Genomic DNA, 55,805 nt, shown 5'->3' with positions numbered 1-55,805 from the left:
GGATAAATTCTTCGACACCGTCCGGGGCCTCGGCCTGAAACGTGGTCCGCAGCGCTGGGTTGGCGGCGTCTGCGGCGGGATTGCCGCCAAACTGAACGTTGATGTGGCCTATGTCCGGATCGCCTACCTGCTCCTGAGCCTGCTCCCCGGGCCGGCGTTCGTGTTCTACGTCGCGGCCTGGCTCCTCCTCCCGGACCAGCGCAACGCAATCGTCCTCGAAAGCTTCCTCTCGAAGCGTTCCTCCCGGCCCTGACATCTGTCACAGGCCGACCGTCACAGGCCGACCGTCTGTGGCCGTCCCGGCCTGGCGGCTACCGGCGCCCGGCAGCCGCGCCGCACCACGAAAAGGTGCCCCCGCCTCCACGGCGGGGGCACCTTTTGTAACCGTTTGTGTCCTGCCCCACACCCGCCACTAGACTCTAGGGTGAGCTCAGCGTGGCGCTCTGCCTGTACCCCTTCAAACCAGGATTTGAGCCAAGACATGAAAATTGGAATCCTCACCAGCGGCGGAGACTGCCCCGGCCTGAACGCCGTCATCCGTGGCGCCGTCCTCAAAGGAATCGCAGTCCACGGCCAGCAGTTCGTAGGATTCAAGGATGGCTGGCGCGGCGTCGTCGAGGGCGACATCGTGGAGATTCCCCGCACCATGGTCCGCGGCATCGCCAAGCAGGGCGGCACCATCCTCGGCACGTCCCGCACCAACCCGTTTGAGAACGGCGGCGGCCCCGAGGTCATCAAAGCCAACATGGACCGGCTCGGGATCGACGCCATCATCGCCATCGGCGGCGAGGGCACCCTGGCCGCCGCGAAGCGGCTCACGGACGCCGGTCTCAAGATCGTGGGCGTGCCCAAGACGGTGGACAACGATCTCGACGCCACGGACTACACCTTCGGCTTCGACACGGCCGTGGAAATCGCCACCGAGGCAATCGACCGGTTGCGCACCACCGGAGAGTCCCACCACCGCTGCATGATTGCCGAAGTCATGGGACGGCATGTGGGCTGGATCGCCCTGCACGCCGGCATGGCCTCGGGCGCCCACGCCATCCTGATCCCGGAGCAGAAGGCCTCCATGGAACAGATCGCCGAGTGGGTCGTCTCCGCCCACGACCGTGGCCGTGCCCCGCTGCTCGTCGTCGCCGAGGGGTTCGTGCCCGAGGGCCAGGAATCCCCGCACTCGGAGCGCGGCCTCGACACCTTTGGCCGCCCCCGCCTCGGCGGCATCGCCGAAATGCTTGCGCCCGAGCTCGAGGCACGCACCGGCATCGAGACCCGCGCGACGGTCCTTGGCCACATCCAGCGCGGTGGCGTCCCGACGGCGTTCGACCGCGTCCTGGCCACCCGCCTGGGCATGGCCGCCATCGACTCGGTGGTGGAGAAGCGCTGGGGCACCATGGTCTCGCTGCACGGCACGGATATTGTGCACGTCGGTTTCGACGCCGCTCTCGGCAACCTCAAGTCCGTTCCGCAGAGCCGTTACGACGAGGCCGCCGTCCTCTTTGGCTAGGCAGGCCGGCGGCGGGGGCCCCGGATCAGGCCCGGCCCCGCAGGCAGGAGTGCGGACTGCCGGCCCGCGCGGCCGGAAGCCCGGCCGCGGTGGGTAGGGTTGATTTATGACTCTTGAGCCCGGTTCCGCCGAAATTGTCCAGCTCGCATGGGCGCGCCGCTTGGGGTTCGACGACGGCGCCTTCGCGGCCGCCGCCGGCGTGCGGCTCACCCGGGCGGACGAGGCAGCCCGGTCCCTGCAGTTCGTCCGCCTGTTCGGCAACTCCGCCCTGGTGGGCCCGCAATGGGCGCTGGACGCCGCCGACGGTCTCTCCGACGAGGAACTGGCCCAGCACGTCACCCTGCTGACCATCACCCGCGGACACGGGGGCCACGGGCTCGGCGCCGCCGCACTCTTCTTCGCCGACGACCTCCCCCTGCAGCAGCCCTCCGGGGAACTGACGGTCTCGCACGGGAACCCGGAAGCGATCGAACTGGAGACGTTCTGCCCTCCAGATGACGTCAACGAGGTGGGCCTCGCCGACCTTGAACACCGCTTCACCGTCCTGCATCTGGAAGACGGGCGCCGGACACCGGTGGCCTGCGGGGCGTATGCCGAATGGGAAGGGCTCCTGGCCCATATGGGCGTGCTGGTTGCGCCCGAATGGCGGCGCCATGGCCTGGGCAAGCTGGCCGCCTCGATAGCCGCCCACGAGGCCCTCGCCGCCGGCCTGACGCTGCAGTGGCGTTCAGAAGTCAGCAACAAGGGCTCGCTGGCGCTGGCCCGGAGCCTGGGATTCTCCGCGGGCGGCATCCAGACCAGCGTGCTGCTGGGCTGATCCGGATGCCGCCAGGCTAGCCGCGTTCCGCGGCGGCCTTGTCTGTGTCTGCCGTAGCCGGGTCTGCCGTGCCCGGGGCTGCTTTGCCCGCGTCTGCTGTGCCCGTTCCCGCAGCCGCGGCGGAGCCGGGTTCGCCCCAACCCTGGACCGGCTTGGGCTTGGCGAAGAAGAGCGCCACGGCTGCGCCGAGCAGGATGACCGCCGCCGGCAGCAGGATGGATTGGCCCATCGCCGTCGAGAACCCCTCCTGGAGCTCCGCGGGCAGGGCGCCGCCGAAGCCCATCGGGCTGGCGTCTGCGCCTGCTCCGGGCCGGGCGGGGAGCTCGGCCGCCAACCGCGCCTGGATGAGGACGGCGATGGCGGCGCTGCCGAGCACGGCGCCGATCTGGCGGGTCGTGTTGTAGACGCCCGAGCCGGCGCCGGCCTGCCGCGGCGGCAGGTTCCGCGTGACCGTGGAGCTCAGCGGCGCCCAAATGCCCGCATTGGCGAAGCCCAGCACTGCGCTCGGCAGCAGGAACAGCCAGATGGCGGTATCCGGGTGCATGAGCAGGGCGTTCCAGAACAGCGCCACCGACATCAGGACCAGGCCGGCCGCGGTGATGAATTTCGGGTTCACCCTGTCGATGATCCGGCCGACGACGGGGGCGAGGCCGCCCGAGATCAGCGCCATCGGCACCATCATGAGCGCCGACTGGGTGGGCGTCAGGCCTCGGACGATCTGGTAGTAGAAGATCAGCGGCAGGCTGAACGCGGTGACGGTGAAGCCCACCGTGGTGATGGCAATGTTTGCGAGCGAGAAGTTCCGGTCCTTGAAAAGGGACAGGGGCAGCAGCGGTTCACCCGTGTTGAACCGCTGCCACAGGACAAAGACCACCAGCACGGCGATGCCGCTGATGATCAGGCCCCAGACGGTGATGGGGCCGGCGATGGTGCCCCAGTCGTACGTCTCGCCCTCCTGGATGCCGAAGACCAGGAGGAACAGGCCGAGGGCGCTGAGCAGCACACCGGGAATATCGAACTTGTGCGGGTGGGTGGTCAGCGAAGGGACGAAACGCTGGGCGAGGATGAAGCCGACAATCCCGACGGGAACGTTGATGAAGAAGATCCATTCCCAGCCGAGGCCGTCCACCAGCACGCCGCCGAGGATCGGGCCAACCAGCGTGGCGACGCCCGCCGTGGCACCCCAGATGCCCATGGCCGCGCCGCGGCGGTCCGGGGGAAAGATCCGGGTAATGACGGCCATGGTCTGCGGCGTCATCATGGCGGCGCCGAGGCCCTGGACCACACGGGCCGCGATGAGGATCTCGACGCTGCCGGAGAGGCCGCACCACAGCGATGCCATGGTGAAGACGACGAGCCCGGAGAGGTAGAGCTTCTTTGGTCCGAAACGGTCCCCCAGCCGGCCTGTGATGAGCAGCGGCACGGCATAGGCGAGCAGGTAGGCGCTGGTCACCCAGATCACCGAGTTGATGTCAGTGTTGAGGCCCTCCATGATGCTGGGGTTGGCCACCGAGACGATGGTGGTGTCGATCAGGATCATGAAGAAGCCGATCACCAGGGACCAGAGTGCCGGCCATGGCCGGGCTACGTTTTCCATGCGGTTCCTTAGGGGCTGGTGTGAAACGGTGGATGGGCTGTGTGTGCGGGCGGCCGGGTCCCGGCCGGGGGTCCTGCGCGGGGTCACCACGGCAGTTCGCCGGAGCGGAGCTGGTCCTGAAGGCTGCGGATCCAGGCGATTTCGGCGCGCAGCGTGCTCTGCTGGAACTGGACGTCGATCCAGTACTTGCGCTCCACGCCCTTCTTCGCGAGCAGTTCCTCGCCGGAGACCAGGAAATCGAGTTGCTCCTGCAACGCCTGAAGGCGCCGGTCGAGGAGTTCGACGACGACGCCGGCGGGCAGGTTGTAGGCCTCGGAGATGGCCAGCGGGAAGGCCGGGTATTCGTTGACCGGGGCGGCGAGCATGTCCTGCAGCCACTTCGTGAACGCTTCGCGGCCGGCAGCCGAGATGGTGTATGTCGTGCGCTCCGGACGGTTGCCTCCCCGGTCCGTTCCCGTCGCTGCGACCAGCCCCTGTTCTTCGAGCCGCCCGACGGCGTGATAGAGCGTTCCCGGCCGGACCTTGACCAGCCGGTCCTCGTGCCGTGCGATCAGGAGCTGGTACATCTCGTAGGGATGCATCGGTTCTTCCACGAGCAGGGAAAGTGCGGCGACACCCAGGGGTGTCAAGGCGGTTGCCCGGGCCATGGTGCAGTCCTTTTCGGTCTAAGAGTGTCCTTTTCGGACTAAACGGCGGTTACTCCACTGAAGATTATTCCACGTGGAGTATTTGGCGGCAATCCTCCCGGCCCCGGGCGGGCCGGGCAACGGTTCCGGCCCAGGTTTGGTCAGCCGAGGAGGGCCAGGATGTCCGTCCGGGCGAACATCTGCGCGGCGGCCCGCGCGGTGGGGGTGCCGGCGTCAGGGTCGGCCCCGGCCTGCAGCAGTTCCCGGGCCACGTCTGTGTAGCCCTTGAAGACAGCACCGGCCAGCGGGGTCTGGCCGCGGTCGTTCGGCGTGTTGGCGTCGCCGCCGTGGTCCAGGATCAGCCGGACAGTGCCCGCGTGGCCGTGGTAGGCCGCCAGCATCACCAGCGAGTCGCCGGAGGAAGTGGTCAGCGTGGCCGGGGCGCCGGCGGCCAGGTAGCTGCCCAGCAGCGCAGAGTTGCCCTCGCGGGCCGCGTCGAAGAGCGCGTGGGCCAGCGCGAGTGTCTCGTCGTCGGGCGCGGCGCCACCGCCGCTCATCGGGTGCCCCGCAGGAAGCCGGTCTGGCGTCCCACCACTTGGCCGGCGTCGGGGGCCACAATGACTTCCTGGGCCGCGGAGTAGGGCTCGTCGCCGTCCACGACGGTCAGGACCTCGTCCGGGGCGACGGAGCGTTTGATCACGGCCAGGGCCACGGGGCCCATCTCGTAGTGCTGCGCCACGGAGGTCACGGCGCCCACCTTGCGCTCGCCCGCACGCACCTCGCTGCCGGCCGAGGGCAGGGTGTGCTGGGAACCATCGAGCTGGAGGAACACGAGACGGCGCGGCGGGTGGCCCAGGTTGTGGACGCGCGCAATCGTCTCCTGGCCCTTGTAGCAGCCCTTGGCCAGGTGCACGGCAGTGCGCAGGAGATCGAGCTCATGCGGGATGGTCTTGTCGTCCGTTTCCGCGCCCCACCGGGGCCGCCACGCCGCAATCCGCAGCGCCTCGGACGCCATGGTGCCGGCGAGGGCACGCTCGCCCACGGTCGCGACCAGCTCGTCCGCCGGGACCAGGTACTCAAACCACGGCCGTTCCAGTCCTGGATGGGCGTCCTCGCCCACCACCGCGTAGGAGTAGCCGCCGGCACCGACGTGCGGCCACGGGTCTTCCCAGGCCTGCAGCGCCGCCCATTCCGGGATGCGGTGGGTGGAGCCGAGTACGGCCCAGTCCGCGGAGACATCCGCGATTTCGACCCGGAGCATGAACTTCATCTTGTTGAGCCATTCGGCGAGCGGGGCCGCCTCGGCCGCCTCGACAATCAGCCAGGTGGTCGCGCCGTCGTCCACCACCCGGGCGTCGAATTCGATCCGGCCCTGCACGCTCAGCAACAGCAGTTCGGTGGACTGGCCCGGGGCCAGGGAAGTGAGCTGCTGGGAGGAGAGGGTGTTGAGCCAGCTCAGGCGGTCCGGGCCGCTGACCGTGACCACGCCGCGGTGTGAGAGATCGACGACGGCGGTGCCGGCGGCCAGCGCCCGCTGCTCCCGGAGCGGCTCGCCGTAGTGGGCGGCGACGCCGGCGTCGGCGCCGCCGGCCTCAACCGCGGCCGGGCGCGACAACAGGGGGCTTTTGATAGTCATATTGAAAGGAACGTCCTTAGCTCTGTGCGTATTCCGGCCCCACTGCGGGGCAGGCCGGCCCTAGCGGTATTCCGGATTTTCGAAGTCGAAGCGGGTGCCGGCTTTCCAGGCGTCGGGCAGGTTTCCGTAGGCGGGAATGCCGCCCGCGTCCTTGAGCATCCGCGCCAGGTGCAGCATGTTCCAGGTCATGAAGGTGGTGTTGCGGTTGGTGAAATCGCTCTCCGGCCCCCCGGACCCCTCGTCAAGGTAGCTCGGTCCTGGCCCGACGGGGCCGATCCAGCCGGCGTCGGCCTGCGGCGGAATGATGAAGCCGATGTGCTGGAGGCTGTACAGGACGTTCATGGCGCAGTGCTTGATGCCGTCCTCATTGCCGGTGATGAGGCAGCCGCCCACCTTCGGATAGTAGGCCCACTGGCCCTTCGCGTTCAGCTGCCCGGAGTGGGCGTAGAGGCGCTCGATGAGCTTCTTGGTCTGCGAGGAGTTGTCCCCCAGCCAGATGGGCCCGGCGACGACGACGATGTCCGCTTCCTGGACAGCCGGGTAGAGTTCCGGCCATTCATCGGTGGCCCAGCCGTGTTCGCGCATGTCCGGATAGACGCCGCTGGCGATGTCGTGGTCCACCGTGCGGATCACGCGGGTGGTGACGCCCTGCTTCTCCATGATCCGGCGGCTGACCTCGATCAGGCCCTGGGTGTTGGACACGTCCGGGGACTTCTTGAGCGTGCCGTTGAAGAACACGGCTTTGAGGCCGGCGTAGCCGGCGTTACCGGGGGCTGTGCTGGCGGCTGTTGTGGTGACTGCGTCGTTCACGGCATTTCTCCTGGGTCGGTGCTGACAACGGAAAAATCAGTGAGACCTGGTAATTAGCCTACTTTGGCGAGGATGGCCGATGCGTGGGCCTCCAGGCCGCCGCCCGACGTCGAACTCTTGCCGGTGGCCACGTCCCAGCGCCACAGCAGGTTCCCTTCCACGAGCCCGAAGATCCGGGTGGCCGCCGTGTACTCCTTGGAGTGGCTGCCGCGCATCACCATGTCGGTGCTGAGCTGGATCTGGGGTCCCTTGATCTGGCCGTAGTACAGCTCCGAGATCCCGCCGGGGTGGGCGATGGAGACCGAGATGTCGAAACCGCCGTCGCTGTTGCGCAGGGCCTCCACCTCGTCGGCGCTCTTGAGCACCGGGACGATGTCCGCCGGGATCAGGCCGGGGCCGCCGTCCTCGTCACGCTGCTTACGTTCCAGCGCCCAGAAGCCGGTCTCGACGGTGAGGGGACGCAGCTTGGTGCCCTCGTCGTCGGTCAGCCAGCTCTCGGCCCGGTACTGCAGGTACGGCAGGCCGTTGTGCGTGAACGAGACGTGTTGCAGGAAGTGCTCGGAGTCCTCGTCCCCGGCCCCCAGCCGGCCGCTGCCCTCCCACTCACCAATGAGCCAGGACAGCGGAACGATTTCGGGGGTCAGATCAGTAGGGATTTCAATCGGCACAGCATCTACCTCTGGAAGCTACGGGGTCTGGAACGTGTTACTTCTGGCCTTTGAAGAGGCGGTACACGACAAAGCCGGCAAACCACGCCATGGACAGGCTGGCCACGCCAAGCAGGACAAGGAAAAAGATCTCATATGCAAGTACGGACATGATGCCATCCTAACGCTTAGTAGATGAGTAGTTTGTCTATGAAGTAGGCCAGGGAACCGACCGCAGACACCGGCCCGAGCCCCATGCCCACGGCCGCCAAAATATTCAGGCCCTCGCCGTTGAGGATGACGAGGCGGCGGAAACTCACCAGCACCGCCCCCACGACGACGCCGACGAGCGCGGCCGGCAGCACGGCGATGTCGGAGAACACCAGGCCGGCGAGCGGCCCGGCAAGGCCGGCGCTCACGATGCCCAGCGGCGCCACGATCCGGTCCGGCCAGCGGATCAGCCCCGCCAGCAGGGCGATCGCCGCGCTGATGGCCGCCACGAGGATCATTTCGCGGACCCCGTTGAAGCGCGAACTCGCAATCCAGCCGGCGCCGAGGCAGGAGAGCAGGACACCCGCGCACGAGCCCAGGGTGGATTCGAGGCGCTGGGCCTGGCCGGTGCCCCGGATCAGCTGCATGACGAAGATTGCTATGACCCCGACGGCCATGAACGACGGCGTCCAGTCCAGGAAGCCGGGAGCCGGGAGATACGTCGCAGCCACCGCCGACCCCACACCGGGCAGGCCAATCAGGACCGCGAGGGTCTTCTTGGCGGGGATGCCGAGAAAGTAGGGCCAGCCGATACCGATGCCTGCGGCGGCGAGCGCCGCGACTGCCAGGAGGACCTCCGGCGAGGAATAGGCGCCGGCGACAATAGCCGCGAGACCTGCCAGGCCGATGATCCCGACGCTCCACGGCTTCACTGTCTGCTCGCCATCGGCAGACCCACCATGGCCAGACCTTCGCTCACTGCGGACCCCAATTCGACTCGGCTCAATTTCGACGGGCCGCGGGCCCTGACGGTTCAATCCTGCCCTATGTGACCGGTATGTGTCGCAAAAGGAGGGGCTGGAGGTGACGGGACCATGGCCGGAATGGGGCCTTTAGGTATACTCAGCATCAGCAACAAGACGCTCAATGATGCGCGGACACCCCTTGGAGGAACAATGTCGCACATCCTGCTATTGACGAACAGCACGGGAACATCCGTGGACGTCCTGCCTGCTCTGGAACTGCTGAACCACCGGGTGCACATCCTTCCGGCCGAGCCCACTGCCCTGCTCGAGACCGACCCCTGCGACATCGTCCTGCTGGATGCCCGCAAGGACCTGGTCGGCGCACGTTCCCTCACCCAGCTGCTCAAGGCCACCGGCCTCAGCGCCCCGTTGATGCTGATCCTCACCGAGGGCGGCATGGCCGCGGTCTCCTCGGCGTGGGCCGTGGACGACATCCTCCTGGAATCCGCGGGCCCGGCAGAAGTTGAAGCCAGGATCCGGCTCGGGATCGCGCGCGCCGTCCCGGAGAAAGAGGACGTGCCGACCGAAATCCGGGCCGCCGGCGTCGTGATTGACGAGGCCAGCTACACCGCACGGGTCAACGGCGCCGCGCTCAACCTGACCTTCAAGGAATTTGAACTGCTGAAATACCTGGCCCAGCACCCCGGCCGGGTATTCACCCGCCAGCAGCTGCTGACCGAAGTCTGGGGCTACGACTACTACGGCGGCACCCGCACCGTGGATGTCCACGTCCGGCGGCTGCGGGCCAAACTGGGCGCCGACCACGAGAACCTGATCAGCACCGTCCGCAACGTCGGCTACCGCCTGACCCTGGTCCGCCAGCCCGAGGACGAACTCACCGAGGCCTGAGCGCACTGCGGCCGCCAGGACGCGGCAGCGCCGGTAAGCAGGCGCCGGTGCCCGAAGCACTGAACGCAGAAAGCCCCGGACTCTGGAATCCAGAGTCCGGGGCTTTCTTGGTGCACCGATCCCTCGGCACGGAACTTCTCAGTATTTATCAGTACTTCTCAGTACTTCTGAGTGGAGGACATACGGGTCGAACGTATCGAGGCCACCCCAGTGGTGGATCCCCCTCGCATCTGGCTCAACGCCGGACGAGAAACGACTATACGCGGCCGTCCGGAGTTCAACAAAATCGGCCGCCGACCGCCATGCACCCGATAGCCTTGCACCATGAGCCCTGCGCACCCGGAAAACTGGCCCGTACACACTGTCAAAGGAACCGTGGACGGCGCGCTGCTGCGGGACGTCGCTGCCCTTGTCGCCGCGGCGGAAGAGTCGGACGGCAATCCGCCACTGTCCGAACAGACCCTTGTCACGCTGCGCGCCGCCGATGCGGGCGAGCACTCGGTGCTTGCCCTCGCCCTCTACGCCCCGGACGAGAAGTCGGATCCGGCGACGGCGCAGGACCTCGCCGGCGTCGCCGTCGTCATCGAGGGGCCCGACGGCACCGGGGTCCTGGAGGTCGCCGTCCACCCCAGCTATCGCAACCAGGGCGTGGGCGACCGCCTGGTGGGCGAACTGAAAAGCGTCCGCGGCTTCGCCGGCCTGAAAGCCTGGTCCCATGGAAACCACCAGGCCGCGGCCGACCTCGCAGCCCGCTACGGCTACGGCGCCGTCCGTGAGCTGTGGAAAATGCGGCTGATGACAGCAGCGGCGGCCCTGCCGGAGGTCCACCTCCCGGAGGGCGTACAGCTCCGCGCCTTCGTGCCCGGCCGGGATGAGGACGCCTGGCTGGCCGCCAACAAGGCCGCCTTCGCCCACCACCCGGAGCAGGGCAACATGACGCGGGCCGATCTGGACGCCCGCATGGCCGAACCGTGGTTTGATCCCGCAGGCTTCCTGCTGGCCGTCGACCCGGCGGACCGGCTCCTGGGATTCCATTGGACCAAGGTGCACCCCCGGCACGGCGATCACCCCGCCATGGGCGAGGTCTATGTGGTGGGCGTGACCCCGGATGCCCAGGGCTCCGGGCTGGGCAAGGCCCTCACGGTCGCCGGCATCCGTCATCTGCAGGGCCTGGGGCTCCGCGCCGTCATGCTCTACGTCGACGCCGACAACACCCCCGCCGTCGCCCTCTACCGCCGGCTCGGATTCACCCGCTGGGATGTCGATGTGATGTACGCGCCGCTGCCGCAGCCGCAAACACCGGCCGCCGCTCCCGCGCCGGACGGCGTTAGTCAAGTCGGCGGATGACCGCCCCGACCGGGCCGAAATCTGGGGTCATCCGGCCATGATTGCTTGTAAGGTTGAAGCTACATCGCGCCAGCATTGAGGAGACACCATGCCACGGGATACCGCCCGGACATCCACGTCTGAACCAGCAACGCCGGAAAAGGGGGCGCGTCCGGTACGTGCCCGCTTTGGCTCCTCCGAAGTGCCGGCCTCACGCGCCACGCAGGACCGGATCGACATTCCGGAGTTCGCGCCGAACCTGGAGCCGGAAGGCGACATCAGCCCCGACCGGTTCCTGGACCGGGAACTGAGCTGGCTTGCCTTCAACGCCCGGGTCCTGGAATTGGCCGAGGACCCCAACCTGTACCTGCTGGAGCGGGTCAGCTTCCTGTCCATCTTCGCCTCCAACCTGGACGAGTTCTTCATGGTCCGGGTGGCCGGACTGAAGCGGCGGATCGCGACGGGGCTTGCCGTCCCCTCCCCCGCCGGGCTGAGCCCGATGCAGGTCCTGGAGCAGATCGGCGAGGAGGCCCACCGGCTGCAGCAGCGCCACGCCCGGGTCTACGCCGAACAGATCCGCCCGGCGCTGGCCTATGAGCACATCCACCTGATGCACTGGGAGGAACTCGACTCGCAGGCCAAGGACCAGCTCAGCGCCATGTTCGCGGAAAAGGTCTTCCCGATCCTGACCCCGCTGGCCGTGGACCCGGCGCACCCGTTCCCCTACATCTCCGGGCTGTCCCTGAACCTGGCCGTGGTGGTCCGCAACCCGGTCAGCGACAAGGAGCTCTTCGCCCGCGTCAAGGTCCCTGACCAGCTCCCGCGCCTGATTTCCATCGACGGCGCCCGCGCCGGCTCCGTTCCCGGGCGGGTGGCACGGTTCATCGCGCTCGAAGAAGTGATCGCCGTGCACCTGGACCAGCTGTTCGCCGGCATGGAGGTCCTGGAACACCACATCTTCCGCGTGACCCGCAACGAGGACGTCGAGGTTGAAGAGGACGACGCCGAAAACCTGCTGCAGGCCTTGGAGAAGGAACTCCTGCGCCGCCGGTTCGGCCCGCCCGTCCGGCTTGAGGTCACCAATGACATCAACCCGAACATCCGTGCCCTGCTGATCCGCGAGCTCGGCGTCGAGGAATCCGAGGTCTACTCCGTCCCGGCGCCGCTGGACCTGCGCGGGCTCTCGGTGATTGCCGGGATCGACCGGGCGGACCTGCACTACCCCAAGCACGTCCCGCACACCTCGCGCTACCTCAACGAATCGGAAACGTCCAAGGCGGCCAACGTCTTTGCCGCCATGCGGCGCCGGGACATCCTCCTGCACCACCCGTACGACTCCTTCTCCACGTCCGTCCAGGCGTTCCTGGAACAGGCGGCCGCGGACCCCAAAGTCCAGGCCATCAAGCAGACCCTGTACCGCACCTCCGGTGACTCCCCGATTGTCGATGCGCTGATCGACGCCGCCGAGGCCGGCAAGCAGGTCCTGGCGCTCGTGGAGATCAAGGCGCGCTTTGACGAGCAGGCGAACATCTCCTGGGCCCGGAAACTGGAACAGGCCGGCGTCCATGTGGTGTACGGCATCGTGGGGCTCAAGACCCACTGCAAGCTCTCCCTCGTGGTCCGCCAGGAAGTGGACGGCCTGCGCCGCTACTGCCACATCGGCACCGGCAACTACCACCCCCGCACGGCCCGCTACTACGAGGACCTGGGCCTGCTGACGGCGAACGAACAGGTCGGCGAGGACCTGTCCAAGCTGTTCAACCAGCTCTCCGGCTACGCGCCGAAGTCCACGTTCAAGAGGCTGCTCGTGGCGCCGCGCTCGGTCCGTTCCGGGCTGATCGACAGGATCGAAACCGAGATCAGGAACGCCCGGGCCGGCATCCCCGCCCGTGTCCAGATCAAGGTCAATTCGATGGTGGACGAGGCCATCATCGATTCCCTGTACCGCGCGTCCCAGGCCGGGGTGCAGGTGGACGTCATTGTCCGCGGCATCTGCTCCCTGCGGCCCGGCGTTCCCGGGCTGAGCGAGAACATCACGGTCCGCTCCGTGCTGGGCCGCTTCCTGGAGCACTCCCGCGTCTTCGCCTTCGCAAATGGCGGCGACCCGGTGGTCTACATCGGCTCGGCCGACATGATGCACCGCAACCTCGACCGCCGGGTGGAGGCCCTCGTGCAGCTGACGAGCGGCGACGACACGACTTATGTCCTGGACTTGCTCAACCGCTACATGGTGCCCGAAACCGCCAGCTGGCATTTGGACAAGCAGGGCGAATGGACCCGCCACCACCTGGCGGAAGACGGCCAGGACCTCAAGGACGTGCAGTCCTGGCTGCTCGCCTCCCGCTCGCGCCAGCGCTCGACCAGCCTGCGGTAGGGATCGTGAGTGTGAGCAGCGATGCACTGGTTGCGGACCAGGCTGACCAACCCGGCGAAGAGGTTTCCGTCACGGCGGCGGGCGCCATCCCGTGGCGCCTCAATTCGGTAAACAAGGACCAGCTCGAGGTCCTGCTGATCCACCGTCCGCGGTATGACGACTGGTCCTGGCCGAAGGGCAAAATCGACCCCGGCGAGACCATCCCGGAGTGCGCCGTGCGCGAGGTCGAGGAGGAGATCGGGCTCTCCGCTCCGCTGGGGATCCCGCTTCCGCCCATCCACTACCACGTGGCGGCGGGGCTGAAGGTGGTCCACTACTGGGCGGTCGACGTCGACGGCGCCGTCTTGATACCGGACGGCACCGAAGTCGACAGCGTCATGTGGTGCCCGCCCGAGAAGGCCGCCCGCCTGCTGAGCAACCCGGGTGACATCGAACCGCTGCAGCACCTGGTGAACGCCCACGACCGCGGGGAGCTGGAGACCTGGCCGCTGCTGATCGTGCGCCACGCCAAGGCCAAGCCCCGCTCCTCCTGGACCAAGGCCGAGGGCGACCGCCCGCTGGCCGCCACCGGCATGCGGCAGGCGCAGGCGGTGGGGCGGCTCCTGCAGGCGTGGAAGCCCGCGCGGATCGTTTCAAGCCCGTGGCTGCGGTGCGTGGCCACCATCGCACCCTACGCCAAGGCGGCCGACGCCAAGGTCAAGCTCAACGAGGCCCTTACCGAGCACCGGCACGGCCGCAGCCCGCACAAGACGGCAGCGGTCGTCGAGGGGCTGTTCGACAAGCAGCGGGCCGTGGCGCTGTGTACGCACCGCCCGGCCCTGCCGACCGTCCTGAAGCAGCTGGCAAAACACATGAGCTCCCGGCTGCGGGATCTGCTGCCGTCCTCGGACCCGTTCCTGGCGCCGGGCGAGATTGTGGTCTGCCACGTCGCGCGCGGCAGCAAGAAAAAAGTGGTTGCCGTAGAGCGGTTCAAGCCGTTCGACGACTAAGGTCCTTGACCCCCGGGTCCCCAAGCCTGGTTTGTATCAATAGCTTGGTACATTGCTGCTGAATCTTGGGGGATTCCATGCCGGTCCTGTGGAACGTGCCGCCGGTACTGCTGCTCGGCCCGGCGATCGCCGCCCTGCTGGTCTACGCGGTTCTGCATTGCGGAAGCCCGTGCTGCCGGGCTCGACGACGCGGCACTGCTGGCGGTCCTCCGGGCGAGGCAGGGACAGTCACACAAATAAGGAGAGCCGGCGAGTTCTCAGTAGACTGGAACGGTGAGCATCCCTACGCCCTATGAAGACCTCCTGCGCGACGTCCTCGAGCACGGCACGCACAAATCGGACCGCACCGGCACCGGCACCCTCAGCGTTTTTGGCCGCCAGCTCCGCTTTGACCTGAGCAAGAGCTTCCCGCTCATCACCACCAAGCGGGTGCACTTCAAGTCCGTGGCCGTGGAGCTGCTCTGGTTCCTCCGCGGCGACACGAACGTCAAATGGATGCAGGACCAGGGCGTCACCATCTGGGACGAATGGGCCGACGCCGACGGCGAACTCGGTCCCGTCTACGGGGTCCAGTGGCGTTCCTGGCCCACGCCCGACGGCGGCCACATCGACCAGATCGCCGAACTCATCGAGAACCTGAAGTCCAACCCGGACTCGCGCCGGCACATCGTCTCGGCCTGGAACGTCTCCGAACTCAAGGACATGGCCCTGCCCCCGTGCCACGCGTTCTTCCAGTTCTACGTGGCCGACGGCAAGCTCTCCTGCCAGTTGTACCAGCGGTCGGCGGATACGTTCCTGGGCGTGCCGTTCAACATCGCGTCCTACGCCCTGCTGACACGCATGATCGCGCAGCAGACCGGCCTGGAACCGGGCGAATTCGTCTGGACGGGCGGGGATGTGCACATTTATGACAACCACATGGACCAGGTCCTCAAGCAGCTCGCCCGCGAGCCCTACGACTACCCCCAGCTGAACATCACCCGCAAGCCGGACTCCATCTTCGACTACACCCTCGAGGACTTCGAGGTGGTCGGCTACCGGCACCACCCGACGATTAAGGCCCCGATAGCCGTATGAGCAACGAAAACACCCCGCACCTGCAGCCCGGCGACTTCACCGAGCAACTCCGCGCGTCCACCACCGGCCTCGGGCTGGTCTGGGCCCAGACCAGCACCGGGGTGATCGGCAAGGCCGGCGCCATGCCGTGGCACCTGCCCGAGGACCTGTCGCACTTCAGCCGCCTCACCACCGGCCACCCGGTCATCATGGGACGCAAGACCTGGGAGTCATTCCCGGACAAGTACCGCCCGCTGCCCGGCCGGACGAACATCGTCATCACCCGCCAGGCCACCTGGCGGGACACCCCGGGCGCGGCGGGCGCCGTCGCGGTCGCCTCGCTCGATGACGCCCTGCTTGAATCCCAGTTCGTGGCCGGCCACGAGACCGTGTGGATCATTGGCGGCGGCGAAATCTTTGCCCAGGCCCTGGACCTTGCCGACGTCGCCGTCGTCACCACCATCGACACCACCGCCGAAGGGGACACCTTCGCTCCCGACCTCGGCTACGACTGGACCGCCTCCGCCAGCCTCCCGGCCAACGGCTGGCTGACCTCCGCCAACGGCACCCGCTACCGGATCACCCTGTGGCGCCGGACGGAGGCCAAGTAATGCTCCGCAAACCCGAAACACTCTTTGTCCTGGGGTACATGCTCCTGCCCCTGCTCGCCCTGCTCTCGGCGATCGTGGGGCTGACCATGATCCTGGGCGGCAACAAGATCCTCGGGGCGATCGTGCTGGTGGTGGTGACCCAGGTCTTCACGTTCGGGGCGGTCTTCGCGCTGCGCCGGCGCAAGGCGGCGCTGCTGGAAGAGCCGCGCGGCGACTAGAACGCGTGACGTAACCGACTGCGCCCGGGCGCCGGTGAAGTCTAAACTGGGCCCATGACTACAGCAGCTACCCCGTCCGTCGGCCTGGTCGGTTGGCGTGGCATGGTCGGTTCCGTCCTGATGCAGCGCATGCAGGACGAGGGCGACTTCGCCAACATCAACCCGGTCTTCTTCTCCACCTCGAACGCGGGCGGTGCCGCACCGGCCATAGCCGGCGCCGCTGCGGGCGCAGCCGGCAAGCTCGAGGACGCGTTCGACCTCGAGACGCTGGCGAAGCTGCCCATTATTGTCACCGCCCAGGGCGGGGACTACACCAAACAGGTCCACGGCGAGCTCCGCAGCCGCGGCTGGGACGGCCTCTGGATCGACGCCGCCTCCACGCTGCGCATGAATGAGGACTCCATCATCGTGCTGGACCCCATCAACCGGGACGTCATCGACGCCGGCCTCTCCGGCGGGGTGAAGGACTACATCGGCGGCAATTGCACCGTGTCCTGCATGCTGATGGGCCTGGGCGGGCTGTTCAAGAACGACCTCGTCGAATGGGGCACGTCCATGACGTACCAGGCGGCGTCCGGCGGCGGGGCGCGCCACATGCGTGAACTGCTGAACCAGTTCGGCAGCCTCAACGCCGAGGTGAGCACCGAACTGGACGACCCGGCGTCGGCGATCCTGGAGATCGACCGGAAGGTCCTGGCGCACCAGCGCACCGGCATCGACGCCACACAGTTCGGCGTCCCGCTCGCCGGTTCGCTGATCCCCTGGATCGACGCGGACCTCGGCAACGGCCAGTCCAAGGAGGAATGGAAGGCCGGGGTGGAGACGAACAAGATCCTTGGCACCTCCGCCGGGAACCGCGTGATCATGGACGGCCTGTGCGTCCGGATCGGTGCGATGCGCTCGCACTCCCAGGCCCTGACACTGAAGCTGCGCGAGGACCTCTCGGTCGCCGAGATCGAGAAGCTCGTGGACGCAGACAACCAGTGGGCCCGCGTGGTGCCGAACACCAAGGAAGCCTCGATGGCCGAGCTCACGCCCGTGGCGGCATCGGGAACCCTGGACATTCCGGTGGGCCGGATCCGCAAGCTTGAGATGGGCCCGCAGTACATCAGCGCGTTCACGGTGGGCGACCAGCTGCTGTGGGGCGCCGCGGAACCGCTGCGGCGCATGCTCCGCATCGCGACCGGAAACCTCTAGGGAACCGTAGGTCGGACGCTCAGACACGTCTTCGGGCGGCCGTTAGGTCGCCCGTTCAGGCGCCCAGGAATCTGCGGTACTTCGCGGCCTGCAGCCCAAAGGATTTTTGGGCGGCAGGCCGCAGCCCGTTAACGGCGTCGAAGGGTTCGGGCACGACGCCGGCTCCCCGGCCGCCCGGCGGCCCGACCCAGGTGCCGATCACGCCGCCGCCGGCCACGATGGTCTTCTTGAACACGCCGTTGCCGCCAGGGACGATCTTGTCGGCGTGCTCCGGCGGCAGCACGAGGGACCGGTCCGCGTAGCCGAGCAGGAATTCGTCGAACCCCGGCAGCGCCAGAACCGTGCGCTGACCGGGGACGCCGTCGTCGAGCAGCGCGGCTGTCTCTGGAGAGAGCCAGTAGCTGGTCCCCTCAAACTCCAGCTCCGCCAGCTGGTCCGACACCCGGGCCAGGGCAGCCCGGGTTTCCGTCAGCGGAATGCCGGCCCACCAGGCAAAATCACGTTCCGTGGCGGGGCCGTGGCTGCGAAAGTAGCGCAGCAGCCACTCGGCGATGCCGTCCGGGCGGTCCAGGGTCCGCGACTCGGTGATCCAGTCGCCGAACGCCACGACCAGTTGCTGGTTGCCTGACAGCGGCCCCTGCACCAGCAAACCCCGCTGGCACAGGACCCCGAGCAGATGGATGCCGCGCTGGCCCGCGGTGGACTGCCCGGCCCGTTCGAAGGCCTCGAACAGCTCCGCCCGGCTGGCCGCCCCCGCGGAGACCAGCCGCAACGCGGACCCCGCCGCGGCGTCCACGTCCGTGTCAGTGATCTCGAGCTCCCGGTGGCGCCGGGCCAGGCCCTGGATCAGCCGGTCCGAGGTGGTGGCCAGCATCCATTTCAAGTCCTCGGGCGCCAGCACGTGCAAGGTGCCGCGCATCGGCCACGAACGGACGATCTCCGCCCGGTCCAGGGCGCCGCGGACGTCCGCGGCGCGGGAACCCGGCACCCGCTGGCCGACGGCCCAGAGAACGGCCTGCAGGTCCTGGGCCTGCATCGCTGTCATGCCGCGGACGGCTTCCGGGACGGACTGAAACCCTGGTCCCAGCAGTCCCTGGGCGGCCAGCCGCAACCTGCCGATGATCCCGGGGGTAAGCCGGCGGACGCCCGTCACTGCTGCCATGGAACCATGGTAAGTCGCGTGCGCTGGCTGTCGGGTTGTTGCCCGGCTGCTCCCAGCCGCCATCCAGCAGGCTTCCCTACCCTTGAATCATGACTATGAGTGAGGTGTGGCCGCTGCTTCGGCCCCTGTGCCGGAAGCTGGCCCTGCTGGGCTGGGCCTCCAGCGCCGTCGGCATGGCTGCCGGGCTCGCCGTCGCCATCGCCAGCGGTACCCGGCTTTCGCCCATGATGAGCACCCTGCAATTGGTGGCCACGTTGTCCATGGCTTTGTCCGTGGCCAGCTTCGTCACGGCTGCGGCGCTGCAGCCGCGGGCACGGTCTCGGGCACGGTCTCAGGAACGGGTGCAGGCGGCCGTGAAGCACGGAAGGATCGCCCCGCAGGGCCGGGAGCTCCAGCTCGACTACGGCAGCGAATTTCCGGCCACCGTACAGGCCTTCCTGCTCGGCTCCCTGGCATTCCTCGCCGGCGCCGTGGCATTTGCGTGCGCCGGACTGGTGCTGCAAAGCGGGCCCAGCGTCCAGTCCGTGGCATTCTGCCAGGTCTTCCTGCTCGGGGCCGCGGCCTCCGGGTTTACCTTCATGCTTTTCAGCAAGGTGGCCCCCCGCCACACGGAACCGTAGCCGGGGCGCTGAGGCGCCCCACCGGCGGTGGCCCGGCCTGCGGCCGTTTTCCTGGGGCCGGTCGTTCCCTAGAGATCGACGCCGATCAGCAGCGGCTCCGGGTGCAGCTCAATGCCGAAACGTTCGACGACGCCGTGGCGGACCTCCCGCGCGACGGCCAGCATGTCCGCCGCGCTCGCCCCTCCCCGGTTGGTGATGGCGAGGGTGTGCTTGGTGGACAGCGAGGCCCGGCCGCCCGAGACGCTCTCCGGGTCCAGGCCGAAGCCCTTGGCGAACCCGGCCTGGTCGATCAGCCAGGCCGCCGAGAGCTTGGTCAGCCCGTCCGCACCGGCGGGGTATCGCGGGGCCTCCTGCGGCAGCCGTGCAGCGACGTCCTCGGCCACGATCGGGTTCGTGAAAAAGGATCCCGTGGAGTAGGTGTCACGGTCGTTCGCGTCCCAGACCATGCCCTTGGACGCCCGGAGCCGCAGCACTTCGCGGCGGACGTCGGTGGAGTAGGCCCGCCGGCCCTGCTCGACGCCGAGCACCCGGGCGAGTTCGGCGTAGCGGACCGGGGCGCTCATCCGGCCGAGCGGGAGCTGGAATTCCACGGTGAGCACCACGTAGCGCGGTGAGCCGTTGACGGTGGTCTGCTTCAGGATGGAGTCTCGGTAGCCGAACTTGAGTTCGGAATTCGTGAAGGTCTTCACCGCGTTGCGTTCCCGGTCCCAGGTGCGCACCGCGGCGATCGTCTGGGAGACGTCGGCCCCGTAGGCGCCAACGTTCTGCACGGGGGTGGCGCCCGTGGCGCCGGGGATCCCGGAGAGCGCCTCGACGCCGGACCAGGCATGCTTCACGGCGTGTTCAACGAAGGCGTCCCAGTTGTGGCCGGCCTGGACCACCACTGCCACGCCGCCGCAGGAGTCCTCGGCGTCCACGGTGAAACCCTCCGAGGCGATCTTCAGCACCGTGCCGGGGAACCCGTCGTCGGACACCAGCAGGTTGGAGCCGCCCCCGATGATCAGCAGGGACTCGCCGGCGGCGTCCGCCGTGCGCACGGCGTCGATAATCCCGGCCTCGCTGCGGGCCTCGATGTAGCTGCCGGCAGGGCCGCCGACGGCGGAGGTGGTCAGGGCGGAGAGCTGGATCTGGGTCACCTGACCAGCCTAGCCGGGATCATCCGCTCGCCTAAGCCGGTGCCGGCTGCCTTGGCTAGCTGTACTGTCCCGGCACGGGCGCGGGCGCGGGGAGTTTGCGGGTCACTGGGGAGAGCAGGAAGCTGACGGTCAGCATCACCATGACGGCCAGCAGCGAGTGGAGGATCCCGACGTGCTCGGCGAGCAGACCCAGCAGCGGCGGCCCGCACAGGAACGCTCCGTAGCCGATCGTGGACACCACGGACACCCGTGCGGCGGCCTTGACGGGATCGTCGGCTGCGGCGGACATGCCGACCGGGAACCCCAGCGAGGCGCCGAGTCCCCAGATGGCCAGGGCCACGTAGGCCAGCCACGGTACCGGGGCGAAGACGAACAGGCCGAGGCCCAGAACCGCCAGCGCGGCGCACCAGCGCATCACCGGGACCCGGCCGAAGCGGTCCAGGACCAGGGTGCCGGCGAAGCGGCCGATGGTCATGAAGGTGACGAACAGCCCGTACCCGGCGGCTCCGGCGGCGTCGGTCTGGCCGTGGCCGTCGGCCAGCGCCAGCGCCACCCAGTCCCCCGCCGCTCCTTCGGCCAGGGCCAGTCCGAGGACCAGCACGCCCAGCAGCAGTGTGCGCCGGTCACGCCAGGCCTGGGCGATGAGGCGTTTGTTGTCCAGCGGCGGCTCCGGGACCGCGTCAGTCTGCCGGACGATCGGGATGGGCCCGGTGGAGGGGTCCTCGAAGGTATCTGTCCCGGATGCCTTGAAGGGCTGCTCCCCCTCGATTGGCGTGATGTCCGCCCGGAACCAGGCCGCCGCGGTGGTCACCGAGCCGGCCACCAGCAGGCCCGCCGCGGCCAGGTGCAGGAAGACGGGAATCCCGGCTGCGGCAGCCCAGGCTCCCAGCCCGGCGCCCGCCACTGTGCCCAGGCTGAAGGAACCGTGCAGCCGGGGCATGATGTGCCGCCGGACGGCGCGTTCCACCGCAGCCCCTTCGACATTGGACGCGGTGTTCCAGCTGGCGGTGCCCAGCCCGATAATGGCCAGTCCCGCGGCCACGGCCACCGGGCTGGCGAGCACGGAGGTGCCGAAGCCTGCCAGCGCCAGCCCGAACCCGACCATGATGCTGCCGATCCGGATGGTGCGCTTGGAACCCAGGCGAAGGACGATCAGGCCTGAGGCGGACACGGACACGAAGGATCCCGCCGTCATGCAGAGCAGGAGCAGCCCGATTGTGCCCGGGGTCAGGTCCAGGCCGTCGCGGATGGCCGGCAGCCGGGACACCCACGTGGAAAAGGCGATACCGCTCGCGGCGTAGGCGACCACCACGGCGTTCCGCCAGTGCGTGATCTCGGCGGGCGGGACGAAAACTTCCTTGGTCACTGCCGCGAGATTCCCAGAAACGGCATGGGCTAGGCCAGCCTGACGACGGCCTGGGCCTTGACGAGGACCTTCTGGGCGGCCGAGACGACCGTGAGGTCGACGCGGGCGGTGCCGGCGTCGGCGTCGAGCGCCCCGATGGCCCCGCTGACCTCGATCACGGCACCGGCCTCCGGTGTCCCCGTCGTGTCAGCGACGGGCACCGGCTTGGTGAAGCGGGTCTGGAAGTCGACGACGGCGGCGGGATCGCCGGCCCAGTCGGTCACGAGCTGGACGGCCGCGCCCATGGTGAACATGCCGTGGGCGATCACGCCCGGCAGGCCGACGCCGGTGGCGAAGGCCTCGTTCCAGTGGATCGGGTTGAAGTCACCGGATGCGCCGGCGTACTTGACGAGGTCCGTGCGGGTGACGGTGATGCTGCGGCTGCCGATGTCCTGGCCGACCGTGAGTTCCGCGAACTTGGGAGCAAAAGATGCTGTGCTCATGGCTACTGTCCCTCTCCGCGGACCAGGATGGACGAGGTGGCGGTGGCGACCGGCTCCCGGACGCCGGCGGCGTCGGTGGCATCGCCGGAGGCAAGGGCGAAGATTTCCGAGCGGGTGGTGATCATCGCTCCGCCGCCCATGGCGCGGACGCCGTCGACGTGCAGTTCGGCGACCAGCCGGTCGCCCGCGACGATCGGGCGGTGGTGGGTGAACCGCTGGTCGGCGTGGACCACGCGGGAGAAGTCGATCCCGGATTCCGGATCCTCGATCAGCTGCGCGTCGGCGCGCTGCGCGACGATGATGGCGAAGGTCGGCGGCGCGACGAGGTCGCTGTGACCCAGCTCCTCGGCGGCGGCGACATCGAAGTGGGCGGGGTGGGTGGCCTTGACCGCGCGCGCGAACTCGCGGATCTTCTCGCGGCCGACGTCATACACCTCTGCGGCAGGGTAGCTGCGCCCCTGCAGGTCCGGATTGATTGTCATGGTTCCAGCCTATCGCCACACCCCGGGCCGTCCGGCTTCGTGACAGGGTGCGCGCCGGGGCCCGGGCGGTACTGGCGGGCGCTCCGGCGGGTCTTGACTCGAACGATATGATGAAAACATCAATCCATCAATCCGTACGGCCGCACTGTCCCTCCGGGCCGCGCCGCGAACGGATGCGAGAAAGTGTCCTCCTGCCATGATCTCCGCCGCGCAGACCCCCCTGTACGAAATCAAGGCCAATCTGTTCAAGGCCCTGGCCCACCCGGCCCGAATCCGGATCCTCGAGCTCCTGGCGGCCGCGCCGGACACTACGGCGCCGGTCAGTTACCTGCTCGCCGAGACGGGGCTGGAGCCCTCGCATCTGTCCCAGCATCTGGGGACGCTGCGCCGGCACGGTGTGGTGACCTCGGTCCGGACGGCGAATGTGGTGACCTACCGGCTGGCTCATCCCAAGATCAAGGAGCTGCTCGCGATCGCCCGGGTCTTCCTGCTGGACACCCTGGCCGGTTCCAGCGAACAGCTCCGGATAGCGCAGGAGCTGCCGGCAGGCCACCTCGACCGTGCGGGCGGCGTCGACAGCGCCGCCCCCCTCGACAACACAGCACCGTGAGCGCGGCGCAGGCAGCAGACCCGGCCACGACATCCCGCACGGCACGGGGACGCCTCGCCCGGTTTCTGCCGTCCCGCCGCGACTATGAGCTCTTGCGGTCCGCCTGGAAGACGGACCTGTTCGCCGGCATCACGGTGGGCATTGTGGCGCTCCCCCTGGCACTGGCCTTCGGGGTGAGTTCCGGCGTCGGGGCGGAGGCCGGACTGATCACCGCGGTGGTGGCGGGACTTGTTGCCGCCGTCATGGGCGGATCCAATGTCCAGGTCTCCGGCCCGACCGGCGCCATGGTGGTGGTCCTGGCCCCGGTGGTCGCCGCCCACGGCGTCGGCAGCATTGCCCTGGTCTCCGTAATGGCCGGGCTGCTCGTCATGATCCTGGGAGCCAGCGGGCTGGGCCGGGCCGTCGCGTTCATCCCGTGGCCGGTCGTGGAGGGTTTCACGCTCGGCATCGCCGCCATCATTTTCCTCCAGCAGGTTCCGCTGGCAACGGGCACCGAGGGAACGCCGGGTCACAACACTCTCCTGGCCGCCGTCGAGAGCGCGTCACAGGCCACGATGCCCACGGTGCTGCAGACGCTCGCGGTGGTGGCGGGCGTCGCGGCCGTGATGTACCTGCTGCCCAAGCTCAACAGGTCCCTGCCCGCGAGCCTGATTGCGGTGCTGCTCACCACCGCGGTGTCGGAGATGCTGGCGCTGGACATACCTCGGATCGGGGCGCTTCCGCACTCCCTGCCGGCGCCGTCGATGCCCTCGGTCGATCCGGCCGCGCTGGGCGGACTGCTGATGCCTGCCGTGTCCATCGCGACGCTCGCGGCCATCGAATCCCTGCTCTCGGCGCGGGTGGCCGCCGGCATGGTCGGCCCCGACGGCCGTCCGTCCGGCGCGTACAGCCCGGACCGGGAGCTCACCGGGCAGGGGCTGGCCTCGATCGCTGCCGGATTCTTCGGCGGCATGCCCGCGACCGGCGCGATCGCCCGGACCGCCGTGAACGTCCGTTCCGGGGCCAAGACCCGGCTCTCCGCGGTGGTGCACGCCCTGGTCCTGCTGGCCATCATCTACCTGGCGGCGGGGCTCGTCGGCAGGATCCCACTGGCGGCGCTGGCCGGCATCCTCATGGTCACTGCCACCCGCATGGTCTCGCGGCACACCGTGACGGCGATCCTGCGCTCCACCCGGGCCGACGCCGCGGTGTTCGTCATCACAGCCCTCATTACCGTCGCCTTCGATCTCATCGTGGCCATCCAGATCGGACTCGCCGCGGCAGCCGTGTTCACGCTGCGGACGTTCGCTTCCCTGAGCGGGGTCCGGCGCGAGGACATCCCGGGGCCGCCGGTTCCGGGCGACGAGCACATCGCAATCTTCCGGCTGGACGGGGCCATGTTCTTCGGCGCCGCGGAGCGGGTCCTGCAGGAGATCAGCCAGGTCAGGGACATCCAGGTGGCCATCATCCGGCTGTCCCAGCTGCGGATGCTGGACGCCACCGGCGCCCACATGCTCGTCGAGGTGGTCTCCGCGCTGGAGCTGCGCCGGGTCACGGTCCTGCTCAAGGGGGTCCAGCCGCAGCATCTGGAGCTCGTGACCAATGTGGGGGTCATCCGCTCACTGCGGCATCACAAACACCTGTTCACATCCCTCCCGGACGCCGTGGAGCATGCCCGGAGCCATGTGGTGCGGAACGCGGCCGCTAGCGCTTGAGGTTCTTCCGGATCGCCTGGCCTCGGACCACAAGCCCGGCAATGTGCAGGATCAGGCCCAGCCCGATCACTGCCAGTGAGGCGAGGGCCAGCGCCTGGTTGCCGGTGCTGTTGCCCACCACGCTGAGGATGATGCCGACGCCGATCAGGCCCATGGCGCCGAAGACCAGCACCTTGTAGGCGGTTGACGCGGTGGCCCAGAATTCATTCAGCACCGTGCCAGTCTACCGGGGCGGGCGGGCAACGCCGCGAGCCGCACAATTCCTGGCGACACTCACATTGCCTGGCGACGCCGGAATCCGGGCGCGTCCGGTAGATTGCGCGTCACGGGGTAATTCCGGCGTCAGAACAGGGATTCCTGCACGGCCGGGACGTCCGAGCCGTGGTCACCGAGTTCGATCACCCGGGCCTTGAGTTGGCCCAGGTTCACCACGAATTCCAGTCCGCTCCCATCCAGCGTCGCGACCGCTATGCCGCCGCTCAGCGAGTCGATCCGGAATCCGTGCGCTCCGGCCCCCAGGTCGTGCGGATAGGCATGCCGGGCGGCCGGGGCGCAGGCCTTCGCGGAGAGTTCCGGCCGGACCCACCGCTCATCCACCACCGCGAAGCCCTCCCCGCCGGCACCGGCGAGCAGGGTCCGGACCTCCCCCGCCAGCCGTCCGTTCAGGGCGTCGAGGTCGACGGCGGCTGCCGGGGCGAGCAGCGCAGCGGCCTTGGCGGCAGCACGGACCTGCTGCGGCAGCCCGGCCTCGCGCGTGATCATGTCCTCAAGGAGACGGACCACGCGGCCATCCTCGGCACGGGCAACGTAGCGGGCGACGACGGCGCCCTGCTCGGCGAGCCGGTTCCATTTGCGCGGGTGCGACGCGGTGCCGACCTTGCTGGCCCCGTTGGCGAAGGTGGCGACGTAGAGCCAGTGCGGCTGCATCAGGTACGCCCGAAGGCCCGGCGGGACCCGGCCGCCGCGGTGGAAGTCGTGGATCAGCCGGGAATCGTCCAGGACGAAGCACCGCCCGCACTGGCTGCCCCTGGCGGCGGCGGCCCGGTCAGGGCACAGGACGTGGTCCCGGTCCGCGGGCCCGTGCACCAAGTGATGCCCAAGGCAATGTTTCCCCGCGGCGGCGAGCCGGAAACCGAGGCGGGTGCCGGCGTCGAGCGGCAGTGCGGTGATGGCGCCGTCCGGGTCCTGCAGGCGCATCGCCGGAGGCCTGGGCCCGGGCGCCGGAGCGGGCCCTGCCGCTGCGGCGGGCCCGGGCGCCGGAGAATCCCAAAAGACCCCGTGCACCAGATAGCGGGTATCGGCCACGGGGTCTCCTGAAGTGGTGTTGCTGCTACAGGGCCGGCTGCACGCCGAAGGCCACAGCGAGCTTCATGATCTTTTCGGCGCGGCCCAGGCGCGGCAGGTCGGAGCCGTCCCGGATGACGCGGCCGCTGGCTTCGAAGTCGGCCATGAAGTCCGTGGCCCACGCGACGTCGGACGGCGTGGGGCTGATGACCTCGTTGATGACCGGGGTCTGGTCGATCGCGAGGCAGAGCTTGCCGGTCATCCCCATCATCACGGTGATGCCGGTCTGTTCGCGCAGGATCGGGTGGTTCGTGCCGACGGTCGGTCCGTCGATGGGGCCGGGCAGGTTGCCCACGCGGCTGGCCACAACCAGCTTGGCGCGGGGGTAGGCCATGGCTTCCGCGGTGGCCGCCATGCCGGTGTCGCGGCGGAAGTCGCCCGAGCCGAAGGCCAGGCGGAACGCGCCCTGGGCCTTGGCGATGTTGTTGGCTTCCTCGATGCCGACGGCGGACTCGACCAGGGGGATCACCGGGGTCTTGCCGTCCATCCGGTGGAAGCTCTCGGTCACCTGGTCGGCCGATTCGGTCTTGGCCAGCATGATGCCCAGCAGGCCGGGGGTGCCGCGCAGGCCGGCGAGGTCGTCGGCCCAGAACGGGCTGGTGGCGTCGTTGATCCGGACCCACGCGCTGCCGCCGGCGGTCAGCCAGTTCACGACGTTGGCGCGGGCGGTGTCCTTCTGGGAGGGGTCCACCGCGTCTTCGATGTCAAGGATGATCGCATCAGCCCGGGAGACGGCGGACTGGTCGAAGAGGTCGGTCTTCATCGCATTAACCAGCAGCCAGGAGCGGGCGATGTCGGCCGGGATGTTGCGTTGGGGCCGAAGTGATTCGGCGGTGGTCGTAGAGGTCATGCATCTACGCTAGCCGCCCGGGGGCACTTGCCGCTAAGCGATCCGGCCCTCAGGGGCGACCATTACGACCAAAATCACATCCCTGCCCAACCGGCCGGCAGCAGAAGCCGTTTTCAGGGCTCACCACGGCCTCGGCGGCCAGCCAGTTGGGTGGGGCTGGAGGGGGGGCGGGACTGGCTAGGGGATGTTGCTTCCCCGGGCCGCAACCCAGAGGCCGTACCACTCGGCGCGGGTCATCGCCGCGGCGGCCTCGGCGGCACCGGCGCAGGCGAGGATCCTGTCAGGGTTCGCGGTGCCGATCACGGGCGCAATCCCGGCAGGGTGCCTCATGAGCCAGCCCAGCACGATCGCCTCCCCTGTGGTCCCCTTCTCGGCGGCCAGGGCGGCCACGAGGGAGGTGGCGGCCTCCTCGGCCGGCGTCCGCGCGGCCGCCGGCGCCCCGGTGTAGAGGCCTCGGGCCAGCGACCCGTACGCCTGCAGCCGGATGCCGTTCCGGACGCAATGCTCCACGGTCCCGTGCGGGAAGCTGTAGTCCGTGCCCTCCGCATGGTTGACCAGCACCGTACTTTCCAGCCACGCCCGCTTCAGCAGGCTCATTTCGAGCTGGTTGCCCACCACGGGCACCTCGAGCCGGTCCTGCAGCATCTCGATCTGCGGGCCCGACATATTGGACACGCCCACGGCCCGCACCTTGCCTTCGGCCATGAGCTGCGCGACGGCGGAGGCCACCTCCGCCGGGTCCATCAGGGGATCGGGGCGGTGCAGCATGAGCACGTCGACGTAGTCCGTCCGGAGCCGGGCCAGGCTTTCGTTGACCCGCTCCAGGATGCCGTCCCGGCTGAGGTCGTAGTAGGCCTCCAGGCCCTGCTCATTGAGCCGGATGCCGCACTTGGTCTGCAGCCGGATCTTCTCCCGCAGCCCGGGGGTCCGGGCCAGGACCTCGCCAAAGACGGCTTCGGCCTTGCCATTGGTGTAGATGTCCGCGTGGTCGAACAGCGTGATGCCCGCGTTCATGGCGGCTTCGACGGCCGCGGCCGCCTCGTCCACGTGCGCGGACGAGTACGGCTCGGCCGACCAGTCGCCGCCCAGGCCCATGCAGCCGTAGACGAGTTCCTGGGGGAGGTTCCCGGCGTCGGCGGCCGTGCCGGGCGAAGCCTGCGGTGCGGGGATCACCGCAGCCAGACGGTGGTGTTGGCCGGCAGCTGTCCGCCGTCCAGCGGACCGCTGCTGACCAGCACCTCGCCGGCCGGCAGATCAACCGGCGCGTCGCCGAAGTTGGTCACCGTCTGCCAGCCGCCGGGGCGGCTGAAGCGCAGGACGTCGGCGCTGCCGGATTCCTGCCACTGCAGTTCCTCGGAGGTCTGCAGTTCGCGGCGCAGCTTCAGGGCTTTGCGGTAGAGCTCGAGGGTGGAGCCTTCCACGCCTTCCTGGACTGCCACGGCGTAGCGGCTGAACCAGGCCGGCTGCGGCAGGTGTGCGCCGCCGGCGCCGAAGCCGAACGAGGTGCCCTCCGGCGCCCACGGCAGCGGCACGCGGCAGCCGTCGCGGCCGATCTCCACGCCCTTATTCCGGAAGAAGGTGGGGTCCTGGCGCTCGGCGTCGGGGATCTCCGCGACTTCCTGCAGTCCCAGTTCCTCGCCCTGGTACAGGTAGGCAGAACCCGGCAGGGCCAGCATCAGCAAGGTGGCGGCACGGGCCCGGCGCAGGCCGAGTTCGACGTCGAGCTCCTCGACGGGGGCGCCGGCCAGCAGCCAACCCTTGCCGTCCTGGCCCTGGGCGTGCTTGCCGCCGCCCTGGGGCAGTCCGTAGCGGGTGGCGTGGCGGACGACGTCGTGGTTGGAGAAGACCCAGGTGGAGGAGGCGCCGGATTCCGTGGCCTCGGCAAGGTTCCGGGCGATGATTTCGCGGAATTCGCCGGCGTCGAAGTCGGCCTGCAGGAGGTCGAAGTTGAACGCCTGGCCCAGGCCCTCCGGGCTGGCGTAACGGGCGCGGCGGGTGGCGTGCACCCAGGCCTCGGCGACGGCGGTGCGCGGCGGGTTGTACTCGTTGAACACCTCGCGCCATTCGGCGTAGATCTCGTGGACTTCATCGCGGTCCCAGAACGGGTGCGAGCCGTCCGGGAAGCCGTCCGTTCCGGTGTTGGCGGCGCTGAGCTCCACCTTGGAGATCAGCGGCTCGGTGAGATCCTTGGTCAGCGCGTGGGCGACGTCGACGCGGAAGCCGTCCACGCCACGGTCGGACCAGAAGCGGAGCGTCTTGAGGAAGTCGTCGCGGATTTCCCGGTTGGCCCAGTTCAGGTCCGGCTGTTCCTTGGCGAAGATGTGCATGTACCACTGGCCGGGCGTGCCGTCGGGCTCGGTGATGCGCTCCCAGGCGGGGCCGCCGAAGACGGATTCCCAGTCCGACGGCGCGAGCTCGCCGTTTTCGCCGAGACCGTCGCGGAAAATGTAGCGGTCGCGGGCGGCGGAGCCGCGCGGGGAGGCCAGGGCCTCCTGGAACCATTTGTGCCGGTTCGAGGAGTGGTTGGGGACGATGTCGGCGATGAGCTTGATGCCGGCTGCGTGCAACGCGGCGGACATCTCGTCGAAGTCCGCCAGGGTGCCGAGCTTGGGGTCCACGTCGCGGTAGTCGTCGACGTCGTAGCCGCCGTCGGCGAGGGCCGAGGGGTAGAACGGGGAGAGCCAGACGGCGTCGATCCCGAGGTCCTTCAGGTACGGGACCTTGGCGGTGATGCCCTTGATGTCGCCCAGGCCATCACCGTTGGAGTCCGAAAAGCTCCGGGGGTAGATCTGGTACACCGATGCCTGGCGCCACCAGTTGGGGTCGGCGGCGAGATCGGAACCGGACAGGGTGGCCAGCGTGGCGGTGTTGGTCAAAGGAGATTCCTTCGGGTCTGGGAGGGCTTCTGGTAATTTAGATACAAGCTAAATATATTGCCTGAACAATTATGGGTCCGGGGACAGAAGAGGTCAAGAAGTGATGCCGCACGCAGCCGCCGCCACGCCGCAGCTGCTGCGCCGCGTCAACGCCCAGGCCGTGCTGCGCCACATCCGCGGCGCCGATGTTGCCACCGGAACCGAGCTGATGGCCCTGACCGGACTGACCCGGGCCTCGGTCATCGCCGTCTGCGAGGACCTGATCAGCCGGGGCTGGATCGTGGAGCAGGACCAGCCCACAGACCCCGGCAATCCGCGGAAAGGCCGGCCGGCCCGGCGCTTTGCCTTCAACCGGGAAGCGGGCTTCGTGCTGGGCCTGGACATCGGTGCCGCGACCACCACCGCCGCCGTGGCCGACCTCCGCGGCACGGTGATCGGCCGTTCCAGCGGGAGCTTCCGCGCGGCGGACATCCCCGCGCAGGAGCGGATCGGCGTCGTCGACCTCGCCTGCCGCCAGGCCTTGGAAGCAGCGGGGGCGGACCCGGGCAGGGTCCTGGCCGTCGGCGCCGGAATCGCCGCGCCGGTGGACCGCGACGGCAACGTTCTGGTGACGCAGCGGTTTTGGAGCCTGTTCGACGTCGGGCTCCGCTCCGCGCTGAAGGAACTGCACGGCTGGACGGTGCTCCTGGAGAACGACGCCAACCTGGCCGCGCTCGGTGAGCGCTGGCGCGGGTCCGGCGTCGGCGTCGATGATCTGGTGGTGCTCCTGGCGGGCGAACGGCTGGGCGCCGGCGTGATGGAATCCGGCCGCCTGCTCCACGGCCGCGGCGGGGCCGCCGGCGAGATGGGCTACCTGGACATGGTGGAGGGCGTTGGTTCCAGCGACGGCATCGCCGCCCTGGTGCGGCAGTGGTCGGCGGCCGGCGGCGGACCCTCCGCGGGCGGCCCGGCCAGCGCGCCGCGCGTCTTCGCGGACGCGGCCGCAGGTGATGCGGCGGCCCTGGCCATCCTGGACCGGATTTCGGAGCGCATGGCACGGGTCATCGCCTCGATCGCGAGCCTGATCAACCCCGAGCAGGTGGTGATCGGCGGCGCCGTCGCCGAGTCCGCCGGGGCGCTCCTGCCGGGCATCACAGCGCTGCTCCCCCGCTTCACCGCGACTCCCCCGCGGGTGACGGTCTCACCTCTGGGCGACGCAATCGTCACGGCAGGCGCGGTCCGGCACGCCCTGGACTACGTCGAGGCGAATGCCTTGGAGCTGGCCCTCCCCGCCCCGGCCTGACGGGTCGGGTCCGGCTCGTTCCCTTCGCGGGCCGGCCCGCCGGATTAGTCCAACGGGTCCAGCGCTGCCGCGAGCGGGAGTGTGCCGTCCCGGAACTCGATGGTGCGCCCGATCGTGGCCGGCAGCCCGAGGACCGCCGCCGCCACCAGGGCGACGTTGGCCCGGGCGGTTTCGGTGCCGTCCGACGCATCGGCGGGGTCGACGTCGATCATCCCGTTGCCGGGTCCCGCGGTCAGCGTTCCGGGGCCCAGGACGGTCCACTCAAGGCCTGAACCGCGCAGGTACTCATCCGCTGCGGCCTTGGCCTCGGCGTAGGCGAAGAAGCCGTTGTCCGCGGGGACGCCGTGGTCCGGCCCGGCACCGAAATAGGACACCATGACGTACCTGTTGACGCCCGCTTCCGCCGCGGCGTCCATGGAACGGATCGCGGCGTCGCGGTCCACGGCGTAGGTCCGCTCGGGGCTGCCTCCGCCGGCGCCGGCCGACCACACCACGGCGTCGTGTCCGCGGAGGGCTCCGGCGATCTGCGCCGTCGTCGCGTTCTCCACGTCCAGCAACGCCGGCGTGGCGCCTGTGGCCGCGACGTCGGCCGCATGGTCCGGGTTGCGGATAAAGGAGGTGACCCCGTGCCCTTCCGCCGCGAGGATCCTGGACAGTTCCAAAGCCACCTTGCCGTGGCCGCCGATGATTGCGATGCGCGTCATGGTCCCATTCTGTCCCACCGGAGCGCGAACTGCTGCGCCATGGTCCACAGGTTGGTGGTGGTCCAGTAGATCAGGACGCCGATGGGGAACACGATTCCGCCCACCCCGAAGACGACCGGCAGGCTGTACAGCAGCACCTTTTGCTGGGCCATGAGCGGAGTCGCAACAGCCTCGTCGGACAAGGTCCTTGCCATGATCTGCCGCTGCGTGATCAGCTGCGAGGCCGTCATGGCCAGGATCATCGCAATGGAGAGGACCCACACCGAGACTGGGCTGCCGCCGCCGCCGTGCAGCAGCGAGGCCGAGAGCGGGGCGCCGAAGATCGTGGACTGGTCGAACTGCACGACCTGCTCGGCGCTCATGGCTCCGACGCCTTCGCCCTGGCCGGCCGCGGCGCTGATGCCGGACAGCATCTGGAACAGCGCGAAGAAGAAGGGCATCTGGATCAGCAGGGGCAGGCAGGCCGAGAACGGGTTGGTGCCGTGCGCCTTGTAGAGGGCCATCTGTTCCTGCGCCATGGCCTGGCGGGAAACCGGATCGGTCTTGCCCCGGTACTTGTCCTGGAGCTTCTTCAGGTCCGGCTGCAACCGCCTCATGCGCTGCTGGACGTTGACCTGCTTGAGGAACACCGGGATCAGGGCGGCGCGGATGACCAGCACGAGCCCGATGATGGACAGCGTCCACGTCCAGCCGCTGGCCGCCGGCATGCCGATGGCGCTGAGTCCGTCATGGAAGCCCGCCATCATGGCTGAGACCAGCCATTTGAACGGGGCCATGATGGTGCCAAAAAGGTCCACTGATATCCCCAACCGTCAGATGCTGCACAGGTACGGTGAGGCTACACCTGGGCGGGCCTGAACGCAGAAAAACCCCCGGAATCCATGCGGATTCCGGGGGTCTTATCTGGTAGCGGTGGGGAGGCTCGATCTCCCGACCTCACGATTATGAGTCGTGCGCTCTAACCAACTGAGCTACACCGCCGTAAATGAGGAAAACCTGCGCTAAGCCGGTCAAAAACCGCCTTGACACAGGCCCTCATTCAGAGCCCCCCACCGGAATCGATCCGGTGACCTCGTTCTTACCAAGAACGCGCTCTACCACTGAGCTAGGGGGGCAACGAGTAAATACTCTACCGGAAGATTCGCCCACCAACAAATCGGCGGCCGAACGACGTCGGACCGGCCGGAAACAGCGGAAATCCGGGCTCCCAGGGCGGCCCGGGGAGCCCGGATCGGCTCCCGGGACCGGCCGGCGGCCGCGGCTGTGACCAAGCGAACACGGGGGCGGACGGCTTAAACAAGAACGGGCCGGCTCAGGGAGCCGGCCCGTTCTCAGATGGTGCTAGTGGTTACCACTTGTTGCGGGGCTTGAAGCCGCCCTCGGTGCGGGGCTTGCGGGTGTCCGCGCCGAAGGTGCGCTGCTCGGAACGCTCACTGAAGGAGCGGCCGCCACGGTCAGCGGAGGACCGCTCGCCGTCGCCCTTGCGGAATTCGCGCTTGAAGCCGCCGTTACCCTTGAAGTTGCCGCTGCCGCCGGAGTAGCCGCCGCGGTCGCCGCCACGGTTGCCCTGGTAGGAGCCGCGGTCCCCGGCCGGCTTGCGGCCGTTGTCGAGCTCGAGGTGGATCAGCTCGCCGCCGATCCGGGTGCGGGACAGTGCCTTGAGCTGATCGGCGCTCAGGTCCGCCGGGAGCTCCACGAGGGAGTGGTCCGAGCGGATGTCGATGCCGCCGATCTGGGCCGAGGAGATGCCGCCTTCGTTGGCAATGGCGCCAACGATGGAACCCGGCATGACGCGCTGGCGGCGTCCGACGGCGATCCGGTAGGTGGCGTTGCCCTCGGTCAGGGTGCGGGTCGGGCCGCGTGAGCCGAAGCCGTCCTTGGAGCGCTCGCGCTTCTGGAACTCGGGCGCTGCGGGCAGTTCCTTGACCAGCAGCGGCTGTCCGCCCTGGGCCATGACGGCCAGTGCGGCGGCGATCTCCGAGGCCGGCACGTTGTGCTCTTCCTCGTAGGAGGAGATCAGGTCCCGGAACGCTGCAACGTCCTCGGACGCGAGGGTCTCCGTGATGCGCTCGGCGAACTTGCCCAGGCGCAGCGTGTTGACGGTCTCGGCCGTGGGCAGGTGCATCTGCTCCACCGGCTGGCGGGTTGCCTTCTCAATGGAACGCAGCAGGTACTTCTCCCGCGGCGTCATGAACAGGATCGCGTCGCCGGAACGGCCTGCGCGGCCGGTGCGGCCGATGCGGTGGACGTAGGACTCGGTGTCGTGCGGGATGTCGTAGTTGACCACGTGGCTGACGCGCTCGACGTCCAGGCCGCGGGCGGCAACGTCGGTGGCCACCAGGATGTCGATCTTGCCGTCGCGCAGGGCCTCGACCGTGCGCTCACGCTGCTGCTGCGGGATGTCGCCGTTGATGGCGGCAGCCTGGAAGCCGCGCGAGCGCAGCTTGTCGGCGAGGTCCTCGGTGGCCATCTTGGTGCGGACGAAGGCGATGACGCCCTCGAACTCTTCGACCTCGAGGATGCGGGTCAGCGCATCGAGCTTGTGCGGGCCCATGACCTGCAGGTAGCGCTGGCGGGTGTTGGCGCCCGTGGTGGTCTTGGACTTGACCTGCACCTCGGCCGGGTTGTTCAGGTACTGCTTGGAGAGCCGGCGGATCTGGCTCGGCATCGTGGCGGAGAACAGCGCAACCTGGCGGCCCGCGGGGGTCTGCTGGAAGATCTGCTCAACGTCTTCGGCGAAGCCCATGCGGAGCATCTCGTCGGCCTCATCCAGCACGAGGTACTGGAGTTCGGACAGGTCCAGGGAACCCTTGGCGATGTGGTCGATGACGCGGCCGGGGGTACCGACAACAACCTGGGCGCCGCGGCGCAGGCCGGCGAGCTGCGGGCCGTAGGCGGAGCCGCCGTATACCGGGAGGACGGTGAAGTCGTCGATGTGCTTGGCGTAGGAGGTGAAGGCCTCGGCAACCTGGAGCGCGAGCTCGCGGGTGGGAGCCAGCACCAGGGCCTGGGTCTTGCGCGACGGGCCGTTGAGGTCGTGGAGCTCGGCCAGGCGGGACAGCGCCGGTACTGCGAATGCTGCAGTCTTACCGGTGCCCGTCTGGGCCAGGCCCACGACGTCGCGGCCTTCGAGCAGCAGCGGGATGGTTGCTGCCTGGATCGGGGACGGCTTCTCGTAGCCGACGTCCTGCAGGGCGGCGAGGACACGGCCATCGATTCCGAGGTCTACGAACTTGACGCCTTCTTCCTCGGCGTCCTCGTCCTTTGCCGGGGCGGAGGTGGCCTCGGTCTTGGTCTCAGCCTGCGGGGCAGCTTCGGCAGTCTCGGCGGCCGGTGCTACAAAGTTCGCAGGAGCCTCGGTGAATTCCGGGGCGGAGCCGGCTGCGGGGGCAGCCGTTTCAGAAGTCTCGACGTCGCCCTGGCTAGTCGCGGTGGCGAGTTCGGTGTCGACGGAGTTGTTCTGATTTTCGGGCATAGGTGAAATTTCCTCATCCATAGGGGCCAAGCGGCACAACCCGAGGTGAGCGGAGCCGCAGTACGCGTGACACGAGTGCCGGGCGTACGGTTGACCGGCGGGTCACAGAAGTCCGGCGCTTTCGCAATCCCGTGGCAGGACTTCCCGCTGCATCTCTTGGCTGCTATCCCAGCAGTCTGTACAGCGTTTTCTTTTGCCGGCTCTCCCTATGAAAATGCCCGCATCACATTTGCGGGCCCCAACACTTGCCAGTCCTGCCTCAAGAATTGGGCAGGAATAAGGGATTTCCGGAGTGGGGGATATTTCAAGTGTAGGGCATCGAACAGAACAGTGGTAATTGAGAGGCCGACGGCGGCTGGTGAGCTTGCGCACACCGGCCCCCACGCCTAGACCCCGAGACGGCGCTGCAGCTGCTCGAACCTCTGGTGGTACTCGGGCTGCAGGCGGATCTGGCCGTCGGCGTCGGCGTCGCGCAGTGCCTCCATGTCCTCCAGGGTGGGGTCGGTGAACCACTTGGCGATCGTCACGCCGTGGGCGGGGACAAAGAGCCGGTGGATGTGGTCTCCGGCTTCGATGCTGCCGGTCCGGACCACCCGGAGGTAGGTGCCCACCCGGCCCGCCTCGGTGAACCGCTGGACCCAGTGGGGCTCGCCCATCCGCCGCTGGAAGGTGGCGCAGGGGATGCGCGGGGAGGTGACTTCCACCTCGACGTCCAGTCCGATCTTCCAGCGTTCGCCGATTACGGCGGTGGAGGCGTTGAGGCCCGTGATCCGCAGGTTTTCGCCGAAGATGCCCGCCGGCATATCCCGCCCGAGCTCGCCGGCCCAGTAGTCGGCGTCGTCCTGCGAATACGCGTAGAGTGCCTGGTCCTCGCCGCCGTGGTGGATCCTGCTGGCCTGGACATCGCCGCGCAGGCCAAGTTTGTGGACTTTCACCGGTCCATCAACGGGGCGCTTGTCGATCGCGGTGACCCCGACGCTGCCGGGATCATCGAGCAGCTGGTGAACCCTGCAGACAGCAAGCACGGATGCGGTTTCCATGGCACCAGTGTAGGCCTGCGGCGCGCCCGCGGCCGGGGACCCAGCGCCGGTCCGCTTCCCCCGCGCCCGCTGCAGACACGGCCGGCCCTTTCCATCGCCCCGGATCCGGAGGCCGGTTAGGCTGGCGTCGGGAAAAGCACGCAAGCCTTCCGCGGGATATCCTGCGGCCAGACGTGAGGGGACACATTTGGGCCGAAACGACGAGCACCCGGACGCGCAGCGGCCGGACCGGAAGCAGCCTCCGTGGCAGATTCCACAGCCTGAGCTCCGGCCCGAGCTGCAGAACCAGTCCGGCCAGCCCGCGCCGGGACTTCCGGCAGACGCCACGGCCCCCGCCGTCATTGACCCCTTCGCCCTGGAACGCGAGCGCGGCCTGGCGGGCGCGGCGGCGCGGAAGAAGCGCCTGCAGCGCCGTACCGTCGTCGTCGGGCTGGGCGTCACGGCGCTCCTGGCCGGCACGATCACCGCCATGGTGGCCAGCAACGAGGACGAGGCCGATTACGCGCAGGTGTGCTTCAACGACGACACCGGCGAGCGGGTCGATGATGCCCAGTGCAACAACAGCAGCACGGACGGCCGCAGCTCCGGCATCTACGCCTGGTACTTCTACTCCCGCGGCGCCAGCGTGCCCGGGTTGGGCCAGAACCGGTCGGGCTACCCCAGCTACAGCAGGACCGTTCCCACCGGGGCCAAGGCGTCCACGGGGTACAGCCCCACGGGCGGCACGGTCAGCAGGGGCGGCTTCGGCGGCAGCGCCAAGGGCGGAAGCACAGGAGGCTAGGGATGAAACGACTGGGATCCGCGCCGCGGCCGGACTGGAAAGAGCGGATTGAAGCACAGGGTCTGGTTTTCTCCACCACGGCCCTGCCCGACGGCACGAACGTCGAGTACTGGCACGAAGGCGCCTACTACGAATTCACCATGGATGAAGTGGAGACCCTCGAACAGGCCGCGGAGGACATGCACCGCATGTGCCTCGAGGCCGCGAAGTTCCTCGCCACCGGCGCCATGGGCAACATCGGGATCGGGCCGCAGGCACTGGAACTGGCGGCCGCATCGCTGCAGGCCGGCGATGTGGACGTCTACGGCCGCTTCGACTTCGTCTACGACGGCCGGGGCGGCCCGGCCAAGATGCTGGAGTACAACGCGGACACTCCTACCGGACTCATTGAGGCCGCCGTGGCCCAGTGGTTCTGGCTGCAGGACGTCTTTCCCGATAAGGACCAGTGGAACGGCATCCATGAAGCCCTCATCCGGCAGTGGAAGAGGCTGCAGTACCGCACCGGCATGAGCACGCTCCACGTCGCCCACTCCGAGGCGGAAGAATCCGGCGAGGACTGGATGACGGCGGCCTACATGCGGGACGTCGCGAGCCAGGCCGGCTGGACCACCATCGGGATCAATATGTCCGACATCGGCTGGGATCCGAACCTTAACCGTTTCGTGGACCTGGACAACTTCATGATCAGCACCATGTTCAAGCTCTACCCCTGGGAACTGATGATGAAGGAGCCGTTCGGGCAGCGGCTGCTGCAGCGCGCCCACAATCCGCGCTGGGTGGAGCCGGCCTGGAAGATGCTTCTGTCCAACAAGGCCCTGCTCGCGGCGCTCTGGCACCTGTACCCGGACCACCCCAACCTGCTTCCGGCCTATCTTGACGGCCCCGGGCCGCTGAAGGAGTGGGTGGCCAAGCCGCTGCACGGCCGCGAAGGGGACAACATCAGGATCCACGCCGCCGGCATCGACCTCGAACAGCCCGGCGGCTATGGCCGGGAAGGCTGGTGTTACCAGCAGTTCCACGCCCTTCCCGATTTCGACGGCAACCGCCCGGTGCTCGGCCTCTGGGTGGTCGACGGCGAATCGGTCGGTTGCGGCATCCGCGAATCGGACGGGCCCATCACCGACTACTTCTGCCGCTTCGTGCCCAACACGATTGACGCGCCCGCCCCGACCTCGAACCAGGCCCACTCCAGCAAGGCAGGTATTGCCCTATGAGCACCGGAACCACGACGACGGCCGGCGGTCCCGGGGGTCAGGCGGCAGTTCCCGCCAAGGGACTGCGCGCCGGGATCCTGGATCTCGGGGACTCCGTCATGCTGGGGCTGGCCTCCACCGCGCCGGTCTATTCGCTCGCGGCGACCTTGGGACTGATCGTGGCTGTGAGCGGCAACTACACTCCGTTGATCCTGCTGCTGGGCTTCGTGCCCGTGCTCTTCATCGCCTTCGCCTTCCGTGAGCTCAACAGCGCCATGCCGGACTGCGGGACCACCTTCATCTGGGCCGGCCGGGCGTTCGGTCCCTGGGCCGGCTGGCTGGGCGGGTGGGGCGTGGCCCTGGCCGGCGTCGTGGTCCTGGCCAATCTCGCCCAGGTCGCCGGGCAGTACCTGTGGCTGCTGATCGGCGACGGTTCGCTGGCCGGGAACAGCCTCGTGGTCACCGCCACCGGCGTGCTGTTCATCGTGTTCATGACCCTTGTGAACTACCGCGGCATCCGCCTCGGGGAACATGTCCAGCGGGTCCTGACCTACGTGCAGTACCTCTCGCTGGGCATCTTCGCGATGGCAATCATCTTCCGGATCGCGGGAGGGGTGCCCGGCGGGGCCACCGGCCAAGCCTTCGACCTTGAGTGGTTCAACCCCGCCGGTGCGTTCGCCGATCCCGGCGCGGTGGTGCACGGTGCCCTGCTGGCCCTGTTCATCTACTGGGGCTGGGACACCTGCCTCGCGGTGAACGAGGAGACAGAGAACCCTGCCACCACGCCCGGCCGCGGCGCCGTCATTTCGGCGCTCGTCCTCGTGGCGATCTACGTCTCTGTGGCCCTCCTGGTGATGATGTATGCCACGGTGGGCACGGAAGGCATAGGGCTGGGCAATGAGGCCAACCAGGACGATGTCTTCCTCGCCATGAAGGACGTGGTGCTGGGCCCGTGGGGCTGGCTGATCGTCGTCGCCGTCCTGGCGTCGGTGCTGTCCTCAACCCAGACCACCATCCTTCCCACGGCCCGCGGCGCCTTGTCGATGGGCGTGCACGGAGCCGTGCCGCGCCGGTTCGGCGAGGTCCACCCGCGCCACCAGACGCCGGGGTATTCCACCCAGGTTATGGGTGCCGCGGCCGTCGCCTATTACGTCCTGATGAGCGTCCTGAGCGGGAACCTGCTCGCCGACTCCATCAGTTCGATCAGCCTGTTCATCGCGTTCTACTACGCCCTGACCGGTTTCGCCTGCGTCTGGTACTTCCGGGCGACCCTGCGCGGCTCGGCCCGGAACTTCTGGTTCCGCGGCGTCATGCCCCTGCTCGGCGCTCTTATGCTGACTGCGGCATTCTTCGTCTCGGCGGTGCAGATGTGGGATCCGGACTACGGTGATACGCAGATCTTCGGCGTCGGCGGGGCCTTCATCAGTGGCGTGCTGCTCCTGGGGCTGGGCGTGGCGCTGGCCGCCGTCTGCCGTTTCGCGCCGTCCACGCGGGGCTACTTTCTCCAGCACCAGCCCGCCGCCGGCAAGCCACTGCAGGTGCGGCCGTAGGATGCTGGCATGAGCAACGAAGCTGGCATGAGCACTGAGGCCAATCTTTCCGACGTCTCCGATGTCCTGGCCATCGATTCCCTGCTGAGCGCCGAGGAGCGCAGCGTGCGCGAGCGCGTCCGCGATTTCACGAACCAGCGGATCCGGCCGGGTATCGCCGGCTGGTACGAGGACGCCGTGTTCCCCCTCGAACTCGCCCCGGAACTTGGCGAGCTCGGCGTGCTCGGCATGCACCTGGAGGGCTACGGCTGCCCCGGCCGCTCCGCCGTCGAATATGGCCTCGCGGCCATGGAACTCGAGGCCGGCGATTCCGGCGTCCGCACGTTCGTCTCCGTGCAGGGCTCGCTCGCCATGACGGCCATCCACAAGTGGGGTTCCGAGGACCAAAAGCAGGAGTGGCTCCCCCGGATGGCCGCCGGTGAGCTGATCGGCGCGTTTGCCCTGACCGAACCCACGGCCGGCTCGGACCCTGCCTCGATGAAGACCTTTGCCCGCCGCGACGGCTCCGGCGACGACGCCGGCTGGATCCTGGACGGCGCCAAACGGTGGATCGGGCTCGCCTCCGTGGCGGGCGTGCTGGTGGTGTGGGCCATGACCGACGACGGCGTGCGCGGCTTCCTCGTCCCCGCCGGCACCGCGGGCGTCACCGCGACGCCGATCGGTCAGAAGCTCTCGATGCGCGCCTCCATTCAGTGCGACATCACGTTCGACGCCGTCCGGCTGGGCCCGGAGGCGCTGCTGCCGGCGGCGCGCGGGCTGCGCGGCCCGTTCTCCTGCCTCAACGAGGCCCGGTACGGGATCGCGTGGGGTGCGATGGGTGCCGCCCGGGATTCCTACGAGGCTGCCCTGGCCTACTCCCAGGAGCGGCTGCAGTTCGGCAAGCCGCTGGCCGGGTACCAGCTGACGCAGGAGAAACTCGTGAACATGGTCCTGGAGATCCAGAAGGGCACGCTCGTGGCCCTGCACCTGGGCCGGCTCAAGGACGCCGGCAGGCTGCGTCCGGAGCAGATCTCGCTCGGCAAGCTGAACAACGTGCGGGAAGCGCTCGCCATTGCCCGGGAGGCGCGCACCATTCTGGGCGGCAACGGCATCACGCTGGACCATTCCCCGCTGCGGCACGCCGCCAACCTGGAATCGGTCCGCACCTACGAAGGCACCGACGAGGTCCACACCCTGATCCTGGGCCAGCACATCACGGGTCTCCCCGCCTTCCGCTAAGCCCGGGGGCATTTCGCGTCAGTGTTTCCCGGTCAGACCGGTCGCGCGATACGGATGAGGCAAGGGAAACAAGTGGTGTCTGCCCGGTTTTCGGGTAGCCAGCACTCGTGTTCTCCCTGGGGCGCATTCGTACAGTGGTGCCATCGCCACCGGACCGGCGGCAGCCAAATGCCCGGCGGGTCGGGCAGGCTGCGAAGTAAAGGGGGACATCATGACTCTCAACGCAAAGCCAGCCGCGTGGACGCTTCGGCTTCTCCCGGCACGTCACGCCACGGCCAGCGCGGGCGTGAACGACCGGGACATTTCCGCCGCTGGCCAGCGACCCCGCCGGTACCGCGCCCGCATCAGCGCGGCACTCGTCCTGGACCGCAACCGACTTCAGGAGAGCACAGGGACGCTCCAGTCCTGGAGGTTCCACGACTTCGTCAGCACATTCCAGCTCATGCTTCCCCACCGGGTCGAAAAGATCCACCAGGCCTTGGCCGCCGGGGACTGGGAGGACGCACGCCTCGCCGCCCAAAGCCTGTCCTGGTCCGCAGCCAAGGCCGGTGCGTGCCGGCTCGAACTCATCGCCGACCTCATTGATGCCGACCTCCGGTCCGGACGCAACGCCCGGGCACGGGAGACGGCCTGCCTCCTCCAGGGCGCCGCCACGGACCTGGCAACAGCCCTCGCCCGGCTGAGCGCCGGCTGACCGGATCCGGCCGCCACCGGATGCTGTCCCATCACCACACCGGACGTGACGTGTCATGCCAGCCCGGCTTCCGATCAGGCGGGGTCAGGGTCCCTCAGGCGGAGAATCCGCCGTCGGCTTTGACCAGCTGCCCGGACATCCAGCGGCCCTCGGGCGAGAGCAGGAACGCGACGGTGCCGGCCACGTCCGCCGGGGTGCCCAGCCGGCCGCCGGGGTGCCGCCGGGCCAGTTCGTCACGGAGCGGCTCATCCATCCAGCCGGTATCCACCGGTCCCGGGTTCAGGACGTTGGCGCTGACCCCCAAGGGGCCGAGCTCCCGGGCCGCGGCAATCACGATGCGGTCCAGGGCGCCCTTTGATGCCCCGTAGGGCAGGTTGAAGGCGGTGTGGTCGCTGGTCAGCGCCACGATGGCCCCGCCGTCGGGACCGGCCTGCCGGGCGAATGCGGCAATCAACTGCCAACTGGCCCGGGTGTTGACCGCAAAGTGCCGCTCGAAGCTCTCCAGGGATGTGTCCAGGATGGACGAGTCCACGGATTCGGCGTGGCTGAGCACCAGTCCCTGCAGGGTTCCGGCCTCCGCCGCGGCGGCGGACATCAGCCGGTCCACGGCCTGCGGGTCCTGGAAATCCGCCGGCAGAGACACGACGGCGGCGCCGGTCGCCTGGAGCTCGGCGGTGAGGCGTTCGACGTCGTCCGGCTGGACTCCCCACGGCATCCGGGCGTCGTAGTCCTGCCAGTACGTCAGCACGAGGTCCCAGCCGTCCGCAGCGAGGCGGCGCGCGATGCCTGCGCCGATTCCGGCAAGGCGGCCGACCCCGGTAACAAGGGCCGTCTTACGTGTGTCAGGGGAACTCATGCCGAACAGCCTAGCGGCGGCGGGCGGCGCCTACTAACAGCGCGGCCTACTACGCCCGGCGCCTACGAGGAGACTGAGGAAGTGGGGACGGCGGCCCGGACGTCGCGTTCAGCAACCGGTTCGGGGGCAAGGTCGGGCTCCGGTCCCAGCGGGTCCCGCCGGAGGGCCACAAGCCAGCACACCAGCAGGGCCAGGGCGCAGAAGACGCCGGCGCTGGAGGCCATGATCCACACCCCGGGCGTCTGGATGTCGAGGTTTTCGGCGCCGAGGGCCGTGCCGATGGTCTTGGGCGAGAACAGGAACACGAGGATCGACAGGCCCAGCACGCCTCCCATGGTCCAGCGCATCCCGACGTACCGGCGCGGAGCTTCCCGCAGGGTCCAGGCGAAAGCCGGAAAGACCGCCGCGACCCACACCCAGTGGTGGGACCACGAGACCGGGCTGATCAGCAGCATGGTGAGCGCCGTCGCCGATACGGCCACGACGCGGGCGCCCTGATCGCTGGCGGCCTTGATCACGGCGGCACCCACGGCCACAACCGCCAGGCTCAGCAGCAGCCATGGCACGGTGACGTGCGCTTCCGGGACACCGAAGTGCAGCAGGGCGCCCTTAATGGACAGGTTGTCCACATAGCCCGCTCCGCCCATCCGGGAGGTGTCCGGCAGCATCTGGAGCCAGAACTGCAGGGATTCGACGGGCCGGAGCAGCCAGCCGGCCACCACGGTGGCGGAGAAGCCGGCGGCCATATTGCCCAGCCCGCGCCAGTCCTTGCGGACCAGGTAGTAGAGCCCAAACACCAGGGGTGTCAGCTTGATGCCGGCCGCGACGCCCACCATGAAGCCGCTGCCCGGGAAACCGCGGGCCCAGCGCCGGTTGCGGGCCAGCAGGTCCACTGCGATCAGGCCCATCAGCAGGGCGTTGATTTGACCGAACACCAGGGTCTCGCGCCAGGGTCCCAGGTTCAGGACCGCCAGGACCAGGACGGCGGCGGCCCAGCCGTTGCCCGGAGCCCGGAAGGTGTCGCGCCAGGAGGCTTTCGCGTTCCAGTACCGGACCGTACGGACCGCGGCCAGGACCGCCACGCCGGCGCCGGCGGCGTTGAACAGGGTCAGCGCCGCCGCCAGGGGCAGCCGGGCCAAAAGGCTGAAGAGGATGGCGGCGAACGGCGGGTAGGTAAACATCAGCGTCGGTCCGCCGGCCCAGTCCACGTTGCCCGCATACAGGGCTGAGGGTGCCGCGCCGGCGTCGTTGAGGATTTTGCCGCCGTACCAGTAGACGCTGAAGTCCAGGCCGTGCTTGCCCCAGACTCCGAGCGAGATCCAGATGAAGTAGCCCACCGCGGCGATGGCCAGGATGACGGAGAGCCGGAACAGATGCACGACGGGTGAGTGCCGCGCCGGGCTGTGGTCTGAAGCGGGCACTGACATGAATTCCCCCATCGGGCTGCTGGTGTAGACGCTGGCCGTTTGGTCGGTTCCGTCCAGGGCGGCGCAAACGCGCCCTCGCTGTCGGGTCAGTCTACAGAACAGCTACGCCGGGACGGGGACGGACTCCGGCTTCCGGGCGTCCTTGCGGATGGTGGCGCTGATGACGGCGGCGATGGTGCACATGGCAGCGGCGGCAAACCAGGCATACGTGTACTGGCCGGTGGCGTCCCGGACCGCCCCGGCCGCCAGGGCCGCGGCGGCCGCGCCGAGCTGGTGGGCCGCGAACACCCAGCCGAACACGACGCTCCCGTCGGCACCGAACACCTGGCGGCAGATCGCGGCGGTCGGCGGGACCGTGGCGACCCAGTCCAGGCCGTAGATGACCACGAACACAATCATGCTGGGCTGGACGGTGGCGCTGAGCAGCAGCGGCAGGACCAGCAGCCCGATCCCGCGGAACTGGTAGTACACGGCGAGCAGGATCCGGGGGTTGAAGCGGTCCGTCAGCCACCCGGAGGCGATGGTGCCGATGATGTCGAAGAGGCCGACGACGGCGAGCAGGCCCGCCGCGGTGGTTTCGGGCATGCCGTGGTCGTGGGCGGAGGGGATGAAGTGGGTGCCGATCAGCCCGTTGGTCGTCGCGCCGCAGATCGCGAAGCCGGCCACCAGGGCCCAGAAGGTACGCACTTTGCTGGCCCGTTTGAGGACCTGCAGGGCACGGACCGCGGCGTTCCGGCGGGGCTCCTGCGTGTCCTGCCCGGCGGCCGGTCCCGTCGGTTCGGGCCCGCTGGACTCCTTGGCGGCGTTCGGGTCGGCGGCCGGCGGCGTCGCCCCGTAGGGCAGTACGCCAACCTCGGCCGGGGAGTTCTTCAGGAACATCAGCACCAGCGGCACCACGGCCAGCGCGCCGGCACCGATGAGCAGCGAAGCCTGCCGCCAGCCCGGGTCCTGGGCCAGGGCCGCGATGAAGGGCAGGAACACGAGCTGTCCGGCGGCGCTGCCGGCGGTGAGGATGCCGATGACCAGGCCGCGGCTCTTGGCGAACCAGGTGTTGGCGATGGTCGCGGCGAAGACCAGCGCCATGGACCCGGTGCCGAGCCCGATCAGCAGCCCCCACGTCAACAAGATCTGCCAGGACTGGGTCACGAGCACTGTCAGCGCACTGCCGGCGCCGATCAGCACCAGGGCCACGGCCGTGACGGCGCGGATGCCGAAGCGTTCCATGAGCGCTGCCGCAAACGGCGCCGTGAGCCCGAAAAGCACCAGGTTGATGCTGACCGCGGCGGAGAGCACGGTGGTGGACCAGCCGAACTCGTTCTGCAGCGGCACCATGAGCACACCCGGGGCTGCCCGGAACCCTGCCGCGCCGACGAGCGCGAGGAACGCCACGGCGGCAACGATCCACGCCGGGTGGATGCGGCGGCGGACCGGCGCCGGGGTCAGGGTGGTTTCGGGGGCACTCATGCGGCGGTTCCGTTCTGGACAGGGGTCCCGGTGCCGGCCGAGGACAGCGGCACGGGGTCCGTGGTGCGGGAAAGGCTGTGCCAGCTCGTGTTGGCGGCCGTCAGCGGTTCCCCGCAGGCCGTGCACGTGTCAGCCGAGGAGGTCCTCTCCCCGCAGCCGCTGTGGATGACGAACATGTGGGCCTGCCCGGACGGGGCCGGGAGATGCTTTTCGGCCCAGATCACGACGGCGTTGAGCACCGGCAGGGCGTCTTCGCCCATGGCGGTGAGGACGTATTCCTGGCGGGTGCGGCCGCCGTCGTCGTAGGGCCGCCGGGTGAGCAGCCCGGCGGCGACGAGCCCGGCGAGCCGCTTGGTGAGGACGGAATCGGCCGCCCCCAGCCGGGCCTTCATGGCCTCGAAGCGGCCGTTGCCGAAGAACACCTCGCGCAGGACCAGCACGCTCCAGGGATCGCCCAGGATGTCGAGGCCGCGGGCCATGCTGCAGGTCCGCTGGGACCAGTCCGATCGAAGTGCCATGCGGACCACCCTAGCTGACTCTCTTAGAGAAAGCTAGGGTAGTCCGACGGAAGGATGCGGGCGCCTGGTCAGCTGCGCATCAGCTGCGGGTGCGGCTAGCTGGCGGCGGGCAGGGAGGAGATCGCGGCGTCGAGGTCGGCGATCAGGTCCTCCACGTCCTCGATGCCGCATGAGAGCCGGATCAGGTTGACCGGGACCGCCAGTTCGGTGCCCTTGACCGAGGCGTGGGTCATTTCGGACGGGTAGTTCATGAGCGATTCGATCCCGCCCAGGGATTCGGCCAGGGTGAACACGGAGGTCGACTCGGCCACCTTGCGCGCCGCGGCCTCGCCGCCCTTGAACTGCACGGAGATCATGCCGCCGAACTTCTTCATCTGCTTCCTGGCCAGCTCGTGGCCCGGGTGGGTAGGCAGGCCCGGGTAGAGCACGGCCTCGACCTCGGGGCGCTGCAGCAGCCATTCGGCCACGGCCTGGGCGTTGTCGCTGTGCCGGTCCATGCGCACGCCGAGGGTCTTCAGGCCGCGGGTGGTGAGGAAGGCGTCCATCGGCCCGGACACGGCGCCGACGGCGAACTGGACGAAGCCGATCTTCTCCGCCAGTTCCGGGTCGTTGACCACGATCGCGCCGCCGACGACGTCGGAGTGGCCGCCGATGTACTTGGTGGTGGAATGCACCACCACATCGGCGCCGAGGGCGAGCGGGGTCTGCAGGTACGGGGAGGCGAAGGTGTTGTCCACCACGAGGAGCGCGCCGGCGTCGTGCGCCACCTTCGCGAGCGCCTCGATGTCGGTGATTTTCATCATCGGGTTCGACGGGGTCTCCACCCACACCAGGCGGGTCTTGCCGCCGGCTGCGACTCCGGAGCCGCCGCCTGCCGCGACGGCGGCTGCGACGGCGTCGAGGTCGGACATGTCCACCGGGGTGTTGCCGATGCCCCACTCCCCCAGAACCCGGCTGATGAGCCGGTACGTGCCGCCGTAGGCGTCGTTGCCGAGCACAATGTGGTCACCGGGGCGGGTGAGGGCGCGGATCATCGAGTCCTCGGCGGCCAGGCCGGAGCCAAAGGAGAACGCGGCGCTGCCGCCTTCCAGGGCCGCCAGCTGCTCCTGCAGCGAGTCACGGGTGGGGTTGGTGCCCCGGCCGTATTCGTAACCGGCCCGCAGCCCGCCGATGCCGTCCTGGGCATAGGTCGAGGAGAAGTGCACGGGGGGCACCACCGCCCCGGTGCGGGGCTCAAACGCCTGGCCGGCGTGGATGGCGCGGGTGTTGAAACCCTGGTTTTTCGAGGACGGGCTTTCAGGCACAGACATGGGACTCCTTGAACTGGTCAGTTGCTGAGGTACGCGAGGAGGTCGTGGCGGGTCAGGATCCCCACCGGAGCGCCGACAAACGTCACCATGAGGGTGTCGGCATCGGAGAGGAGTTCGCGGGCGGTCGAGATCGATTCGAGCGAGCCGATCACGGGGAGCCGGGCCTCCATGTGTTCGGAGATCTTGTCCGAGAGTTTGGCCTCGCCGCGGAAGAGCTTGGCCGTGAGGGTGCGTTCGTCCACAGCGCCCAGCACCTCGCCCATGACGACGGGCGGTTCCTGCGACAGGACGGGGATGTGCGAGACGCCGTACTCGTTCATGATGTTGATGACATCGCGGACGGACTCGTTCGGGTGGATGTGCACGAGGTCCGGGAGTTCACCGGTCTTGGCCTTGAGGATCTCGCCCACCGACGCTTCGTCCCCGCCGGCCAGGAAGCCGTAGGAGCGCATCCACTGGTCGTTGAAGATCTTCGCCAGGTAGCCGCGGCCGGAGTCCGGCAGGATGACCACGACGACGGCGTCGGCCGGGAGGTCCTTGGCGACCTCCAGGGCGGCCACGACGGCCATGCCCGAGGACCCGCCCACCAGCAGGCCTTCCTCGCGCGCCAGCCGGCGCGTCATGGCGAAGGAGTCAGCGTCGCTGACGGCAATGACGTCGTCCGGGACGGACTTGTCATAGTTGGCCGGCCACATGTCCTCCCCGACGCCCTCGACAAAGTACGGGCGGCCCGTGCCGCCGGAGTACACCGAGCCGGCGGGATCCGCGCCGATGATCTTCACGACGCCGCCCTCGGCCCCAGTCCGCCCGGCGGAGACTTCCTTGAGGTACCGGCCGGTGCCGGTGATCGTGCCGCCGGTCCCGGCGCCGATCACACAGTGCGTGATGCGGCCGTCGGTGTCGTGCCAGATCTCAGGGCCCGTGGTTTCGTAGTGGCTGGCCGGGGCGGCGGGGTTGGAGAACTGGTCCGGCTTGTAGGCCCCCGGGATTTCGGTCACGAGCCGGTCGGAGACGCCATAGTAGCTTTGCGGGCTGTCCGGCGGGACGGCGGTGGGCGTGACCACCACTTCCGCGCCGTAGGCCTGGAGCACGGCCCTCTTGTCCTCGCCGACCTTGTCCGGCACGACGAAGATGCAGCGGTAGCCCTTCTGCTGCGCCACGAGCGCCAAACCGACGCCGGTGTTGCCCGAGGTGGGCTCCACGATCGTGCCGCCGGGCAGGAGCTGGCCCGTTCGTTCGGCCTCCTCGATCATCTTGACCGCAATGCGGTCCTTGATCGAACCGCCGGGGTTCAGGTATTCGAGCTTCACCAGGACCGTGGCTGCGATGCCATCGGTCACGTGGTTGAGTTTGACGAGCGGCGTATGGCCAATGAGGTCCAGGACGGACTGGGCGTACTTCATAGGTACAAAGTTACCGTCTCCGGCGCGGCGGGCACGTCGGCGCGGCCGCGGCGCTGCGACGGCCCTGGCAGATGGGAGGATATGGCGGTGAAGAGGATCGCCCGGCTGAAGAAGTTCAGGAGCTATGCGCTGCCCGCGGGCATGCTGCTGGCCGGGTGCGCGGCGCTGGCGTCCGGGCTGCTGCCGGTCCCCGCCTTCCAGGCGCTGGCAGCACGCACCGTGCCGATACTGGCGTTCGTGGTCGCGATGTCCCTTGTCACCGAGCTGGTGGATGAGGCCGGGCTCTTCCGCGTCGTCACGGAGCGGCTGGCCGCCCTGGGCCGCGGCCGGGTCCTCTTGCTGTGGTTCCTCGCGATCGCCCTCGCCACCGTTTCCACGGTGTTCCTGTCGCTGGATACGACGGCGGTGTTGGTGACCCCCGTCGTCGTACTGCTGGCCATTCACGCCCGCATTCCGCCGCTGCCGTTCGCGCTGACCACGGTGTGGCTGGCGAACACGGCCTCGCTGCTGCTGCCGGTCTCCAACCTGACCAACCTGCTCGCGCAGGAGCGGCTCAACCTCAGCCCTGCCGCGTTCGCTTCGCTCGTGTGGGCCCCGGCCCTGGTGGGCATCCTCGTGCCGCTGGTGCTCCTGTGGCTGGCATTCCGGAAGGACCTGCGCGGCAAGTACGGCCCCCAGCCCGTCCATAAGGTCCGGGACCGCGTGCTGCTGTACGCGGCATCGGGGGTCATGGTGGTCCTGCTGCCGGCGCTTGTGTCCGGGGTGCCGGTGCAGATCCCGGCGCTCGCGGCGGCTGCGGCCCTGCTCCTGCTTTTCCTCTGGCGGCGGCGGTCCGCCCTGCGCTGGTCCATGATTCCGTGGCGCCCGCTGATGCTCACGTCCGGGCTGTTCATGGTGGTGGAGACCCTGCACGCCAACGGGCTCACCCAGTTCCTGACCGGGATCGCCGGCACGGGCGAGAGCCTGCCGGCGCTCCTGCAGCTCGCCGGCCTGGGCACCGGGGCAGCCAACGCGGTCAACAACCTCCCCGCCTATCTGGCCCTGGAACCCGTGGGCGGCTCCCCGGCCCGGCTGGCTGCCCTGCTGATCGGCGTGAACCTGGGCCCGCTGGTGACCCCGTGGGCGTCCCTGGCCACGCTGCTGTGGCACGAACGGCTCCGCTCCCTGAACGTCGAGATCCGGTGGGGAGGCTTCGCCCTGGCCGGTGTGGCCGCCGTCGTCCTCACCGTCCCGTTGGCGGTCGTGGCGCTGTGGCTCACCACCGGGATGCAGTGAGGTGGACGTACTGAGGCCCGGCTGCCCCGCGGCCGCGTCGCCGCGTCAGGCGCCGATGTCGTTCCCGGCGTTCGCTGCCCCGGCGCCGCCCTCACGCGGGGCGCTCTGCCAGAGACCGACCACATTGCCTTCGGTGTCCCGGAAGTAGGCGGCCCAGCCCATGGTGCCGATCGCCTCCCGCGGCAAGACTGTGCTGCCGCCCAGGGACTTGATCTTCTCCAGCGCCGCGTCAATGTCATCGACGTCCACCGTGACCACGGGGGATGTGAGGTCGCCTTCGCGGCGGAACATGCCGCCGTTGATGGAGCCCGGTACGGAGGGCATGCCGCTGGCATCCGTCGGCGTCGTCTTGATCATGGCGTAGCTCATCTCCGGCACCTGGCTTAGCTCCCAGCCGAACGCCGAACTGTAGAACTCCCGTGCGCGGCCCTCGTCGTCTGCGGGGATTTCGAAATGCACCACTCCACCAGCCATCACACTCTCCTAAGAACAAGGATTCGGGGCCAAGAGGCGGGCGCGGACACACCACGCCACAGCCGGATTTTAGCCCCGGCAGCGGCGGAGGTTAAGGGCCCTACGGCCCGGGCGTCCTTGCCGCGGATGCCTCCGCTGTCAGCGGGCCGTGGGAACATATTCGAATGAGCCTTGCAGACGCCCCCGCAGGCCTTGCCGCCGCGGCGGACGCCTCATTGCGGTGGCACCCGGGCGGCCCGTTCGACTTGATGCAAACCATCGGCACGCTGCTGCGCGGCCACGGCGACCCGTCCATCCGCACCGCCCCGGACGGGATCTGGTTCGCGTTCACGACGCCGCACGGTCCGGCCACGCTGCGCCTGGCAACGGCCGGGACGCGGGCGGACCCTGCCGTGGACGCGCAGGCCTGGGGTCCCGGAGCGGAGGACGCCGTCGGTTCCGTCCCGCGCATGCTCGGGAACGAGGACGACTGGTCCGGCTTCGACGAGCCCGCATTCCACGCCACCCTCCCGCGCATGGTGGTTGAAGCCCGACGCCGGAACCTCGCGATCCGGCTGCCTGCAACCGGGCGGATGATCGACTCACTGGTGCCGACCATCCTCGAGCAGAAGGTCACCGTTATCGAGGCCCGCCGCGGGTACCGCTACCTGATGTACCGCTTCGGGACGGCGGCTCCGGGTGCCGGCACCGTCGCGCCCGCCAATCTCCTGGTCCAGCCGACGGCAGCGCAGTGGCTGCACATCCCGTCCTGGGAATGGCACAAGGCCGGCGTGGGCCCGCAGCGTTCGGGCACTGTCATGCGGGCGCTGCGCTACGCCACCGCGCTGGAACGGCTCGCCGCCCTCCCCGCCGCGGAGGCGTCGGCCAAGCTGCAGACCCTGCCCGGAATCGGGGTGTGGACGGCGGCGGAGGTGGTGCAGCGCACGCACGGCTGCCCGGACTCGATTTCGGTGGGCGACTACCACCTTGCGGCCTACGTCGGCGCCGCCCTGACCGGCCGCAGGACGGACGACGCCGGCATGCTCAGGCTGCTGGCCCCCTGGGCGGGGCACCGGCAGCGGGTGGTCAGGATGCTCGGGCTGAGCGGCTTCCGGAAACCGACCTTCGGCCCGCGCATGACCATCCAGGACCACCGCGGCCACTGAAAGCAACGCGGGGTCACTTACGGCCCATCCGCCGCGCTTTCATGGGCGCTAAGTGACCCCGCGTTGTCTCAGGCCGGGCGGATTCTCGACCGCTTGATCCTGGCGATCATGGACTCGAAACCCTCTGCGAGGTCATCGGCGTTGGCTTTGAAGTACGCCCAACCCGCGCAGCGGAAGGCCTCGTCGCGACGATTATCCTTCGACTGCTGTTCCCGGGTGAGGTGAGGAGCGCCGTCGTACTGGACGGCAATCCGGAATCTCCGGTAACCCAAATCTGCAGCCGGCGAGCGCCGGTCATCCGGATCAAGCCGCAGTTGCAGCTCCGGTTCCGGCAGACGCGCATCCAGCAACGCCAGCCGCAGGAAGGTCTCCGGGAAGGAGTCCGCCCCCACCCGCATCTCCTCCAGGGCCAGCCGGGCCTTCTCGACGCCCTTCATGTTGGGATGCTGGCGGATCAGCAGCCGCAGGCCGTCCTTGTAGGCGTAAGGTTCCGACCTCAGCTCGAGGCTGGGCCGGGGCTGCCGGATGAGCTGGTCGCCCAAGGCAATGAGGTAGTTGAGCGGCAGTACCGCCGCCAGATCCAGCCAGGTCCGGGGTGGTGCGGTGACCGGGATGCCGTCGACCTCGGTCAGCTCGCCGGGGATGCACCGCACGCGGTGGCCCGTGACCCCGGCCCGGCGGACCCTGGGCAGTTCATGGGGCTTGCTGAGGTGGATGGTCGGGCACTCGCCCATCCACGGTGGCAGTCCGAGGCTGGTCAGCACTGCCGCGGTTTCGTGGGAAACCCAGGCGCCAGGGGTGGCGGCGGCGAGGACCCGGGCCCGTTCGGCGATCGCAAGGTGCCGGCCGGCGGGCAGATAGATAAGGCGGCCGCCGTCGGACAAATCCTGGGCCCGCAGACGTTTGGGCCGGACGCCCAGCGCGCGTGACTCATACACGGTGAACGGTGTCTGGACGAGGTTTCCGGGGAGAGGCACGATGCGAACCATGCGCACCATTGTGACCGCGGATCAGCCTCGGCGCTGAGGTTATCCACAGGACCTCAGGAATCGCCAAAACGCGGGGTCACTTACGGCCCATCCCGAGCCTCCGGATGGGCCGTAAGTGACCCCGCGTTGCTGTTAAGCGCCGGTCTGGAGGCCCAGCCGGGCCGCGGCCTCCTGGCGCATGTCCACCTTGCGGATCTTGCCGGAGACAGTCATCGGGAAGCTCTCCCGGACATCGACGTAGCGCGGAATCTTGTAGTGCGCCAGCTTGCCGCGGCAGAACTCGGCCAGGCTGGCGGCGTCCATCGGCGCGGCCCCGGGTTTCAAAATGACACAGGCCATCAGTTCCTCGCCGTACTTGGCGTCCGGGACACCGATCACCTGCACGTCCTGGATATCCGGGTGGGTGTAGAGGAATTCCTCGATTTCGCGCGGATAGACGTTCTCGCCGCCGCGGATCACCATGTCCTTGATCCGGCCTTCGATCACGATGTACCCGTCCGCGTCCATCCGGGCGAGGTCCCCGGTGTGCATCCAGGCGTCGGCGTCGATCGCCTCGGCTGTCTTGTCCGGCTGGTTCCAGTACCCGCGCATCACGGCGTAGCCGCGCGTGCAGAGTTCGCCGATCCCGCCGCGCTCCAGCACCTCGCCCGTGACCGGATCCACGACCCGGCTCTCCAGGTTCGGCATGGTCCGGCCCACGGTCTCGGTGCGCTGGGCCATGGTGTCCACGCTCCGGGTCATCGTGGACACTGGCGAGGTCTCCGTCATGCCGTAGCAAATGGCGACGTCTTTCATGTTCATTTCCGTGATGACCCGGTTCATCACCTCGATGGGACACAGCGAGCCGGCCATGACGCCCGTGCGCAGTGTCGAGAGGTCGTAGGAGGCGAAGTCCGGCAGGGCGAGCTCGGCGATGAACATGGTGGGCACGCCGTACAGCGAGGTTCCGCCGAAGTCCTGCACAGCCTCCAGCGCCGCGGCCGGCGAGAACGACCGGCCGGGAATGATGGTGGCGGCCCCGTGGCTGAGCGCCGCGAGGTTCCCGATCACCATGCCGAAGCAGTGATAGAAGGGCACCGGGATCACCGCGCGGTCGTGTTCCGTGTAGCCCAGCTGCTCGCCGATCGAAAAGCCGTTGTTAAGGATGTTGTGGTGCGTCAGCGTGGCGCCCTTCGGGAACCCCGTGGTGCCGGAGGTGTACTGCAGATTGATGGGATCGTGCGGGTCCAGTTCCGCCATCCGCGCCTTGAGCTCGGAGTGCCCGACGTCGTCGGCCCGCTTGAGCAGCTCGGCATAGGTGCGCTCTGCCTCCGTGCCGGGCTCGCCGGCGGTCAGCCCGTCCAGGCCGGCGTCCGGGAGGAAGACCAGCTCGCGCAGGTCGGGGCATGCCGCCAGCGCCTGCCGGGCCATCCCGGTGTAGTCGCTGTTCCTGTCCGACGGCGCGGTGACCAGCATGCGCATGCCGTTCTGCGTGACCACGAACTCGAGCTCATGGCTGCGGTAGGCGGGGTTGACGTTGACCAGGATCGCCCCGACCTTCGCGGTGGCGTACTGCAGGATGGTCCATTCGGCGCAGTTGGGGCTCCAGATGCCGATCCGCTCGCCCTGCGCCACGCCCAAGGCGAGGAGCGCACGCGCCAGGCGGTCGACGTCGTCGTTGAGCTTGGTGTAGCTCCACCGCCGGGCCTCTTCGCCAGGCACCGCGGCCGCCTCGATCAGGGCATCGTGGTACGGGAACCGCGCCGCGATCCGTTCGAAGTTCGCGCCAACGGTTTCCTCGAGCAGCGGGACGTCAGTGTCCCCGGCTGTGTAAGCAAGCATGGTGTGACGCTACCAACAGTGCGGAGGCAAAAGAAGAGCAAAGCTTGGAAGTCCTATGAAATCTTGGGTCATGTTCCTGCGCCTGTGCGGCGGCCCGGTAGGGTGATTGCCATGAGTGCACCCGTTGACCTTCAGGCCATTTTCATCCCCAACGACGGCGAATTCTTCCGCGTGAAGCTCGCCCTGGACATCGCGATTGACGAGGTGGTCAACGAGCCCGGCTGCATCCGCTACGAGCTCACCGAGGCCAGCGAGGACAAGCTCGTCCTGACCGAGCGGTGGGCCAGCCAGGCGGACCTGGACAAGCACTCCAAGGGCACGGCCGTCCAGGACCTGAACGAATCCCTCAGCGCACTGCTGGCCGAGCCGGTCAAGCTGGAAAAGCTCTAACCGACCCTTCCAACCACAACGCGGGGTCACTCCGCGCCCATCCCTGAGGGATTTATGGGCGCGGAGTGACCCCGCGTTGCTTTAAGGCCGTGGGATTAAGCCGTGGAGGTTCAGGCCTCCGGGATCTGGGTGCCGTCCTGCTTGGCCGCGGCTGCGGCGGCCTCGGCCTGGGACCGGGCCACATGGGCGTGAACTTCTTCCATGTCCAGGGCCTTGACGGCGTCGACCACCTGCTCGAGCTGCTGCGCGTTCAGGGCGCCAGGCTGCGAGAACACCAGGACCTTTTCGCGGAAGGCCATCAGCGTGGGAATCGACGTGATGCCGGCCTCGGCGGCGAGCTGCTGCTCGGCTTCGGTGTCGACCTTGGAGAAGACGACGTCCGGGTGCTTCTCGGAGATCGCCGAGTAGGTGGGGCCGAACTGCTTGCACGGGCCGCACCATTCGGCCCAGAAATCGACGAGGACAATGTCGTTATCCTCGACTGTCGATGCGAACTGTTCACCTGTGATGTCTACGGTAGCCATGAGTCAACGGTACGGGAGCAGCCGCGGATTGTCCCCGGCATTTCGCTGTTGGCACATCCGGGCGGGGGCGTCCGCAGGTCACGCCCAGGCGTGCGGGGCCGGACGCCTGGCGCCGGGCAGGGCGTTGGTTTCGCGCCATTCGTGGATCCACTCGGGCAGCTCCAGATCCGCCGGCGGGGCGCCGAACTCGCGGATGATTTCCTCCCGGCTGACGGGCTTGCCCTTGCTCAGAAGCCGGGTGGCGATATAGGCGCGCGCGTAAACTTCGCCGTCCACCACCATCCGCTGCTCGAAGTAGATGGCTTTCGAGTCCAGGCCGATGATCCGGGATTCGATCGTGTACTGCTGCCAGAGCTGCAGCGAACGGCGGAACG

General features: G+C 68.7%; 55 protein-coding genes and 2 tRNA genes (2 of these 57 running past the window's edge). 23 read left to right on the top strand and 34 right to left on the bottom strand.

What is annotated here, in order from left to right; genetic code table 11:
* The 3 genes from C560_RS0106280 to C560_RS0106270 all read left to right on the top strand — a co-directional run.
* Positions 1-253, top strand: partial view of a PspC domain-containing protein gene (locus tag C560_RS0106280; RefSeq protein ID WP_026537555.1) — the 3' portion only. It extends 2 nt beyond the left edge of the window; the window shows 253 of its 255 coding nt (coding positions 3-255); the start codon is cut by the window's left edge — 1 of its three bases falls inside, at position 1; it ends in the stop codon at positions 251-253.
* A gap of 228 nt (positions 254-481) precedes the next feature.
* Positions 482-1,507 carry a 6-phosphofructokinase gene (locus tag C560_RS0106275; RefSeq protein WP_018773638.1) on the top strand — a complete coding sequence of 342 codons (1,026 nt, stop codon included), beginning with the start codon at positions 482-484 and terminating at the stop codon, positions 1,505-1,507.
* A 106-nt stretch (positions 1,508-1,613) separates the two neighbouring features.
* Positions 1,614-2,324: a GNAT family N-acetyltransferase gene (locus C560_RS0106270; protein ID WP_026537554.1), complete on the top strand. Its 711-nt coding sequence runs from the start codon at positions 1,614-1,616 to the stop codon at positions 2,322-2,324.
* 16 nt (positions 2,325-2,340) lie between these two features.
* On the opposite strand, the gene C560_RS0106265 is transcribed toward C560_RS0106270, so the two are convergent.
* The 7 genes from C560_RS0106265 to C560_RS0106230 form a co-directional block, all read right to left on the bottom strand.
* Entirely contained in the window at positions 2,341-3,921 is a 1,581-nt protein-coding gene (locus C560_RS0106265) for an MFS transporter (RefSeq protein WP_026537553.1), read from the bottom strand.
* An 83-nt stretch (positions 3,922-4,004) separates the two neighbouring features.
* On the bottom strand, positions 4,005-4,568 hold the full coding sequence (locus C560_RS0106260; protein WP_018773635.1) for a PadR family transcriptional regulator: 564 nt from the start codon (positions 4,566-4,568) through the stop codon (positions 4,005-4,007).
* Positions 4,569-4,708: 140 nt separating this feature from the next.
* The gene (locus C560_RS0106255) at positions 4,709-5,104 is read right to left on the bottom strand and encodes an ankyrin repeat domain-containing protein (protein WP_026537552.1); all 396 of its coding nucleotides are present in this window, start codon (positions 5,102-5,104) and stop codon (positions 4,709-4,711) included.
* Positions 5,101-6,183: a CAF17-like 4Fe-4S cluster assembly/insertion protein YgfZ gene (gene ygfZ, locus C560_RS0106250; RefSeq protein ID WP_026537551.1), complete on the bottom strand. Its 1,083-nt coding sequence runs from the start codon at positions 6,181-6,183 to the stop codon at positions 5,101-5,103. The genes C560_RS0106255 and ygfZ overlap by 4 nt, the downstream gene beginning before the upstream one ends.
* Before the next feature lie 60 nt (positions 6,184-6,243).
* The gene (locus C560_RS0106245; RefSeq protein WP_026537550.1) at positions 6,244-6,993 is read right to left on the bottom strand and encodes a flavodoxin family protein; all 750 of its coding nucleotides are present in this window, start codon (positions 6,991-6,993) and stop codon (positions 6,244-6,246) included.
* A 53-nt stretch (positions 6,994-7,046) separates the two neighbouring features.
* Positions 7,047-7,661 (bottom strand): FABP family protein, encoded by a 615-nt coding sequence (locus C560_RS0106240; protein ID WP_026537549.1) that lies wholly within the window; start codon positions 7,659-7,661, stop codon positions 7,047-7,049.
* A 167-nt stretch (positions 7,662-7,828) separates the two neighbouring features.
* Entirely contained in the window at positions 7,829-8,563 is a 735-nt protein-coding gene (locus C560_RS0106230) for a hypothetical protein (RefSeq protein ID WP_018773629.1), read from the bottom strand.
* A gap of 243 nt (positions 8,564-8,806) precedes the next feature.
* Between C560_RS0106230 and C560_RS0106225 the strand changes: the two genes are divergently transcribed.
* The 8 genes from C560_RS0106225 to asd all read left to right on the top strand — a co-directional run bounded on the left by C560_RS0106225 (position 8,807) and on the right by asd (position 17,276).
* Positions 8,807-9,505: a winged helix-turn-helix transcriptional regulator gene (locus C560_RS0106225; protein ID WP_018773628.1), complete on the top strand. Its 699-nt coding sequence runs from the start codon at positions 8,807-8,809 to the stop codon at positions 9,503-9,505.
* 324 nt (positions 9,506-9,829) lie between these two features.
* Positions 9,830-10,852: a mycothiol synthase gene (gene mshD, locus C560_RS21360; RefSeq protein WP_051533037.1), complete on the top strand. Its 1,023-nt coding sequence runs from the start codon at positions 9,830-9,832 to the stop codon at positions 10,850-10,852.
* An 88-nt stretch (positions 10,853-10,940) separates the two neighbouring features.
* Positions 10,941-13,205 (top strand): RNA degradosome polyphosphate kinase, encoded by a 2,265-nt coding sequence (locus tag C560_RS0106215; RefSeq protein WP_026537548.1) that lies wholly within the window; start codon positions 10,941-10,943, stop codon positions 13,203-13,205.
* A gap of 11 nt (positions 13,206-13,216) precedes the next feature.
* Complete coding sequence (locus C560_RS0106210; protein ID WP_026537547.1) at positions 13,217-14,194, top strand: NUDIX hydrolase; 978 nt, start codon at positions 13,217-13,219, stop codon at positions 14,192-14,194.
* A gap of 273 nt (positions 14,195-14,467) precedes the next feature.
* Entirely contained in the window at positions 14,468-15,271 is an 804-nt protein-coding gene (locus C560_RS0106205) for a thymidylate synthase (RefSeq protein ID WP_018773624.1), read from the top strand.
* Positions 15,268-15,861: a dihydrofolate reductase gene (locus tag C560_RS0106200; protein WP_026537546.1), complete on the top strand. Its 594-nt coding sequence runs from the start codon at positions 15,268-15,270 to the stop codon at positions 15,859-15,861. The genes C560_RS0106205 and C560_RS0106200 overlap by 4 nt, the downstream gene beginning before the upstream one ends.
* Complete coding sequence (locus C560_RS0106195; RefSeq protein ID WP_018773622.1) at positions 15,861-16,079, top strand: NF038396 family protein; 219 nt, start codon at positions 15,861-15,863, stop codon at positions 16,077-16,079. Before C560_RS0106200 ends, C560_RS0106195 begins: the two co-directional genes overlap by 1 nt.
* Before the next feature lie 54 nt (positions 16,080-16,133).
* Positions 16,134-17,276 (top strand): aspartate-semialdehyde dehydrogenase, encoded by a 1,143-nt coding sequence (gene asd, locus C560_RS0106190; RefSeq protein ID WP_026537545.1) that lies wholly within the window; start codon positions 16,134-16,136, stop codon positions 17,274-17,276.
* A 55-nt stretch (positions 17,277-17,331) separates the two neighbouring features.
* On the opposite strand, the gene C560_RS0106185 is transcribed toward asd, so the two are convergent.
* Positions 17,332-18,438 carry a winged helix DNA-binding domain-containing protein gene (locus C560_RS0106185; RefSeq protein ID WP_051533036.1) on the bottom strand — a complete coding sequence of 369 codons (1,107 nt, stop codon included), beginning with the start codon at positions 18,436-18,438 and terminating at the stop codon, positions 17,332-17,334.
* An 89-nt stretch (positions 18,439-18,527) separates the two neighbouring features.
* Between C560_RS0106185 and C560_RS0106180 the strand changes: the two genes are divergently transcribed.
* A complete protein-coding gene (locus C560_RS0106180; RefSeq protein ID WP_231494282.1) occupies positions 18,528-19,058 on the top strand; it encodes a hypothetical protein in 531 nt (176 codons plus the stop codon).
* Between the two features lie 68 nt (positions 19,059-19,126).
* On the opposite strand, the gene C560_RS0106175 is transcribed toward C560_RS0106180, so the two are convergent.
* Genes C560_RS0106175 through C560_RS0106160 form a run of 4 tightly spaced genes read right to left on the bottom strand, consistent with a single transcriptional unit; the run spans position 19,127 to position 22,524 of the window.
* Complete coding sequence (locus C560_RS0106175) at positions 19,127-20,194, bottom strand: UDP-N-acetylmuramate dehydrogenase (protein ID WP_026537542.1); 1,068 nt, start codon at positions 20,192-20,194, stop codon at positions 19,127-19,129.
* A gap of 55 nt (positions 20,195-20,249) precedes the next feature.
* Positions 20,250-21,560 (bottom strand): MFS transporter, encoded by a 1,311-nt coding sequence (locus C560_RS21355; protein ID WP_043422664.1) that lies wholly within the window; start codon positions 21,558-21,560, stop codon positions 20,250-20,252.
* Positions 21,561-21,589: 29 nt separating this feature from the next.
* A complete protein-coding gene (locus C560_RS0106165; protein ID WP_018773616.1) occupies positions 21,590-22,042 on the bottom strand; it encodes a MaoC family dehydratase in 453 nt (150 codons plus the stop codon).
* A 2-nt stretch (positions 22,043-22,044) separates the two neighbouring features.
* Positions 22,045-22,524 carry an FAS1-like dehydratase domain-containing protein gene (locus C560_RS0106160; RefSeq protein ID WP_026537541.1) on the bottom strand — a complete coding sequence of 160 codons (480 nt, stop codon included), beginning with the start codon at positions 22,522-22,524 and terminating at the stop codon, positions 22,045-22,047.
* Positions 22,525-22,720: 196 nt separating this feature from the next.
* On the opposite strand from C560_RS0106160, the gene C560_RS0106155 reads away from it, so the two are divergent.
* Together C560_RS0106155 and C560_RS0106150 are read left to right on the top strand one after the other, a co-directional pair.
* A complete protein-coding gene (locus C560_RS0106155; RefSeq protein ID WP_026537540.1) occupies positions 22,721-23,134 on the top strand; it encodes an ArsR/SmtB family transcription factor in 414 nt (137 codons plus the stop codon).
* Complete coding sequence (locus C560_RS0106150; RefSeq protein ID WP_026537539.1) at positions 23,131-24,828, top strand: SulP family inorganic anion transporter; 1,698 nt, start codon at positions 23,131-23,133, stop codon at positions 24,826-24,828. The genes C560_RS0106155 and C560_RS0106150 overlap by 4 nt, the downstream gene beginning before the upstream one ends.
* Here the strand turns inward: C560_RS0106150 and C560_RS0106145 are convergent.
* The 5 genes from C560_RS0106145 to C560_RS0106125 all read right to left on the bottom strand — a co-directional run bounded on the left by C560_RS0106145 (position 24,818) and on the right by C560_RS0106125 (position 29,898).
* Positions 24,818-25,042, bottom strand: coding sequence for a DUF3188 domain-containing protein (locus C560_RS0106145; protein WP_018773612.1), 225 nt, complete (start codon positions 25,040-25,042; stop codon positions 24,818-24,820). The genes C560_RS0106150 and C560_RS0106145 overlap by 11 nt on opposite strands.
* A gap of 128 nt (positions 25,043-25,170) precedes the next feature.
* Entirely contained in the window at positions 25,171-26,133 is a 963-nt protein-coding gene (locus C560_RS0106140) for a DUF2797 domain-containing protein (protein ID WP_026537538.1), read from the bottom strand.
* Between the two features lie 25 nt (positions 26,134-26,158).
* Positions 26,159-27,022, bottom strand: coding sequence for an HpcH/HpaI aldolase/citrate lyase family protein (locus C560_RS0106135; RefSeq protein WP_018773610.1), 864 nt, complete (start codon positions 27,020-27,022; stop codon positions 26,159-26,161).
* 177 nt (positions 27,023-27,199) lie between these two features.
* A complete protein-coding gene (locus C560_RS0106130; protein WP_081801638.1) occupies positions 27,200-28,195 on the bottom strand; it encodes an aldo/keto reductase in 996 nt (331 codons plus the stop codon).
* Positions 28,192-29,898, bottom strand: a complete 1,707-nt coding sequence (locus tag C560_RS0106125) for a glycoside hydrolase family 13 protein (protein WP_026537536.1) — start codon at positions 29,896-29,898, stop codon at positions 28,192-28,194. Before C560_RS0106125 ends, C560_RS0106130 begins: the two co-directional genes overlap by 4 nt.
* A 103-nt stretch (positions 29,899-30,001) precedes the next feature.
* Here C560_RS0106125 and C560_RS0106120 point away from each other — a divergent pair, with 103 nt between their 5' ends.
* Entirely contained in the window at positions 30,002-31,180 is a 1,179-nt protein-coding gene (locus tag C560_RS0106120; RefSeq protein ID WP_026537535.1) for an ROK family transcriptional regulator, read from the top strand.
* A gap of 44 nt (positions 31,181-31,224) precedes the next feature.
* Here C560_RS0106120 and C560_RS0106115 read toward each other — a convergent pair whose 3' ends face one another.
* From C560_RS0106115 to C560_RS0106090, 6 genes are all read right to left on the bottom strand, one after another.
* Positions 31,225-31,884 carry an NAD(P)H-binding protein gene (locus tag C560_RS0106115; RefSeq protein ID WP_026537534.1) on the bottom strand — a complete coding sequence of 220 codons (660 nt, stop codon included), beginning with the start codon at positions 31,882-31,884 and terminating at the stop codon, positions 31,225-31,227.
* Positions 31,881-32,681, bottom strand: a complete 801-nt coding sequence (yidC, locus tag C560_RS0106110) for a membrane protein insertase YidC (RefSeq protein ID WP_026537533.1) — start codon at positions 32,679-32,681, stop codon at positions 31,881-31,883. The genes C560_RS0106115 and yidC overlap by 4 nt, the downstream gene beginning before the upstream one ends.
* A gap of 107 nt (positions 32,682-32,788) precedes the next feature.
* Positions 32,789-32,865 (bottom strand) — tRNA-Met (locus tag C560_RS0106105).
* A 62-nt stretch (positions 32,866-32,927) separates the two neighbouring features.
* A tRNA-Thr gene (locus C560_RS0106100) sits at positions 32,928-32,999 on the bottom strand.
* 233 nt (positions 33,000-33,232) lie between these two features.
* A complete protein-coding gene (locus C560_RS0106095; protein ID WP_026537532.1) occupies positions 33,233-35,359 on the bottom strand; it encodes a DEAD/DEAH box helicase in 2,127 nt (708 codons plus the stop codon).
* Between the two features lie 386 nt (positions 35,360-35,745).
* The gene (locus C560_RS0106090; RefSeq protein ID WP_026537531.1) at positions 35,746-36,399 is read right to left on the bottom strand and encodes an MOSC domain-containing protein; all 654 of its coding nucleotides are present in this window, start codon (positions 36,397-36,399) and stop codon (positions 35,746-35,748) included.
* Positions 36,400-36,586: 187 nt separating this feature from the next.
* On the opposite strand from C560_RS0106090, the gene C560_RS0106085 reads away from it, so the two are divergent.
* The 5 genes from C560_RS0106085 to C560_RS0106065 all read left to right on the top strand — a co-directional run bounded on the left by C560_RS0106085 (position 36,587) and on the right by C560_RS0106065 (position 41,835).
* On the top strand, positions 36,587-37,180 hold the full coding sequence (locus C560_RS0106085) for a hypothetical protein (RefSeq protein ID WP_026537530.1): 594 nt from the start codon (positions 36,587-36,589) through the stop codon (positions 37,178-37,180).
* A 2-nt stretch (positions 37,181-37,182) separates the two neighbouring features.
* Positions 37,183-38,394, top strand: coding sequence for a glutathionylspermidine synthase family protein (locus C560_RS0106080; RefSeq protein ID WP_018773600.1), 1,212 nt, complete (start codon positions 37,183-37,185; stop codon positions 38,392-38,394).
* Positions 38,391-39,923, top strand: a complete 1,533-nt coding sequence (locus C560_RS0106075) for an APC family permease (RefSeq protein WP_026537529.1) — start codon at positions 38,391-38,393, stop codon at positions 39,921-39,923. Before C560_RS0106080 ends, C560_RS0106075 begins: the two co-directional genes overlap by 4 nt.
* A gap of 9 nt (positions 39,924-39,932) precedes the next feature.
* Positions 39,933-41,141, top strand: coding sequence for an acyl-CoA dehydrogenase family protein (locus C560_RS0106070; RefSeq protein WP_051533034.1), 1,209 nt, complete (start codon positions 39,933-39,935; stop codon positions 41,139-41,141).
* A gap of 211 nt (positions 41,142-41,352) precedes the next feature.
* The gene (locus C560_RS0106065; RefSeq protein ID WP_155855748.1) at positions 41,353-41,835 is read left to right on the top strand and encodes a hypothetical protein; all 483 of its coding nucleotides are present in this window, start codon (positions 41,353-41,355) and stop codon (positions 41,833-41,835) included.
* Positions 41,836-41,929: 94 nt separating this feature from the next.
* Here the strand turns inward: C560_RS0106065 and C560_RS0106060 are convergent, their stop codons facing one another.
* The 6 genes from C560_RS0106060 to C560_RS0106035 form a co-directional block, all read right to left on the bottom strand.
* Positions 41,930-42,691 (bottom strand): SDR family oxidoreductase, encoded by a 762-nt coding sequence (locus C560_RS0106060; protein WP_026537526.1) that lies wholly within the window; start codon positions 42,689-42,691, stop codon positions 41,930-41,932.
* Positions 42,692-42,753: 62 nt separating this feature from the next.
* Positions 42,754-44,118 carry a glycosyltransferase 87 family protein gene (locus tag C560_RS0106055; protein WP_231494281.1) on the bottom strand — a complete coding sequence of 455 codons (1,365 nt, stop codon included), beginning with the start codon at positions 44,116-44,118 and terminating at the stop codon, positions 42,754-42,756.
* A 102-nt stretch (positions 44,119-44,220) separates the two neighbouring features.
* Entirely contained in the window at positions 44,221-45,582 is a 1,362-nt protein-coding gene (locus C560_RS0106050) for an MFS transporter (protein WP_026537524.1), read from the bottom strand.
* Entirely contained in the window at positions 45,579-46,100 is a 522-nt protein-coding gene (locus C560_RS0106045; RefSeq protein WP_026537523.1) for a winged helix-turn-helix transcriptional regulator, read from the bottom strand. Before C560_RS0106045 ends, C560_RS0106050 begins: the two co-directional genes overlap by 4 nt.
* A 95-nt stretch (positions 46,101-46,195) precedes the next feature.
* Complete coding sequence (locus C560_RS0106040) at positions 46,196-47,410, bottom strand: cystathionine gamma-synthase (RefSeq protein WP_026537522.1); 1,215 nt, start codon at positions 47,408-47,410, stop codon at positions 46,196-46,198.
* A gap of 17 nt (positions 47,411-47,427) precedes the next feature.
* Complete coding sequence (locus C560_RS0106035; RefSeq protein WP_026537521.1) at positions 47,428-48,813, bottom strand: cystathionine beta-synthase; 1,386 nt, start codon at positions 48,811-48,813, stop codon at positions 47,428-47,430.
* Positions 48,814-48,894: 81 nt separating this feature from the next.
* Here C560_RS0106035 and C560_RS0106030 point away from each other — a divergent pair, with 81 nt between their 5' ends.
* The gene (locus C560_RS0106030; protein ID WP_051533033.1) at positions 48,895-50,088 is read left to right on the top strand and encodes an SLC13 family permease; all 1,194 of its coding nucleotides are present in this window, start codon (positions 48,895-48,897) and stop codon (positions 50,086-50,088) included.
* Between the two features lie 45 nt (positions 50,089-50,133).
* On the opposite strand, the gene C560_RS0106025 is transcribed toward C560_RS0106030, so the two are convergent.
* A complete protein-coding gene (locus tag C560_RS0106025; RefSeq protein WP_026537519.1) occupies positions 50,134-50,562 on the bottom strand; it encodes a VOC family protein in 429 nt (142 codons plus the stop codon).
* A 164-nt stretch (positions 50,563-50,726) separates the two neighbouring features.
* Here C560_RS0106025 and C560_RS0106020 point away from each other — a divergent pair, with 164 nt between their 5' ends.
* Positions 50,727-51,707: a DNA-3-methyladenine glycosylase family protein gene (locus tag C560_RS0106020; RefSeq protein ID WP_026537518.1), complete on the top strand. Its 981-nt coding sequence runs from the start codon at positions 50,727-50,729 to the stop codon at positions 51,705-51,707.
* 68 nt (positions 51,708-51,775) lie between these two features.
* Here the strand turns inward: C560_RS0106020 and C560_RS0106015 are convergent, their stop codons facing one another.
* A complete protein-coding gene (locus tag C560_RS0106015; protein WP_026537517.1) occupies positions 51,776-52,696 on the bottom strand; it encodes a hypothetical protein in 921 nt (306 codons plus the stop codon).
* Positions 52,697-52,828: 132 nt separating this feature from the next.
* The gene (locus C560_RS0106010) at positions 52,829-54,517 is read right to left on the bottom strand and encodes an AMP-binding protein (protein WP_026537516.1); all 1,689 of its coding nucleotides are present in this window, start codon (positions 54,515-54,517) and stop codon (positions 52,829-52,831) included.
* Between the two features lie 111 nt (positions 54,518-54,628).
* Between C560_RS0106010 and C560_RS0106005 the strand changes: the two genes are divergently transcribed.
* Positions 54,629-54,907: a putative quinol monooxygenase gene (locus C560_RS0106005; protein WP_018773585.1), complete on the top strand. Its 279-nt coding sequence runs from the start codon at positions 54,629-54,631 to the stop codon at positions 54,905-54,907.
* 110 nt (positions 54,908-55,017) lie between these two features.
* On the opposite strand, the gene trxA is transcribed toward C560_RS0106005, so the two are convergent.
* The gene (gene trxA / locus C560_RS0106000) at positions 55,018-55,431 is read right to left on the bottom strand and encodes a thioredoxin (RefSeq protein ID WP_018773584.1); all 414 of its coding nucleotides are present in this window, start codon (positions 55,429-55,431) and stop codon (positions 55,018-55,020) included.
* A gap of 78 nt (positions 55,432-55,509) precedes the next feature.
* Positions 55,510-55,805, bottom strand: the 3' portion of a protein-coding gene (locus C560_RS0105995; protein WP_026537515.1) for an acyl-CoA thioesterase. Its footprint extends 250 nt past the window's final position; the window shows 296 of its 546 coding nt (coding positions 251-546); its start codon lies beyond the right edge, outside the window; it ends in the stop codon at positions 55,510-55,512.

It is taken from the genome of Arthrobacter sp. 9MFCol3.1, assembly GCF_000620385.1.
In the GTDB taxonomy this organism is placed as follows: domain Bacteria; phylum Actinomycetota; class Actinomycetes; order Actinomycetales; family Micrococcaceae; genus Arthrobacter.
Note: the sequence above shows the minus strand (reverse complement) of the source record. Positions and strands in the feature narration are given on the sequence as shown.

Excerpts from the sequence above, each read along its gene's own strand:
- C560_RS0106030 (WP_051533033.1), top strand. The coding sequence starts at position 48,895 with ATGGCGGTGAAGAGGATCGCCCGGCTGAAGAAGTTCAGGAGCTATGCG.
- C560_RS0106050 (WP_026537524.1), bottom strand. The coding sequence starts at position 45,582 with ATGAGTGCCCCCGAAACCACCCTGACCCCGGCGCCGGTCCGCCGCCGC.
- C560_RS0106060 (WP_026537526.1), bottom strand. The coding sequence starts at position 42,691 with ATGAGTTCCCCTGACACACGTAAGACGGCCCTTGTTACCGGGGTCGGC.
- C560_RS0106135 (WP_018773610.1), bottom strand. The coding sequence starts at position 27,022 with ATGACCTCTACGACCACCGCCGAATCACTTCGGCCCCAACGCAACATC.
- C560_RS0106270 (WP_026537554.1), top strand. The coding sequence starts at position 1,614 with ATGACTCTTGAGCCCGGTTCCGCCGAAATTGTCCAGCTCGCATGGGCG.
- C560_RS0106255 (WP_026537552.1), bottom strand. The coding sequence starts at position 5,104 with ATGAGCGGCGGTGGCGCCGCGCCCGACGACGAGACACTCGCGCTGGCC.
- C560_RS0106040 (WP_026537522.1), bottom strand. The coding sequence starts at position 47,410 with ATGTCTGTGCCTGAAAGCCCGTCCTCGAAAAACCAGGGTTTCAACACC.
- C560_RS0106200 (WP_026537546.1), top strand. The coding sequence starts at position 15,268 with ATGAGCAACGAAAACACCCCGCACCTGCAGCCCGGCGACTTCACCGAG.
- C560_RS0106115 (WP_026537534.1), bottom strand. The coding sequence starts at position 31,884 with ATGACGCGCATCGCAATCATCGGCGGCCACGGCAAGGTGGCTTTGGAA.
- ygfZ (WP_026537551.1), bottom strand. The coding sequence starts at position 6,183 with ATGACTATCAAAAGCCCCCTGTTGTCGCGCCCGGCCGCGGTTGAGGCC.
- C560_RS0106010 (WP_026537516.1), bottom strand. The coding sequence starts at position 54,517 with ATGCTTGCTTACACAGCCGGGGACACTGACGTCCCGCTGCTCGAGGAA.
- C560_RS0106005 (WP_018773585.1), top strand. The coding sequence starts at position 54,629 with ATGAGTGCACCCGTTGACCTTCAGGCCATTTTCATCCCCAACGACGGC.
- C560_RS0106260 (WP_018773635.1), bottom strand. The coding sequence starts at position 4,568 with ATGGCCCGGGCAACCGCCTTGACACCCCTGGGTGTCGCCGCACTTTCC.
- C560_RS0106165 (WP_018773616.1), bottom strand. The coding sequence starts at position 22,042 with ATGAGCACAGCATCTTTTGCTCCCAAGTTCGCGGAACTCACGGTCGGC.
- C560_RS0106055 (WP_231494281.1), bottom strand. The coding sequence starts at position 44,118 with ATGTCAGTGCCCGCTTCAGACCACAGCCCGGCGCGGCACTCACCCGTC.
- C560_RS0106065 (WP_155855748.1), top strand. The coding sequence starts at position 41,353 with ATGACTCTCAACGCAAAGCCAGCCGCGTGGACGCTTCGGCTTCTCCCG.
- C560_RS0106090 (WP_026537531.1), bottom strand. The coding sequence starts at position 36,399 with ATGGAAACCGCATCCGTGCTTGCTGTCTGCAGGGTTCACCAGCTGCTC.
- C560_RS0106070 (WP_051533034.1), top strand. The coding sequence starts at position 39,933 with ATGAGCAACGAAGCTGGCATGAGCACTGAGGCCAATCTTTCCGACGTC.
- C560_RS0106195 (WP_018773622.1), top strand. The coding sequence starts at position 15,861 with ATGCTCCGCAAACCCGAAACACTCTTTGTCCTGGGGTACATGCTCCTG.
- C560_RS0106075 (WP_026537529.1), top strand. The coding sequence starts at position 38,391 with ATGAGCACCGGAACCACGACGACGGCCGGCGGTCCCGGGGGTCAGGCG.
- C560_RS0106265 (WP_026537553.1), bottom strand. The coding sequence starts at position 3,921 with ATGGAAAACGTAGCCCGGCCATGGCCGGCACTCTGGTCCCTGGTGATC.
- C560_RS0106025 (WP_026537519.1), bottom strand. The coding sequence starts at position 50,562 with ATGGCTGGTGGAGTGGTGCATTTCGAAATCCCCGCAGACGACGAGGGC.
- C560_RS0106160 (WP_026537541.1), bottom strand. The coding sequence starts at position 22,524 with ATGACAATCAATCCGGACCTGCAGGGGCGCAGCTACCCTGCCGCAGAG.
- C560_RS0106095 (WP_026537532.1), bottom strand. The coding sequence starts at position 35,359 with ATGCCCGAAAATCAGAACAACTCCGTCGACACCGAACTCGCCACCGCG.
- C560_RS0106225 (WP_018773628.1), top strand. The coding sequence starts at position 8,807 with ATGTCGCACATCCTGCTATTGACGAACAGCACGGGAACATCCGTGGAC.
- C560_RS0106080 (WP_018773600.1), top strand. The coding sequence starts at position 37,183 with ATGAAACGACTGGGATCCGCGCCGCGGCCGGACTGGAAAGAGCGGATT.
- C560_RS0106035 (WP_026537521.1), bottom strand. The coding sequence starts at position 48,813 with ATGAAGTACGCCCAGTCCGTCCTGGACCTCATTGGCCATACGCCGCTC.
- C560_RS0106185 (WP_051533036.1), bottom strand. The coding sequence starts at position 18,438 with ATGGCAGCAGTGACGGGCGTCCGCCGGCTTACCCCCGGGATCATCGGC.
- C560_RS0106215 (WP_026537548.1), top strand. The coding sequence starts at position 10,941 with ATGCCACGGGATACCGCCCGGACATCCACGTCTGAACCAGCAACGCCG.
- C560_RS0106275 (WP_018773638.1), top strand. The coding sequence starts at position 482 with ATGAAAATTGGAATCCTCACCAGCGGCGGAGACTGCCCCGGCCTGAAC.
- trxA (WP_018773584.1), bottom strand. The coding sequence starts at position 55,431 with ATGGCTACCGTAGACATCACAGGTGAACAGTTCGCATCGACAGTCGAG.
- asd (WP_026537545.1), top strand. The coding sequence starts at position 16,134 with ATGACTACAGCAGCTACCCCGTCCGTCGGCCTGGTCGGTTGGCGTGGC.
- C560_RS0106015 (WP_026537517.1), bottom strand. The coding sequence starts at position 52,696 with ATGGTTCGCATCGTGCCTCTCCCCGGAAACCTCGTCCAGACACCGTTC.
- C560_RS0106180 (WP_231494282.1), top strand. The coding sequence starts at position 18,528 with ATGACTATGAGTGAGGTGTGGCCGCTGCTTCGGCCCCTGTGCCGGAAG.
- mshD (WP_051533037.1), top strand. The coding sequence starts at position 9,830 with ATGAGCCCTGCGCACCCGGAAAACTGGCCCGTACACACTGTCAAAGGA.
- C560_RS0106155 (WP_026537540.1), top strand. The coding sequence starts at position 22,721 with ATGATCTCCGCCGCGCAGACCCCCCTGTACGAAATCAAGGCCAATCTG.
- C560_RS0106045 (WP_026537523.1), bottom strand. The coding sequence starts at position 46,100 with ATGGCACTTCGATCGGACTGGTCCCAGCGGACCTGCAGCATGGCCCGC.
- C560_RS0106020 (WP_026537518.1), top strand. The coding sequence starts at position 50,727 with ATGAGCCTTGCAGACGCCCCCGCAGGCCTTGCCGCCGCGGCGGACGCC.
- C560_RS0106120 (WP_026537535.1), top strand. The coding sequence starts at position 30,002 with ATGCCGCACGCAGCCGCCGCCACGCCGCAGCTGCTGCGCCGCGTCAAC.